At 38.8% G+C, this 57,671-nt stretch carries 49 protein-coding genes and 1 riboswitch (1 of these 50 cut by a window edge); of the genes, 7 read left to right on the forward strand and 42 right to left on the reverse strand.

The annotated features are described in order from the left end of the window. Positions 1 to 240: 240 nt before the first annotated feature. The 15 genes from FC748_RS14550 to FC748_RS14620 form a co-directional block, all read right to left on the reverse strand. Positions 241 to 1,524 carry a methyl-accepting chemotaxis protein gene (locus FC748_RS14550; RefSeq protein WP_108030611.1) on the reverse strand — a complete coding sequence of 428 codons (1,284 nt, stop codon included), beginning with the start codon at positions 1,522 to 1,524 and terminating at the stop codon, positions 241 to 243. Between the two features lie 8 nt (positions 1,525 to 1,532). Then, positions 1,533 to 1,973: a low molecular weight protein arginine phosphatase gene (locus FC748_RS14555; protein ID WP_108030612.1), complete on the reverse strand. Its 441-nt coding sequence runs from the start codon at positions 1,971 to 1,973 to the stop codon at positions 1,533 to 1,535. Between the two features lie 18 nt (positions 1,974 to 1,991). Next, on the reverse strand, positions 1,992 to 2,489 hold the full coding sequence (locus tag FC748_RS14560) for a manganese efflux pump MntP (protein WP_024362891.1): 498 nt from the start codon (positions 2,487 to 2,489) through the stop codon (positions 1,992 to 1,994). Positions 2,490 to 2,718: 229 nt separating this feature from the next. Further along, the gene (locus tag FC748_RS14565; RefSeq protein WP_024362890.1) at positions 2,719 to 3,753 is read right to left on the reverse strand and encodes an L-threonylcarbamoyladenylate synthase; all 1,035 of its coding nucleotides are present in this window, start codon (positions 3,751 to 3,753) and stop codon (positions 2,719 to 2,721) included. 100 nt (positions 3,754 to 3,853) lie between these two features. Beyond that, positions 3,854 to 4,444 carry a stage II sporulation protein R gene (locus FC748_RS14570; RefSeq protein ID WP_108030613.1) on the reverse strand — a complete coding sequence of 197 codons (591 nt, stop codon included), beginning with the start codon at positions 4,442 to 4,444 and terminating at the stop codon, positions 3,854 to 3,856. Positions 4,445 to 4,488: 44 nt separating this feature from the next. Beyond that, a complete protein-coding gene (gene prmC, locus FC748_RS14575) occupies positions 4,489 to 5,349 on the reverse strand; it encodes a peptide chain release factor N(5)-glutamine methyltransferase (RefSeq protein ID WP_108030614.1) in 861 nt (286 codons plus the stop codon). Continuing rightward, positions 5,336 to 6,412: a peptide chain release factor 1 gene (gene prfA, locus FC748_RS14580; RefSeq protein WP_024362887.1), complete on the reverse strand. Its 1,077-nt coding sequence runs from the start codon at positions 6,410 to 6,412 to the stop codon at positions 5,336 to 5,338. Before prfA ends, prmC begins: the two co-directional genes overlap by 14 nt. A gap of 266 nt (positions 6,413 to 6,678) precedes the next feature. Next, positions 6,679 to 7,251 (reverse strand): thymidine kinase, encoded by a 573-nt coding sequence (locus FC748_RS14585; RefSeq protein WP_108030615.1) that lies wholly within the window; start codon positions 7,249 to 7,251, stop codon positions 6,679 to 6,681. Positions 7,252 to 7,498: 247 nt separating this feature from the next. Continuing rightward, entirely contained in the window at positions 7,499 to 7,702 is a 204-nt protein-coding gene (gene rpmE / locus FC748_RS14590) for a 50S ribosomal protein L31 (RefSeq protein ID WP_004269457.1), read from the reverse strand. 480 nt (positions 7,703 to 8,182) lie between these two features. Next, on the reverse strand, positions 8,183 to 9,466 hold the full coding sequence (gene rho, locus FC748_RS14595) for a transcription termination factor Rho (protein WP_024362885.1): 1,284 nt from the start codon (positions 9,464 to 9,466) through the stop codon (positions 8,183 to 8,185). A 147-nt stretch (positions 9,467 to 9,613) separates the two neighbouring features. Beyond that, positions 9,614 to 10,570 (reverse strand): class II fructose-bisphosphatase, encoded by a 957-nt coding sequence (gene glpX / locus FC748_RS14600; RefSeq protein WP_024362884.1) that lies wholly within the window; start codon positions 10,568 to 10,570, stop codon positions 9,614 to 9,616. A 96-nt stretch (positions 10,571 to 10,666) separates the two neighbouring features. Further along, positions 10,667 to 11,953, reverse strand: coding sequence for a UDP-N-acetylglucosamine 1-carboxyvinyltransferase (locus FC748_RS14605; protein WP_024362883.1), 1,287 nt, complete (start codon positions 11,951 to 11,953; stop codon positions 10,667 to 10,669). Positions 11,954 to 12,013: 60 nt separating this feature from the next. Continuing rightward, positions 12,014 to 12,664: a fructose-6-phosphate aldolase gene (gene fsa, locus FC748_RS14610; protein WP_024362882.1), complete on the reverse strand. Its 651-nt coding sequence runs from the start codon at positions 12,662 to 12,664 to the stop codon at positions 12,014 to 12,016. Between the two features lie 151 nt (positions 12,665 to 12,815). Next, a complete protein-coding gene (locus FC748_RS14615; RefSeq protein WP_024362881.1) occupies positions 12,816 to 13,670 on the reverse strand; it encodes a class II fructose-bisphosphate aldolase in 855 nt (284 codons plus the stop codon). A gap of 369 nt (positions 13,671 to 14,039) precedes the next feature. Beyond that, positions 14,040 to 14,399 carry a response regulator gene (locus FC748_RS14620; RefSeq protein ID WP_024362880.1) on the reverse strand — a complete coding sequence of 120 codons (360 nt, stop codon included), beginning with the start codon at positions 14,397 to 14,399 and terminating at the stop codon, positions 14,040 to 14,042. 156 nt (positions 14,400 to 14,555) lie between these two features. Between FC748_RS14620 and FC748_RS14625 the strand changes: the two genes are divergently transcribed. Continuing rightward, positions 14,556 to 15,083 (forward strand): DUF2529 family protein, encoded by a 528-nt coding sequence (locus FC748_RS14625; RefSeq protein ID WP_108030616.1) that lies wholly within the window; start codon positions 14,556 to 14,558, stop codon positions 15,081 to 15,083. Between the two features lie 365 nt (positions 15,084 to 15,448). Here FC748_RS14625 and FC748_RS14630 read toward each other — a convergent pair whose 3' ends face one another. The 18 genes from FC748_RS14630 to FC748_RS14715 all read right to left on the reverse strand — a co-directional run bounded on the left by FC748_RS14630 (position 15,449) and on the right by FC748_RS14715 (position 40,782). Continuing rightward, positions 15,449 to 17,041, reverse strand: a complete 1,593-nt coding sequence (locus FC748_RS14630) for a CTP synthase (protein ID WP_024362878.1) — start codon at positions 17,039 to 17,041, stop codon at positions 15,449 to 15,451. Positions 17,042 to 17,760: 719 nt separating this feature from the next. Continuing rightward, positions 17,761 to 18,288, reverse strand: coding sequence for a DNA-directed RNA polymerase subunit delta (gene rpoE, locus FC748_RS14635; protein ID WP_024362877.1), 528 nt, complete (start codon positions 18,286 to 18,288; stop codon positions 17,761 to 17,763). Between the two features lie 463 nt (positions 18,289 to 18,751). Next, positions 18,752 to 22,000, reverse strand: coding sequence for a fused isobutyryl-CoA mutase/GTPase IcmF (gene icmF, locus FC748_RS14640; protein ID WP_024362876.1), 3,249 nt, complete (start codon positions 21,998 to 22,000; stop codon positions 18,752 to 18,754). A 294-nt stretch (positions 22,001 to 22,294) separates the two neighbouring features. Further along, on the reverse strand, positions 22,295 to 22,927 hold the full coding sequence (locus FC748_RS14645) for a TetR/AcrR family transcriptional regulator (RefSeq protein WP_024362875.1): 633 nt from the start codon (positions 22,925 to 22,927) through the stop codon (positions 22,295 to 22,297). A 3-nt stretch (positions 22,928 to 22,930) separates the two neighbouring features. Beyond that, positions 22,931 to 24,067, reverse strand: coding sequence for an acyl-CoA dehydrogenase (locus tag FC748_RS14650; protein WP_024362874.1), 1,137 nt, complete (start codon positions 24,065 to 24,067; stop codon positions 22,931 to 22,933). A 105-nt stretch (positions 24,068 to 24,172) separates the two neighbouring features. Further along, positions 24,173 to 25,306, reverse strand: a complete 1,134-nt coding sequence (locus FC748_RS14655) for an acyl-CoA dehydrogenase (protein ID WP_024362873.1) — start codon at positions 25,304 to 25,306, stop codon at positions 24,173 to 24,175. Positions 25,307 to 25,503: 197 nt separating this feature from the next. Further along, the gene (locus FC748_RS14660) at positions 25,504 to 26,355 is read right to left on the reverse strand and encodes a 3-hydroxybutyryl-CoA dehydrogenase (protein ID WP_024362872.1); all 852 of its coding nucleotides are present in this window, start codon (positions 26,353 to 26,355) and stop codon (positions 25,504 to 25,506) included. Further along, positions 26,355 to 27,560 (reverse strand): acetyl-CoA C-acetyltransferase, encoded by a 1,206-nt coding sequence (locus FC748_RS14665; protein WP_108030617.1) that lies wholly within the window; start codon positions 27,558 to 27,560, stop codon positions 26,355 to 26,357. The genes FC748_RS14660 and FC748_RS14665 overlap by 1 nt, the downstream gene beginning before the upstream one ends. Before the next feature lie 199 nt (positions 27,561 to 27,759). Further along, positions 27,760 to 29,994: a heterodisulfide reductase-related iron-sulfur binding cluster gene (locus FC748_RS14670; RefSeq protein WP_024362870.1), complete on the reverse strand. Its 2,235-nt coding sequence runs from the start codon at positions 29,992 to 29,994 to the stop codon at positions 27,760 to 27,762. A 375-nt stretch (positions 29,995 to 30,369) separates the two neighbouring features. Then, positions 30,370 to 30,933, reverse strand: coding sequence for a cob(I)yrinic acid a,c-diamide adenosyltransferase (locus FC748_RS14675; protein WP_024362869.1), 564 nt, complete (start codon positions 30,931 to 30,933; stop codon positions 30,370 to 30,372). Between the two features lie 12 nt (positions 30,934 to 30,945). Next, positions 30,946 to 32,406: a bifunctional ABC transporter ATP-binding protein/adenosylcobinamide amidohydrolase gene (locus tag FC748_RS14680; protein WP_024362868.1), complete on the reverse strand. Its 1,461-nt coding sequence runs from the start codon at positions 32,404 to 32,406 to the stop codon at positions 30,946 to 30,948. Then, on the reverse strand, positions 32,403 to 33,404 hold the full coding sequence (locus tag FC748_RS14685) for a FecCD family ABC transporter permease (RefSeq protein WP_024362867.1): 1,002 nt from the start codon (positions 33,402 to 33,404) through the stop codon (positions 32,403 to 32,405). Before FC748_RS14685 ends, FC748_RS14680 begins: the two co-directional genes overlap by 4 nt. Further along, the gene (locus FC748_RS14690) at positions 33,401 to 34,366 is read right to left on the reverse strand and encodes an ABC transporter substrate-binding protein (protein ID WP_108030618.1); all 966 of its coding nucleotides are present in this window, start codon (positions 34,364 to 34,366) and stop codon (positions 33,401 to 33,403) included. Before FC748_RS14690 ends, FC748_RS14685 begins: the two co-directional genes overlap by 4 nt. Positions 34,367 to 34,580: 214 nt before the next feature. Beyond that, a riboswitch (cobalamin riboswitch) is annotated at positions 34,581 to 34,766 on the reverse strand. Between the two features lie 164 nt (positions 34,767 to 34,930). After that, positions 34,931 to 36,598, reverse strand: coding sequence for an acyl-CoA dehydrogenase family protein (locus tag FC748_RS14695; RefSeq protein WP_108030619.1), 1,668 nt, complete (start codon positions 36,596 to 36,598; stop codon positions 34,931 to 34,933). A gap of 2 nt (positions 36,599 to 36,600) precedes the next feature. After that, a complete protein-coding gene (locus FC748_RS14700) occupies positions 36,601 to 38,103 on the reverse strand; it encodes a class I adenylate-forming enzyme family protein (protein ID WP_108030620.1) in 1,503 nt (500 codons plus the stop codon). After that, complete coding sequence (locus FC748_RS14705; protein WP_108030621.1) at positions 38,096 to 38,485, reverse strand: MerR family transcriptional regulator; 390 nt, start codon at positions 38,483 to 38,485, stop codon at positions 38,096 to 38,098. Before FC748_RS14705 ends, FC748_RS14700 begins: the two co-directional genes overlap by 8 nt. Positions 38,486 to 38,686: 201 nt before the next feature. Next, positions 38,687 to 40,354 carry an arginine--tRNA ligase gene (gene argS, locus FC748_RS14710; protein ID WP_024362862.1) on the reverse strand — a complete coding sequence of 556 codons (1,668 nt, stop codon included), beginning with the start codon at positions 40,352 to 40,354 and terminating at the stop codon, positions 38,687 to 38,689. Beyond that, entirely contained in the window at positions 40,354 to 40,782 is a 429-nt protein-coding gene (locus FC748_RS14715) for a YwiB family protein (protein ID WP_227665406.1), read from the reverse strand. The genes argS and FC748_RS14715 overlap by 1 nt, the downstream gene beginning before the upstream one ends. Before the next feature lie 168 nt (positions 40,783 to 40,950). On the opposite strand from FC748_RS14715, the gene FC748_RS14720 reads away from it, so the two are divergent. From FC748_RS14720 to FC748_RS14730, 3 genes are all read left to right on the forward strand, one after another. Further along, on the forward strand, positions 40,951 to 42,060 hold the full coding sequence (locus tag FC748_RS14720; RefSeq protein ID WP_024362860.1) for a diguanylate cyclase: 1,110 nt from the start codon (positions 40,951 to 40,953) through the stop codon (positions 42,058 to 42,060). Positions 42,061 to 42,229: 169 nt separating this feature from the next. Next, positions 42,230 to 43,171 (forward strand): threonine ammonia-lyase, encoded by a 942-nt coding sequence (locus tag FC748_RS14725; RefSeq protein WP_108030622.1) that lies wholly within the window; start codon positions 42,230 to 42,232, stop codon positions 43,169 to 43,171. Between the two features lie 13 nt (positions 43,172 to 43,184). Then, positions 43,185 to 43,559, forward strand: coding sequence for a RidA family protein (locus tag FC748_RS14730; protein WP_108030623.1), 375 nt, complete (start codon positions 43,185 to 43,187; stop codon positions 43,557 to 43,559). 62 nt (positions 43,560 to 43,621) lie between these two features. Here the strand turns inward: FC748_RS14730 and bioF are convergent, their stop codons facing one another. The 7 genes from bioF to speB all read right to left on the reverse strand — a co-directional run bounded on the left by bioF (position 43,622) and on the right by speB (position 50,948). Further along, positions 43,622 to 44,791, reverse strand: coding sequence for an 8-amino-7-oxononanoate synthase (bioF, locus tag FC748_RS14735; protein ID WP_108030624.1), 1,170 nt, complete (start codon positions 44,789 to 44,791; stop codon positions 43,622 to 43,624). Positions 44,792 to 44,793: 2 nt separating this feature from the next. Next, positions 44,794 to 45,525, reverse strand: coding sequence for a 6-carboxyhexanoate--CoA ligase (gene bioW / locus FC748_RS14740; protein ID WP_108030625.1), 732 nt, complete (start codon positions 45,523 to 45,525; stop codon positions 44,794 to 44,796). Beyond that, entirely contained in the window at positions 45,506 to 46,006 is a 501-nt protein-coding gene (locus FC748_RS14745) for a protein BioX (RefSeq protein ID WP_024362855.1), read from the reverse strand. The genes bioW and FC748_RS14745 overlap by 20 nt, the downstream gene beginning before the upstream one ends. Positions 46,007 to 46,297: 291 nt before the next feature. Then, positions 46,298 to 47,404 (reverse strand): choloylglycine hydrolase family protein, encoded by a 1,107-nt coding sequence (locus FC748_RS14750; RefSeq protein ID WP_108030626.1) that lies wholly within the window; start codon positions 47,402 to 47,404, stop codon positions 46,298 to 46,300. Between the two features lie 38 nt (positions 47,405 to 47,442). Continuing rightward, entirely contained in the window at positions 47,443 to 48,426 is a 984-nt protein-coding gene (locus tag FC748_RS14755) for a choloylglycine hydrolase family protein (RefSeq protein WP_108030627.1), read from the reverse strand. A 93-nt stretch (positions 48,427 to 48,519) separates the two neighbouring features. Continuing rightward, positions 48,520 to 49,365 (reverse strand): MerR family transcriptional regulator, encoded by an 846-nt coding sequence (locus FC748_RS14760; protein WP_108030628.1) that lies wholly within the window; start codon positions 49,363 to 49,365, stop codon positions 48,520 to 48,522. 710 nt (positions 49,366 to 50,075) lie between these two features. Continuing rightward, on the reverse strand, positions 50,076 to 50,948 hold the full coding sequence (gene speB / locus FC748_RS14765) for an agmatinase (protein ID WP_108030629.1): 873 nt from the start codon (positions 50,946 to 50,948) through the stop codon (positions 50,076 to 50,078). A 310-nt stretch (positions 50,949 to 51,258) separates the two neighbouring features. On the opposite strand from speB, the gene FC748_RS14770 reads away from it, so the two are divergent. After that, positions 51,259 to 53,313 carry a transglycosylase domain-containing protein gene (locus FC748_RS14770; RefSeq protein WP_108030630.1) on the forward strand — a complete coding sequence of 685 codons (2,055 nt, stop codon included), beginning with the start codon at positions 51,259 to 51,261 and terminating at the stop codon, positions 53,311 to 53,313. 345 nt (positions 53,314 to 53,658) lie between these two features. Here FC748_RS14770 and FC748_RS14775 read toward each other — a convergent pair whose 3' ends face one another. Next, positions 53,659 to 54,174, reverse strand: a complete 516-nt coding sequence (locus FC748_RS14775) for a YwhD family protein (RefSeq protein WP_024362849.1) — start codon at positions 54,172 to 54,174, stop codon at positions 53,659 to 53,661. A gap of 125 nt (positions 54,175 to 54,299) precedes the next feature. Here FC748_RS14775 and FC748_RS14780 point away from each other — a divergent pair, with 125 nt between their 5' ends. Together FC748_RS14780 and FC748_RS14785 are read left to right on the forward strand one after the other, a co-directional pair. Beyond that, positions 54,300 to 54,485, forward strand: a complete 186-nt coding sequence (locus tag FC748_RS14780; RefSeq protein WP_024362848.1) for a 2-hydroxymuconate tautomerase — start codon at positions 54,300 to 54,302, stop codon at positions 54,483 to 54,485. A 102-nt stretch (positions 54,486 to 54,587) separates the two neighbouring features. Further along, positions 54,588 to 55,256 carry a class A sortase gene (locus FC748_RS14785; protein WP_025218562.1) on the forward strand — a complete coding sequence of 223 codons (669 nt, stop codon included), beginning with the start codon at positions 54,588 to 54,590 and terminating at the stop codon, positions 55,254 to 55,256. 49 nt (positions 55,257 to 55,305) lie between these two features. Here the strand turns inward: FC748_RS14785 and FC748_RS14790 are convergent, their stop codons facing one another. Next, positions 55,306 to 57,671, reverse strand: partial view of a collagen binding domain-containing protein gene (locus FC748_RS14790; protein ID WP_108030631.1) — the end only. It continues 3,109 nt past the right edge of the window; the window shows 2,366 of its 5,475 coding nt (coding positions 3,110-5,475); its start codon lies off the right edge, out of view; the stop codon is at positions 55,306 to 55,308.

The following is a 57,671-nucleotide window of genomic DNA, read 5'->3' on the forward strand; positions in this document are numbered from 1 at the left end:
AAGTTGATTAAAAAACGTTCATTTTTAGGTCTTTTTTTTGTGGATAATGTGAATATCCTGTTAATAAATTCGGATAATGGTCTTTTGTTCTAATATTCCCTCTTCTGAAGTTTGTCTGTTTTTTCTATTACGGTGGACAAACTATTTTGATATCTTTTCCAAAAGACCCCATTATCGTCCATGCCAGATAAAATAAAAAACTGTGGGCATGCTTTTTAAGCTTGTCCACAGTCTAATTTTCTATGCTTGTCTATCAAATTGTTGAATCATTTTATGAAGCGCTTCAGATTGCTTTTTTAAATCTTGCGCAAGTTGTTCAACCTGCTCGATTGCATAAGCTTGTTCTTCTGTTGCACTGCTAACTTCCTGAGCACCTGCTGATGTTTCTTGTGCAATTGCTGCTACTTCTTGTGATTGTCGAGCAGTTGTTTCGATATTGTGCATTTGTTTTTCTATTAATGAAGAAATCTCGACAATTGCGTCTGCCATTTCATGCACACTAGAGGACATTCCTTCAACAGCTGTCGTTGTCTCTGATACGCGTGCTGCTTCTTTTGTTGCAAATGCTACCTGTTGATTCATTTGCTTCACGACAATCTCGACATTTTGTTGCATGGATTGGATTAGAGATGTAATGCCCTGTACTGCTTTTGCACTTTCATCCGCTAAGCCACGAACTTCTTCTGCTACAACCGCAAAGCCTTTTCCGTGTTCTCCTGCACGAGCAGCTTCAATGGATGCATTTAACGCTAGTAAATTAGTTTGTGCAGCAATATCCCCTACTAAACTAATAATCCGTTCAACTTGTCCCGCATTGTCTTCCAATGTACGAATACTTTCCAACGCTTCGTTGTTGCCTGCTGCAATTTGTTGAATGCTGTTGACTAACGTTTCAATCGCTTTTGTTGTATTAGTTAAATTATGTAAAATCTCTTTCGATTGTGTTGCAGACTGTTCAGCTCTCGTATTGACTTCAGTTGCTAATGCTCGCACATCTTCAATTGCTTCTGCCGTATCTTGTACCGCTGTAGCTGACGCTTCGGCGCCTTCGGAAATATGTCTCACTGTCACCGCAATACCGTCTGCTTTCTTTGTAGCAACAGCGGTTTCATCGGAAAGCTTAATAATAGATTGATTTGTTTGTTGGAAGTTTTGATCGATGCTTTCTACCATATGTCGTAAATTTAACACCATTTGTTGGAATGCTATAGCGACTGAACGAATCTCATCATTTGTTTTCGGCATCACTACATCCTGTCCAATTTTACCTTCTGCAACACGTGTAGCAGAATATTCAAGCTGCTGTAATGGCTTGATTAAAATAACACTGAAAATTGCAGCTAAAATACCTGACCAAGTAATCCCTAATAAATAAGTAATCACTTCAAATAGCTTACGATTGGTTTCCGGGAAAACAGTAGGTTGTATAAATTCAATGAAGATAAAGCTTATACTATATGTGATTAGTGCAAGTATACTTACAAATAATACTAGTTTAAGTCGTAAGCCAAACTGTTTTTTCATAGTGCCCCTCAATTCTTCTCAAGTATTTTTACTAATCGTTCAACTAGTTCCTGTAATTCTGCAAAGGTTTCCTCATAAATTACTTTACTTCCACCGTAAGGATCTACAACATTTTCATAGCTTCCTTCACTCGTATATTCCTTCAATGTAAAAACTTTTTCTTCCGTATGTGGATAGTTAGCAATGATGGTATCTTTATGTGCTGTGGTCATCGTTAAAACGAGATCGGCCCACTCCACTTCTGCTATGGATAGTTGTGTAGCTAAATGCTGATGAGCTATATTCGCCTCATGTAAAACTTGCTGTGCATGTGCAGACATTTCGGCGTTCGGCATTGCATAAATTCCAGCTGAACGAACATTAACATCGGCGAGTTGTTTCTGTTTTAAAATGGCCTCTGCCATCGGACTGCGACAAGTATTCCCAGTACATACAAATAATATATTCACACTTATCACCTTCCTTATTTATTTTTTAATTGCAAGGATACTCATAATGATAAAAATAATGCCTGCAATTATTTGAATTTTATTTCCAAAAAAAACCTGACTTCTGCGTGCTAAAACTAAAGACCCATAAGAACAAATAAAAGCACTCAATCCAGCACTAATTATAAAAATTGTTTTTTCTAAGTTAAGCATACCAAAAGAAACACTCACTGAAAAGGTATCTAGGCTAGCAGTCACAGCTAATAAAACGGGTGAAATGGTTATTTTCTCATTTTTGTGAGAAGACAACAGTAAATGGAGGCCAATACTAAATAATAAAATACTAGAAATCCATTGTCCCCATTCTAACAAAAAACGCACTAAGTAGCTTCCTAATTCAAAGCCGAGCAGTGGAAAAAGCATATGTAACGTGGCTGTCCACACTGCCAAAAACAAGCGATATCTAACATTTGGAATTAATACAAATAACCCGATGACATCTACAGACGTTAAAATACCTGCAAGAATCCCCTGCAAGAATGCACTCCTTCGCTTTCTAATATTTTATCATTTTATGCTCGAAAATACAGTATTATCAATAATGTCCATATCAAAAAAAGCATCAAGAACGAACTTCCTTGATGCTTTCATATTACGGGTAAACTTGTGGATATCTCTGGTAAATTCTTGCTTGTCGCGATGAAAACTCGGCGCATCGCCACGAAATTCTCACCAATCGCCAGTAGAGTCTCGATGCATTCCAATGTTAACGTGTATACCATTTACCGCCCGCGGCTTTTTCGAGTCTGTTCATAATGGCGGCACCTACACCTTCAGTGGATGTTGTCGTCGCTAATATAATGGTAGCTTCTGTTTTATCGCAAGCACGTAACGCATGGTATAAAGACGCACCCATCTCTTCTTTGCTACCTGCTTCACCGATTGAAAAATAAAAATCCGTTTTAATATGCTCAAAGCTAGCAGGTGCTAGAAGTGCTACTTTATGTTGCTGTGCTTGAAGTTGCTGTATTGCTTGTTGCACTTTTTGGTCATCACAGTCGATTAAGTAGACAGGTGCATTGGGCGCATAATGCGTGTACTTCATACCTGGCGCTTTCGGTGTTTCTTCCATTGTCTGTTCTATTTTGGACGGTTGAATAACTGGGCCGATTACAGACTCTAACATTTCCTTTGTAATGCCACCTGGACGTAATATAACGGGTGGTTCATGCGTAACATCAAGGACAGTTGATTCAAAGCCAATGCCTGTTGGACCACCATCTAAAATATACGGTATGTACCCTTCTAAATCGTCTTTTACATGTATCGCTTCTGTTGGGCTTGGTTTCCCGCTTCGATTCGCACTTGGTGCAGCTAGCGGTTTTTGTATTTGCTGTAGTAATGCTAACGCAACGGGATGATCAGGCATACGAATGCCCACTGTTTTTAAGCCAGCTGTCACACTTTCTGCTAGCGCATTTGGTTTTACTGGCATCACCAGTGTAAGAGGCCCTGGCCAAAATACATCCATACATTTTTTTGCAAGTTCAGAAATATGTTCTATATAAAGGTGAACTTCCTCTTTCGTTCCTATATGGACTATAAGCGGGTTATCGGATGGTCGACCTTTTGCCTTAAAAATCTTTTTGACTGCTTCATCATTTGTAGCCACTGCCCCTAAACCGTAAACCGTTTCTGTTGGAAATGCCACAACTTCTCCTGCATTTAAGATATCCACAGCTTGTGCATAAGTTATTTGACTATTCACATTACTGTCCACAATCTTGCAAACGGTTTCCATATGAAAAACCTTCTTTCAATCGTTGTTTTTTTCTGAATTATCCACATTTTGTTTATAACTTATCCATAATTGTGTATAAGTTATCTGAATTTGTGCACAATTACTCAAAAATTCCTTTAATCCATTCCCAAATAAAAAATGTCACTTGTTCTTTTTCTTCTTTCTTTTCTTCCTTTTTTTCCTCTTGTTCAGGTTCACAAATAGATGGGAAAATGCTGCACCACCAGTTATCGCCACGCGCATCACCAATTTTCACGACAATTGAATGATACATATTTTGTGGGTAAAACATTGCTTCCTGTCTTTTCGGTGGAAATAAGTTATCCCCAAGTACAACTTGTGTATGCAATTGTGGATAATTTTCTTTTATTTGTGCTTCAATATTCTTTTTTAATGTCGCAATGCTGTCATTATCCACATCTGTAGTAGCACCTACTTCTAATAAATAAGGCTTTAAGTCTTTGACAAGTTGCTCTTTTTCTAGTTGATCATTCGTTGTATTGCTATTTGCTATAACTCTTATACGAAAATCATTTTCTTGTTGATGATTCATAGCTTGCTGTGCAGAACCTATTAATGATGGAATATATAAAATACATAGTTGTAAAGCTATCGCAATGATTACTAGTCTAGCAAAGGCTAGTATACTATTTTGTTTTGGAAATCTAACAATCTTGTATTCGTTTAACATAAAAATCCCTCCTTGCTCAACATTGTGGTCAAGAAGGATAATCTTTATACATGAATTTCACAAAAAACCATACGAGGTTTCCCATTAATATCTTTTTCCACGGTAACACTAGCCTGTGGAAAACTTTCTTTAAAAAATTTCGCTACTTGCTCTCCCTGTGTATAACCAATTTCCAGTCCAATTAAAGCTGGCTTGTTCATTAGGGCCGGAAGCTGTTGTGCTAGTTTACGATATAACACAAGTCCGTCCTCTTCTGCAAAAAGAGCGCTATGCGGTTCATGCTCCAACACAATGCTAGACATCTCCTTCGCTTCTTCAAAGGCGATATATGGAGGGTTCGATAACACAATATCAAACTTTTCCCCAACTAAAGGTGCTGTTAAATCGCCTAGACGGAAATCAATATCCGCAGCTAGTAATTGTGCATTTTTTTGGGCAGTAGCTAATGCCGCAACAGATACATCTGTTGCTACAACTGTTAATTCTGGACATTCTAGCTTCATAGAAATGGCAATAGCACCGCTACCTGTTCCTATATCTGCTAGCTTTAGCGTTCTGTTTTCAAATAATTGGCCAATTCGATTGGTTGTTGCCAGCACTAATTCTTCGGTTTCAGGTCTCGGAATAAGCACCGACTCATCTACTATAAATGTACGTCCGTAAAATTCTTCGCTACCAATACAATACTGCACAGGTCGGCCACTTGCATGCTCTTCAATCAATTTTTCAAACCGTTCACTTTGCTCAAAGGTTAAGGTGTCTTGTAAGTGTAACATCACAGCCGAATACGTTGTGCCGAGTACATGCTGCATGACAATACGAGCAGCAGTCTCTTCGCGTCCATTATCCACTAAAAAAGAAGAAGCCCAATCAAGGGCCTCCATTACATTTTTATAGGTCATCATTAAGTCGCTCTAACTTCGATGCTTGCTCTTCTAAGATTAGCGCATCAATAATTTCGTCTAGTCTACCCTCAACGATTTGATCTAGCTTTTGAATTGTTAAGCCAATGCGATGATCTGTGACACGGTTTTGTGGATAATTGTATGTGCGGATACGCTCTGAACGGTCTCCCGAACCTACTGCTGACTTACGTGTTGCATCAATTTCTTTTTGTGCTTCTTGTAAATACATATCTGCTACACGTGCACGAAGAATTTTCATCGCTTTTTCACGGTTTTTAATTTGTGAACGTTCATCCTGCATGGATACAACAACACCTGTTGGTAAATGGGTCATACGAACAGCTGACATCGTTGTATTTACCGATTGCCCACCTGCGCCTGAAGATGCAAATGTATCGACACGGATATCTTTTTCGTGAATTTCAACATCTACTTCTTCTACTTCCGGTAAGCAAGCCACTGTCGCTGTTGATGTATGAATACGTCCTTGTGATTCAGTTGCTGGTACACGTTGTACACGGTGTGCACCATTTTCAAATTTAAATTTAGAATAAGCGCCTTGCCCGTTAATCATAAAGATTACTTCTTTGTAGCCGCCCATTGGGTTTGGTGTTGCTTCCATAATATCAATTTTCCAGCCTTGTGTTTCAGCATAGCGAGAATACATACGGAATAAGTCACCTGCGAAAATATTTGCCTCATCACCGCCGGCTGCACCACGAATCTCCATAATAACGTTTTTATTGTCATTCGGATCTTTCGGAATTAATAAAACACGAAGACGTTCTTCCAACTCTTCTTGCTGTTCTTTTAATGAGTTGAATTCTTCTTTTACCATCTCGTGCATATCCGGATCTTTTTCATTCTCTAACATTTCTCGTGTATCAACTAGTTGATCTTTAACACTTTTATATTCACGATAAGCATCCACTGTCTCTTGAATATCCGATTGTTCCTTTGAATATTCACGTAATTTTTTACTGTCGTTTACAATATCAGGATCACTTAAAAGCTCATTTAGCCTTTCATAACGATCCTCTACTGCTTGTAGTCTATCAAACATGGGCTTCACCTCTATTTAGTTCATTTATCTATATTCAAGTAGAAGTTCGCCTCTCTTTAAAGTGAATGAGACGAACACTATTTTCCTCTATTTGTTAATTATTCCGGCTACGAATTATATTAGGCGTAATTATATGCATGGAATATTTCCCTTACTTAGTATAAGGAAAATTCCGCGTGTATGCTACAATTATTCGGTGGATTGCTTAAAATCATGATAGCCATACGATGAAATTAACAATAGTCCACTTCCATGTTAACACAACTTTAAAGCGGTGGATGTGCGTGGCACTTTCGACAAACAGGATAGTAAGAATCGTTACCTCCGATTTTTATTTGATCGCCTGTATACACAGGTTGACCATTATCATCGACACGTAAATTCATCGTTGCTTTTTTATGGCAGAACCAGCAAATCGTTTTCATTTCTTCAATTTTATCTGCATATGTAAGCATATACTGACTACCCTCAAATAATTCATTTTGGAAATCATTCTTTAGGCCAAAGCCCATCACAGGAATATCTAGTTCATCCACAATATTCGCTAATTGTAGCACATGTGCCTTTTTTAAAAATTGCACTTCATCTACAAGCACGCAGTATGGCTTTACTTCATTATTTTTTACAAGTTCAAAAATATTTGTATCCTCATAAATTGGAATAGCCTCTTGTCTTAAGCCTACTCGACTTGAAACAAATCCAACCTCATCACGTGTATCAAGACCTGACGTAAAGATCATGACAGGCTTTTGCTGTTCTTCATAGTTATGGGCAACTTTTAAGATTTCTATTGATTTGCCACTATTCATCGCGCCATGTTTATAGTATAGCTGTGCCATTGTATTTTCTCCCTCCCTGTTGTCATTGGATTTTGAAAGGAATTATTTAAGCAATTAGCTTTAAGCCCGAACGATTATAGCTGTGGGTTGGCTTAAAATTTCAAAATCCGCTCTACTGCTGTTATATATTAAACGTCCGCAACGTTGCGAAAGAAACCTATACTCTAAGACGCAATGATTGCTTGCACTTTTTAAATACTGAAAAAAATACCTGCCAAGCACATGCTTGGCAGGTATTAAACTAACATTAGTTTTTAAGACCGTATTTTTTGTTGAAACGATCCACGCGACCATCAGCAGACGCGAATTTTTGACGGCCAGTATAGAATGGGTGACATTCGTTGCAGAACTCGACAACGATGTTTTCTTTTACTGAACCAGTTTTGAAAGTGTTACCACAAGAGCAAGTTACTGTTGCTTCTTTGTAGTCTGGATGAATTCCTTGTTTCATATTCGTTTTCTCCTCTCGCCCTGAACCATCTGGAACAGAGTAATTCGAACTGTACCTTACATAGCCCGAATATGTCGGCTACATATGTACACGTTGCATACTTTTGAAGTATAACATAGTTATTTTATTGTTTTCAAGCAAAAAATATTGAAAACTATTTTCATGTCATTACCCACGAACTTCGCAAAATAGCTTGGCACTATTTAACGCTAAAAGCCATCTGCAAATGCACCCGCAATTAATCTTACTTTACTAGAATGCAATAAAATCTAATGTTCTGTGCTCTTTTAAAAGCTCTACTTCAAGTTGTATTCACTTTGTAGCTAAAAGAAATACGTTCTTCTTAAACACTTATTGATAATGATTATCATTTTAGCTATACTTTTATTGAAGCCGTAAAAAACACCAGTAACGACAATTCGTTACTGGTGTTTCTGAGTGTAGATAAATTGTTTGAGAATTGTTTGAGTGACTGGCACCTTAAAGTAGGCCTTTACCTTTAGTGGCTTTTTTCATATCTTCATTTAGCTTTTCGAAAAATTCTTCGTTTGATTTTGTTGTGCGTAGCTTTTTCAAGAAACGCTCTGCAAAATCTGGCGCATCTGAAAATGTTTTTCGGATTGCCCATAGTTTTTCAAGTTGTTCTGGCTCAAGAAGCAATTCTTCCTTACGTGTACCTGAACGACGAATATCAAGCGCAGGGAAAATACGACGCTCTGCTAATTGACGATCTAAGTGCAACTCTAAGTTACCCGTCCCTTTAAACTCTTCATAAATAACTTCGTCCATACGTGAACCTGTATCTACTAAAGCTGTAGCTAAAATTGTTAAGCTACCACCTTCTTCAATATTACGAGCAGAACCGAAGAATCGTTTTGGTCTATGGAAGGCCGCAGGATCGATACCACCTGACAGCGTACGACCACTTGGCGGAATAACTAAGTTATATGCACGAGCAAGACGTGTAATGGAGTCCATTAAAATAATCACATCACGTTTATGCTCTACTAAGCGGCGTGCACGTTCTAACACAATTTCTGCTACCTTCACATGATTTTCCGGAACTTCATCGAAAGTAGAACTTACGACATCCGCATTTACAGAACGCTCAATATCCGTTACTTCCTCAGGACGTTCATCGATAAGTAATACGATTAACTCTGCCTCTGGATGGTTAGTTGTAATAGCGTTAGCAATTTCTTTTAATAATGATGTTTTACCAGCCTTAGGTGGCGCAACAATTAATCCACGTTGACCAAATCCTACTGGTGCTACTAAATCCATAATTCGAGTCGATAGATTGCGCTGTGTAGTTTCAAGCTTGATTTGGCGATCAGGATATAACGGCGTCAATGCTGGGAAGTGAACACGTTCTTTTGCTACTTCAGGATCTTCTCCATTTACAGCATCCACCTGTAGTAATCCATAGTAACGTTCATTTTCTTTAGGGGGACGCACTTTACCAGACACTTTATCCCCATTACGAAGATCAAAACGACGTATTTGAGAAGCAGAAATATAAATATCCTCTTTACTTGGTGAGTAATTAATTGGTCGAAGGAAGCCAAAGCCCTCTTGCGATACAATCTCAAGTACCCCTTCCATAAAGAAATAACCCTCTTGCTCTGAACGCGTTTTCAAAATAGCAAAAATTAATTCCTTTTTCGTTAGTTTGCTATAATACGAAATTTTGTATTGGCGTGCGAGGGCGTAAAGCTCCTTTAACGTCATGTTTTCTAATTGAGCGATTGTCAATGTAGACATATGCACAACTCCAGTCTTTTTCAAAATATAATGCATGTATTGGGGTAAACATAGAAGTTTTAAAGTAAAACTATGGGATGGTTTAAATGAAGAAGAAGGTACCTAGTGCAAATAGTTGCACTAGGTATATTTTAGAAGAAAATATTATTAATAGCTAGGTTTTTTATCAAGAGCGTGACGACCTTCTACAAAACGGACAGTACCTGACTTCGCTCGCATAACGACTGAATGCGTTAAAGCATAAGCACCTTTGTACTGCACACCTTTTAATAGCTCACAATCTGTAACAGCGGTTGCTGCAAAAATTGCATCGTCACCTTTTACTAAATCATCTAAGTAAAGAACTTTATCTACATCTACGCCCATTTGTTTACAGCGTTCTAACTGTTCTTCATCTTCTGGCACTAATTTAGCCTGGAAGTCTCCGCCAAGGCATTTTAATGCAACAGCCGATATAACACCCTCAGGTGCACCGCCCATACCAAACATAATGTCGATGCCTGTTTCATCAAAGGCAGTGTTAATCGCTGCTCCCACATCACCATCTTGAATAAATTTAATACGAGCTCCCGCTTCACGAATCTCATCTACTATCGCTTGATGGCGTGGGCGATCTAATAGAGTAGCTACTACATCTGAAATATCTTTATTTTTTGCTTTTGCTACTTGTAATAAATTATAAGTAACAGAGGCGTTAATATCAACTTTTCCTGCCGCTTCTGGTCCTACAGCAATTTTCTCCATGTACATATCTGGTGCATTTAATAGATTACCTTTATCAGCAATTGCTAATACAGTCATAGCACCGTTTGTACCTTTTGCCACTATATTAGTACCTTCTAAAGGATCGACTGCTATATCTACTTTGGGACCGCCATTACGAAGACCAAGCTCCTCACCAATATAAAGCATTGGTGCTTCGTCCATTTCGCCTTCCCCAATTACTACTGTAGCATGCATTGGAATCGTATCGAACATTGAGCGCATTGCTGTCGTTGCTGCATCATCTGCCTCAATTTTCAAACCGCGACCCATCCATTTCCCGGATGCGATTGCTGCTGCCTCTGTTACTCGTACTACTTCCATCGATAAACTGCGTTCCATTGTTGTTTTGCCTCCCGTTATCGGCATGTTTTATTTTACCGAAACATTCAAATTACCTTTATTGTAACATAATTGGCTCAAAACTTTTACCTTACATTACTCCTTTGCCTCTGCAACGCTAACCATAATTGTTTCACGTCGAATATCTGCGCCTAAGTCACGTAATTTTTCAATAAGTGAGCTATAGCCACGTTCAATATGATAGATATCATGAATTTCAGTTTCACCTTCAGCTAATAAGCCAGCTAGAACTAATGCTGCACCTGCGCGAAGGTCTGTCGCAGTGACACTTGAGCCATGTAATTTACTTGGACCAGTAATTATCGCTGTATTTCCTTCTACACGTGCGTTGGCATTCATACGACGTAGTTCATCAATATGCTTAAAACGAGCCGTATAAATGGTATCTGTGATCTTTGAAGAGCCAAGAGCTTGCGTCATTAACACAGAAAGTGGTTGCTGAATATCCGTAGGGAATCCAGGATAAACTATCGTTTTGACGTCAACCGCTTGCAATGTAGATAGGTCTGTTTTAGGAACAAAAATACTTTCCTCGTCTATGTCAATCTTGACGCCCATTTCACGAAGCTTTGCTGTAATTGCCTCTAAATGCAATGGAATGACATTATCTATCGTAATGCCGTCGCCAACTGCTGCTGCCATTATCATAAATGTAGCGGCTTCAATACGGTCTGGAATAATTGTATGTTCCGTTCCATGCAGTTCCTCAACACCTTCAATGCGAATAACACTTGTACCCGCACCTTTAATATTGGCACCCATATTCGTCAGGAGTGTGGCTACGTCAATTATTTCAGGTTCTTTTGCGGCATTTTCAATAACCGTACGTCCCTTTGCACGTACCGCAGCAAGCATAATATTGATTGTTGCGCCAACACTTGCGACGTCTAAATAAATTTTAGCGCCGATTAATTCTTCAGCACGCAAATAAATCGCACCATGCTCGTTAGTAATTTTAGCGCCAAGGGCTTCAAACCCTTTAATGTGTTGATCGATTGGACGCGGCCCTAAGAAACAGCCACCCGGCAAACCGATGACAGCCTTTTTAAAGCGACCAAGCATGGCACCCATTAAATAATAAGAGGCGCGGAGTTTTTTTACATTACCATTTGGCAACGGTAGTGCAACCATATCGGATGGATCAATAATCATTTTGCCATCCTCAAATTGCACTTCTCCACCAATCTCTTCTAACAAGGCTTTTAAAGTCCAAGCATCTGAAATTTCGGGAATCCCTCCAATTGTCACTGGAGAGTTCGCCAAAATTGATGCTGGAATTAAGGCGACTGCACTATTTTTTGCACCACTAACTTTAATTGTACCCTTTAGACGATTTTCGCCTGTAATTTTATAAACATCCATTTCGCGTTCTCCCTCATGATTGGAAAGTAATTTTTGCATTTGACTCACTTTATAATCTTATTATTCACCTTTTCGCTTATTCCAATCCGCTAAAAATCCTTCAATTCCTTTTTCCGTTAATGGATGGTGGAAAAGTTGTTTTAACACTTTGAAAGGAGTTGTTGAAATATGTGCGCCAGCAAGAGCTGCTGCCGTTACATGTTGCGGGTGACGAATAGAAGCAGCAATAATTTGTGTTTCGATATTATGGATTGTGAAAATATCTGAAATTGTTTCGATAAGTTCAACACCATTTTGACCAATATCATCTAAACGGCCGATAAATGGTGATACATATGTAGCACCTGCACGCGCAGCCATTAATGCTTGGTTGGCACTGAAAATAAGTGTTACGTTTGTTTTAATGCCTTTGTTTGCAAAGAAGCGACACGCTTCTAAACCAGCGGGTGTCATTGGTAATTTCACTGTAATATTCGGTGCAATAGCCGCTAATTCTAGACCTTCTTTAATCATACCTTCAGCATCTAATGCAATAACTTCTCCACTTACTGAGCCATCAACTAGCTCGGCAATTTCACGTAGACGATCATGGAAAGATACGTTCTCCTCTTTTGCCACTAATGATGGGTTTGTTGTAACGCCTGATAAAATGCCCCATGCGTGTGCTTCTTTAATTTCATCAAAGTTTGCTGTATCAATAAAAAATTTCATAATATTTCCTCCCTAACCCTATTTATTTATATTATTAATTTTTTTCAAAAAAGTTATGATTTCAAAAACAAGAGAAGGTCGATTGCTAGCATCAACACTTCTCTTATTATGTGTATTCATCTATGCTTTTGTACCATATGTGAAGCAAAAATTATGCTTTTTGTGCACTACCAAATTCACGGATTTTACCGATAACTGTTGTTTTAATTGCTTCACGTGCTGGTGCTAGGAATTTACGTGGATCGTAAACAACTTTATCGTTGTCAAGGATTTCACGAATCACTTTAGTCGCAGCGATTTGATTTTCAGTATTCACATTAATTTTAGCGGTACCTAATGAAATGGAACGTTGAATATCTTTTGTTGGAATACCTGTACCACCATGTAATACTAAAGGAAGATCTGCTAATTTAGAGATTTCTTCCATTTCTTTGAAACCTAAGTTTGGTTCACCTTTGTATGGACCATGAACAGAGCCAAGCGCTGGTGCTAAGCAATCAATATCTGTTAATTCAACCATTTTACGGCACTCTTCTGGATCAGCGTACATAATACCACCAATTACGCCATCTTCGTCTCCGCCAACTGTTCCAAGCTCAGCTTCTACAGAAACGCCTTTCGCATGTGCATATTCAACTACTTTTGAAGTAATTGCAATATTTTCTTCGAAAGGATGATGTGATGCATCAATCATAACAGAAGTAAATCCTGCATCAATCGCTTCTTTACATTTTTCAAAGCTTGAACCATGGTCAAGGTGAATAGCTACTGGCACTGTCGTACCATAAGATTCCATTAAACCTTTTACCATGTGTACAACTGAAATAAATCCGCCCATATATTTACCTGCGCCCTCAGATACGCCAAGGATAACCGGTGATTTTTCTTCTTCTGCTGCTTGTAAAATTGCTTGCGTCCATTCAAGGTTGTTGATGTTGAATTGACCAACTGCATAACCTTCTGCCTTTGCTTTAATTAACATCTCTTTCATAGATACTAACGCCATACTAAAAATCCTCCTTTTAGGACTATTCTTTATACATAATTGTGCTATTCAATCATAGCAAAAATATAAGCCCCTGAAAAGAAATTTCAGGGGCTTATATTTTTGCCCCGATAGCGAAGTGCAACGTAGAGACAGGGGCACTTTTTTTCTATAAGCCACCGAAAGTGGAGAGTAACGTAGCGGAGACGTCGGCTTCTGCGGGAACGCACACAACGTAAGACGCGGGCATTCTGCGCGTTAGCGAGTGTTGCGGCTTACGTGTGTGCCCGCGGAAAGCGTCCGTTGTAGCACACATCAACAGCACTAGCATGCGCAACAAATAACACCTATGTATAAAAAAACAGGCGGTGTTTGCCACTGCCTGCTTAACTATGTTTTTAACGTTTTATTTACTTCGTCACGCACTTCAAAAATATCAAATGGCTTCGTAAAATATCGAATTGCCCCTAATTCCAACGCCTCCTGAACAACATCTAATTCACCGTATGCTGTCATCATAAAGACAGGTAATTCAGGCCATTTCTCTTTTAAACGCTTTAAAATTTCTATGCCATCCATGCCAGGAATCTTCATGTCTAGCAATACACAGTCTATCGATTCTTCCTCTGCATAACGTAGTGCCTCAGCGCCATTCGCTGCTAAATATGTAACGTAACCTTCTTTTTTTAATACTTCATTTAATAGCAAACGAATTCCCTGCTGATCATCAACAATTAGTAATCGTTTCACATTGCATTCCGCCCTTTTTGAATTATTATTCTTGCACAAAAAGATCTATATATGTAATATTCTCCTTTTACAGCTTAATACCTTCTAGTATTATAAATTATCTACTCTTTTGCTTTATGCTTCACACATCCATATAATATTGATTGAGGTGGAATCATGTCAAAAATTCTAACAACACAGTTGAGCGGATTATTACAAAGAATAACACAAAATGAAGAAGAAGCTATTGAAGAAACAGCACGATTACTTGCACAAGCTGCGATAGGCGAAGGCAATGTCTATTTTGCTTGCTTTGGTGAAATGCAAGTTGTCGAATTAAATGCACTTCAAGGTGTAGAGCGTTTTTCTAAGCTACTCCCTTGGAACGAGCATACAGTCGTTAGCGAAGCAGATCGCATCTGTATTTTTACACGCAGTGCTCATGATCAGGAAGCATTAGCCTTAGCACAAAAATTGAGTGCTCAATTTATACCATTTGCAGCAGTGGCGAGTGAAGTAGCAAATAACGAAAATCCATTAGCCGATTTAGCGTATACATATATCTCTACTCGTATGCGCGGTGGTTTAATGCCCAATGATTTAGGTGAGCGTATTGTTGTACCGCATGCAATAGCTGCACTGTTCATTTATGAAGCTGTAAAAGTAATTTATGATGAAATGCTTGGCTTGGATGAGGAACTATAATCGTTTCTTAATATGCACACAAAAAAGCTATAAACAAGAGGCTGGGACATAAGAGAAAAGGTGTTAGATTGATGGCAGTCAATCTAACACCTTTTTTGCTATATCGTTGTTGTCCGCTACGACGGTGCTTTCCGCTCAGCACCGTCAGCCGCACCCCTCTGCTTTCGCGCGTATGCCCGCGTCTTACATTATGTGCTGTTCTGAGCAGGAGTCACCGCCTTCGCTACCAACAACTATTGAACACTTCTAATTTTTTATTAATTGCAAAAGCAAGAATAGCTAAGGTCTCCATATAGCAAAAATTTATGAACACCTTTCCTCTGTTCCTTAAATTTTTTTAATTATGTCCCAGCCTCTTCTTACTATTATTTAAATGTTGCACCAATGAAATCACGGAATAATGGTTGTGGACGGTTTGGACGTGACACGAACTCTGGGTGGAATTGGCATGCTACAAAGAAATTGTTTTCTGGTAGTTCAATGATTTCCACTAATTTTCCATCCGGGCTTGTTCCTGAGAACACAAGACCTTCTGCTTCCATTGCTTCACGGTATTCATTGTTAAATTCATAACGATGACGGTGACGTTCATAGACAAGCTCTTTGCCATAAGCATCACTTGCTTTTGAGCCTTCTTTTAACTTACATGGATATAAACCTAAACGTAATGTTCCACCAATATCTACGCTATCGTTTTGATCTGGTAGGAAATCAATAATAGGATACTGTGTTTCTGCATCAAGCTCTGTAGAATGTGCTCCTTTTAAGCCTAGTACGTTACGAGCAAATTCAATTGTTGCTAATTGCATACCTAAGCAAATTCCTAAGAATGGTACATTATTCTCACGAGCATATTGCGTAGCTAAAATTTTGCCCTCAACCCCGCGATCACCAAAGCCACCAGGAACTAAAATAGCATCTGCACCTTTAAGTAACGATACAACATTATCAGCATCTACATGCTCTGCATTAATCCAATCAATATCAATATCAGAGTTAAACGCATAACCTGCATGTTTTAACGCTTCTACTACTGAAATATAAGCATCTTGTAGCTCAACATATTTCCCTACTAATGCCACTCTGCGTTTATTTGGTAAGCTCTTCACTTTTGCCACAAGGTCACGCCATTCTTCCATATCTGCCTCTGGCGCTTTAATGCCGAAATGATCAAGCACGATATCATCGAAATCTTGTGCATGGAGATTTAAAGGTACTTCATATAAGTGCTCTGCATCACGAGATTCAATAATTTCATGAGGTTGTACGTCACAGAACAATGCTAGTTTTTCTTTCATATCTTGTGGTACTTCTTGTTCTGTACGCACAACGATAATATTTGGTTGAATCCCTAAAGAACGTAATTCTTTAACAGAATGTTGCGTTGGTTTTGTTTTTAATTCACCAGCAGCTTTAATGTAAGGAATTAGTGTACAGTGTACATACATGACATTGTTATGACCTAAGTTTGTTTTCATTTGACGAATGGCTTCTAGGAATGGTAGTGATTCAATATCGCCTACAGTTCCCCCAACCTCTGTAATAACAACATCTGCGTTTGTTTCACGTCCAGCGCGTTGGATACGATCTTTAATTTCATTTGTAATATGAGGAATTACTTGGACTGTTCCACCGTTGTAATCACCACGACGTTCTTTTTGTAAAACAGATTGATAAACGCGACCAGATGTCACAGTTGAATGTTTTCCTAGGTTAATGTCAATGAAGCGTTCATAGTGACCTAAGTCTAAGTCAGCCTCTGCACCATCATCTGTTACAAATACCTCACCATGTTGATAAGGACTCATTGTACCTGGGTCGATATTGATATATGGGTCAAATTTTTGAATTGTAACTTCTAACCCACGGTTTTTTAATAAACGTCCTAGAGATGCTGCAACAATCCCTTTTCCAAGTGATGACACTACCCCACCTGTTACAAAAATATACTTTGTCATGAAAAATTCCTCCTTATGTTGTTCTAGATCTTGTTAGTAAAAAAAGTATATTGCGTCCATCCAATGTGTCACTTATGTTTACCGATTCGCCTAATTGCAGGAAGGTAATGTAAACGTTCAACACCGTTGTATGGACCTGAATAAGAAACATCTATGCTTTCCTATCCCTAAAATAAGAAAAGCCGAGAATGCCTACATAAGATGCAGTCAATTCGAAGCTGTAATCGTTTCTATCTCTTTTTTACTTTCCTTTTCTACATTGTCCTTCATCGTAAAGTGATTTTGCATTCCTCTCTTGTGAGCAATTTCATTATCCCTCCACTAGAAGCACTAACATATTCTCAGTCACCGATTTACTATACAGAAAGAATGTTCTGCAACATATAGCTTGCTATCCTTATCTATACGTATGGGAGTGCTTGACTGAATATTGATCAATTACTCTCTCGGCGTATGCGTCCAGATTTATTCAAACCTGCTAAAAAAGCGGATTTTAAAACTGTACCTTCTGCCAAGCCTTTAACTTAATTTAGCTTCCCAAAGTAAGTTAAAAACAAAAAAAACGCCCCTCCTGCATAGGTTTGCAGGGGGAGCGTATTATATACACGGTCTTTCTCCTTTTTTTAAGGAGCCCAAGTAAAAGATTAAACGTAACCGTGATAGAAGTCAAGAATTTTTACTACATGTAAAAAAGTAAGAAAATTCAAAGCAAGTTAGTCTTACACTTCTTCCTCTTCTTCTTCTTCAAATTCTTCATCATCTTCAATGAAATCTTCATCTATTTCTTCATCAATATCTTCTATATCTTCTTCATCAAAGTCGATATCTTCTTTTTCTTCATCGATTTCTTCTTCAACAAATTCTTCATAGTCTTCATCGAAGTCAATTTCTTCTTCGTCTAAATCTTCCTCTATATCATCTTCATCATCAAGAGCAGCTTTAGATTTTTTCTTATGTGTTTTCACAGAAGGAGCTGTTTCTTCTTCGATTTGTTCAACTTTAAACCATTCACGTAAGCCCCAACCAGTTTCTTGATTGAATAAGAAACGTCCATCAATGTTCATATCTGTGTAAAATTGTAGTAAGCGTGATTTTATTTCTTCATCGCTATAGCCAACAAGCTCTTTAATAATTGTAAGCAGGTCATTAAATGACACTGAAGCACGTTTTTCTGTTAAAATTGCATAAGCTAAGTTAATTAACGATTCTTCCGCTAATTGTTCCTTTGTCATTTCACGAAAATTCAATTCGTGCACTTCCTTCCTCTCATCACAATGGACGTTTTAAAATTAAATAGTGCTTTATTTTCGGAGCGCAGCTAAAAAAGACCGCACAAAAGTAACTTTCCATACCATAAGCATAATACCCATTATATACAATGTTTTAGTCTCTTTGCTACCTTCAATTACTGTTTTTTATATTACACATTTTTTTTATCCCTAGAAAAAACAAATATATCGATAATAAAAGTAAAGGAATAGCGCCAATTTGCTTATTATACAGGAAAATGACTCCTAATACTAAAGCTAAAACAATAATGTAGTGAATTATTGATTTCATCCTCCGCTGCGCCCCCCTCTTTTTTACATTTCTATTATAACGAAAATAAAAAGAAGTGCCTAATCGTATGACTAGACACTAAAAAATTAGCAGTTTTTCGGATAGACTAGCATTGCCGTTCCTCATTAAGCAAATTCACAGTCTTTTGTTTTACATATTGCGACGGAATTGTCCTCCGACTTCATATAAAGCCTTTGTAATTTGTCCTAGACTCGCTACTTTTACAGTTTCCATTAGCTCTTCGAAAATATTGCCATTGTTTACAGCTACCTCTTGTAAGCGGGCTATCGCTGCTTCTGTTGCCCCCTCATGCTGTTGCCAGAATAACTGTAAATTGCGAATTTGTGTTTCTTTTTCTTCTGATGACGCACGAGCAATTTCCATATTATCAATCGCATCATCTGTAGGCGGATTCGGGTTTAAGTATGTGTTAACACCGATGATTGGTAATTCACCTGAATGCTTTAACATTTCATAATGCATCGATTCTTCTTGAATTTTACCGCGTTGATATTGGGTTTCCATCGCACCCAGTACACCGCCACGATCATTAATACGATCAAACTCTTCTAACACAGCTTCCTCTACTAAATCCGTCAATTCCTCTACGATAAATGCACCTTGTAATGGATTTTCATTTTTCGCTAAGCCATGTTCTTTTGTAATAATCATTTGTATTGCCATTGCCCGTCTTACTGATTCCTCTGTTGGCGTAGTAATGGCTTCATCATATGCATTTGTATGCAAAGAGTTACAATTATCTTGCAATGCCATAAGTGCCTGTAATGTTGTTCGAATATCATTAAAATCTATTTCTTGAGCATGCAAACTTCGCCCAGAAGTTTGGATATGATATTTAAGCTTTTGTGCACGGTCATTTGCACCGTATTTATCACGCATGACAACTGCCCAAATACGACGTGCTACACGGCCAATTACTGTATACTCCGGATCTAAACCGTTTGAGAAGAAGAATGATAAATTTGGTGCGAAATCATCAATATTCATACCTCGGCTTAAATAATATTCAACATACGTAAAGCCGTTTGCAAGTGTAAATGCTAGCTGTGAAATTGGGTTCGCTCCTGCTTCTGCAATATGATAGCCCGAAATAGAGACAGAATAGTAGTTACGCACTTTTTTGTCGATAAAATATTGTTGAATATCGCCCATCATGCGAAGCGCAAATTCCGTAGAGAAAATACATGTATTTTGCCCTTGATCTTCTTTTAAAATATCAGCCTGTACTGTACCACGCACAACCTGCAATGTTTTCTCACGCGTCTCTGTAAATTCTTCAACTGTTAATGGTCTTCCTAGTTCTTTTTCTCGTAATTGAACTTGTTGTTCAATAGCTGTATTCATAAACATCGCCAAAATAATTGGCGCTGGTCCATTAATTGTCATAGATACAGAGGTTGAAGGTGCACAAAGGTCAAAGCCTGCATAGAGCTTTTTCATATCCTCAAGCGTACAAATAGAGACGCCTGATTCACCAACTTTACCGTAAATATCCGGACGGTAATCAGGATCCTCGCCATAGAGCGTTACCGAGTCAAACGCGGTTGATAAACGTTTCGCATCATCATCTTTCGATAAATAGTGGAAGCGTTTATTTGTACGTTCTGGCGTACCCTCGCCGGCAAATTGTCGTTTCGGATCCTCTCCTTCACGCTTGAACTGGAATACACCTGCTGTATAAGGGAATTCTCCTGGTACATTTTCACGATATACCCAACGTAAAATTTCACCGTAGTCCACAAACTTCGGCAGTACAACTTTCGGTATTTTTGTGCCTGAAAGACTCGTTGTCGTTAAAATTGTACGAATTTCCTTATCCCGCACTTTGGTTACAAACTCATCCCCAGCATAAGCTTGTTTCAATGCTTGCCAATTATCTAAAATACGCTTCGATTCTGCTGTTAATTCATCTCGTACACCTTCCGCTAAAGAAGTAAGTGATGCAACAAGGGCATCATCTGGCGCCTTTTCCATTACTGCTGCGATGGCACCTTCTAATTGGAATAAGCGACGAGCAAATGCAACCTGCTGCTCTGTTTTTTTATGATAGCCACGCACTGTATCAGTTATTTCACGAAGATAATAGCGACGATCATTCGGAATAATAACATCCTGCTTTTGCGTTTTGGCAAATTGTTCATAACCTGTTTCCCAATCGCTTCCTGTTTTTTGGTTAATAATCTGAACCAATGCAGCAAATAACGCATTCGTTCCTTTATCATTAAATTGACTGGCAATCGTGCCGTAAACAGGCATTTTATCGATTGGTTCATCCCAAAGCTCTCGAGAACGTTGGTATTGCTTCTGTACTTGACGTAGTGCATCTTCTGAGCCTTTTCGTTCAAATTTATTGATGGCAATGACATCAGCAAAATCAATCATATCGATTTTCTCAAGCTGTGTCGGTGCTCCAAATTCGCTCGTCATTACATACATGGATAAATCAGTGAATTTTGTAATTTCTGCATCGCCTTGACCAATACCACTCGTTTCAACGATGATTAAATCATAGCCTGCCACACGTACAACATCCAATACATCGCCAATAGAAGCCGAAAGCTCCGTACGAGAACCACGTGTTGCTAAACTTCGCATATAGACACGATTATTGAAAATAGCATTCATACGAATACGATCTCCAAGTAAAGCGCCACCTGTTTTTTGCTTTGTTGGATCCACCGATAAAATTGCTACACGCTTTTCTGGGAATTCTTTTAAAAAACGACGGATAAGCTCATCCGTTAAAGAGGATTTACCAGCACCACCTGTACCTGTAATCCCTAAAATCGGTGTTCCTTTTGAGCGCTTACGTGCTTCCTCTAGCATTCTTTTCGTTTCTTCATCGTTATTCGATTCAGCTGCGGTTATTAAATTTGCTAAAATTTCTGGTGTTTCAGTTGTTAAAGCATCTAGCTTTTCTAAATAGTCACCAGTTGCAGTTGGAAAATCTGTACCTTTAATTTGCTCATTAATCATACCTTGCAGCCCTAATACACGACCATCTTCTGGTGAGAAAATACCTGCAACGCCGTAAGCATGTAATTCTTTAATTTCACGAGGCAAGATCACACCGCCACCGCCGCCGTATATTTTAATATGCGGTGCACCTTTCTCACGCAGTAAATCATACATATATTTAAAGTATTCCATATGGCCGCCTTGATAAGAAGATACAGCAATGCCTTGTGCATCCTCTTGAATCGCAGCATTGACGACTTCTTCTACAGAGCGATTATGTCCCAAATGAATGACTTCCACACCGCTCGATTGTAAAATCCGTCGCATAATATTGACCGAAGCATCATGACCATCAAAAAGACTTGATGCTGTAACAAAACGTACGTGATTTTTTGGACGATACACTTCTACCTTTGTCATATGAAACCCCTACTTTCTCCCCTTAGTAAATCTTTTCATCAATGTTTGCAATGATTTCATCATTTAAAAAGTACAAACACAGAACAATTTTGCTTCGTACCGATGCTTTGCTAGCAAGCAGTGGATCACTATTAAATGCCAGCTTCCGACTCGTTCAAATGAAAAATCGACACATTGTATGGGCTTCTTGAGCCTAGTGAAATACCATCAGCTCTGCGCCATACGCCATTATGAAAAAAATCGGTAATTGCAATGTCGCATTATGCAATTACCGACAAACCCCTTTGGAACTTATTAAAACCCCTTAATGCCTGAAATGAACAATGTTGTTTGCATTTCAATATACTCGTCAAGCGTATGTTGACGGTGAAGCGCCCATTTGCGGAACGCCCAGCTTTGACCTTGAACAACTAAATTATTTGCTGCTAAATGAATTTGCTGATCAGTCATTGTTAGTTCCCCTGACTGTACGCACCGTTTTAACAATCGTTCAAAAGTGGCAACCATCTCAAACTCTTTACTAAAAACATAACGCTGTGCTTCTTTGGATAATGATTTCGTTTCCTGATACATGATTGTTAATTCATCTACCATGCTATCGATTTGTAAAAAATACTCACGAATCATTTCTTTTAACTCTTCTATCGTTCCTGCCTTTATCTCATAGCTTGATAGACGTTCCATCGCATGGTGGTAGATGCTATCACAAACGAGGTATAGTACATCTTCTTTTGTACGAATATATTCATATAATGTACCGATACTAAAACCTGCTGCTTTAGCAATTTCTCTTGTAGTAGCACGATGGAATCCTTTTTCTTTAAATAATTTAATAGCACCTTGAATCATTTGTTCTCGGCGGATGGCAATGAGATTTTCGTCTTTCACGGTTGACTGGACTTGGGGTCTTTTGTTCTTTTCTGTCATAAATTATTTCGTCAACATACGCGAGATAACAAGACGTTGAATCTCTTGTGTACCTTCGTAAATTTGAGTAATTTTCGCATCACGCATAAAGCGTTCTACTGGATAATCTTTCGTGTAACCATAACCACCAAAGACTTGAACTGCCTCAGTTGTGACGCTCATTGCTGTATCACCAGCCATTAACTTTGCCATTGCCGATGCCTTACCGTAAGGAAGATTGTTTGTCTCTAACCAAGCAGCTTGGTATGTAAGCAGACGAGATGCTTCAATTTGCGTTGCCATATCCGCTAATTTAAAGGACACACCTTGGTTTGCAGTAATTGGCTTACCGAATTGTACACGCTCTTTGGCATATTCAACCGCAGCATCTAAAGCACCTTGCGCAATTCCTACTGCTTGAGCTGCAATGCCGTTACGTCCACCATCAAGTGTTGTCATTGCAATTTTAAAGCCGTCTCCTTCAGCCCCAAGTAAGTTTTCTTTTGGTACACGGCAGTTATCGAAAATAATTTCTGTTGTCGGTGATGAACGAATCCCTAGTTTTTTCTCCTTTTTACCGACTGAAAAACCTGCAAAACCTGCTTCAACGATAAAAGCGGACGTGCCGTTTTTCGCTTCTGGGTCTGTTACTGCAAATACGATATATGTATCTGCTACGCCACCGTTTGTAATAAAAATCTTTGAACCATTTAGAATATAATCATCGCCATCGCGTTTTGCATACGTTCTCATACCACCAGCATCCGAACCAGAACCTGGCTCTGTTAAACCATAAGCACCGATATGTTTGCCTTCTGCCATTGGTCGCAGGTACTTTTGTTTTTGTTCTTCAGTACCAAATTTATATAGCGGCCAACCTGCTAAAGAAGTATGAGCAGATAATGTTACCCCTGTCGAAGCACATACACGAGATAATTCTTCAACAGCAATGACATAGGCAAGGTAGTCAAAGCCTGCACCACCATATTCTTCTGGCCACGGAATACCTGTTAAGCCTAATTCAGCCATCTTATCAAAAATGGCACGATCAAATTCTTCATTTTCATCGCGTTCTGCGGCTGTTGGTGCTACCTCATTTAAAGCAAAGTCGCGAATCATTTCACGTAATTGTTCATGTTCTTCTGTTAATTGAAAGTTCATTGTCCATTTCCCCTTTAATTTTAATGAAGTTCGCCTGTTCCTTTATTGAATTGCCTATAAATACGTGTGCATAAACTAAATTCTTTTACGAATGTTGGCACTCTATTAAATTAAATATTTACTAATCACTAGTTTTTGAATTTCACTTGTACCTTCGTAAATTTCTGTCACTTTAGCATCACGGAAATAACGTTCTACTGGATAATCCTCGGTGTAACCGTAGCCACCAAAAATTTGTACGGCTTCAATCGCTGTTTGTACAGCTGTTCGAGAAGCAAAGAGTTTTGCCATTGATGCCTCTGCTCCACATGGTAAACCTTTCGCACGTAAATCAGCTGCACGATACACAAGCAATTTTGCCGCTTCTACAGCCGTTGCCATATCGGCTAGCTTAAAGCCAACTCCTTGCTGTACGGCGATTGGTTTGCCAAATTGCACACGCTCTTTGGCGTATGCAGTCGCTGCTTCAAGAGCTGCTTCAGCGATTCCTAAAGCTTGTGCCGCGATTCCTATGCGCCCCACATCCAAATTTGCCATTGCGATTTTGAAGCCCTCTCCTTCTTCCCCTAGAAGGTTAGCGACCGGAATTCGACAGTTATCAAATGTTAATTGGACTGTACGTGAACCATGTAGCCCCATTTTGTGCTCATCCTTGCCTATAATTAGGCCCGGCGTACCCTTTTCAACAATAAATGCTGAAATGCCACGTGTTTTTGCAGCTTGATTAGTGGAGGCAAAAACGATATAAACATCTGCTTCGCCTCCGTTTGTAATAAATACTTTTGAGCCGTTAATGACATATTCATCACCATCACGTACTGCTTTTGACTGTAAAGAGCCTGCATCCGAACCCGCACTTGGCTCTGTTAAACAAAATGCCCCTAAATATTCACCTGCTGCTAGCTTCGGAACATAACGTTGTTTTTGCTCATCGTTACCAAAATAAATAATTGGGTTTGTACCTACAGACGTATGTACTGATAATATAACACCCATCACTGCGCTCACTTTTGATAATTCATTGATTGCGATAATATACGAAGTAAAATCCATCGCAGAGCCACCTAGTTCTTCTGGGGTTGTGATGCCCATTAAACCTAATTCACCCATTTGTGTAAGCAGTTCACGCGGAAACTCACCAGCCTCCATTCGTTCTACCCACGGTGCGATTTTCTCCTGTGAGAAATCGCGCACCATATCACGCATCATTAATTGCTCATCCGTAAATTGTAAATGCATCTATAATGTCACCCCTCTATGCTGTCACGTAGCATTACACATTAACATACTTTTAGCAAAAGCCCTCTAAATGTAACGCCTAGCTAAAGTAAGTTAAGACCTCGATGGCTAGCACAAATTTTATTGAGCCTGCACTCCAAAATCTGAACACCATTACGCCTAGGTGTAATTATTCTGAATATCCCATCCCCATAGGACTATTCGTAAACGTAAAAGCCTCTTCCTGATTTTTTACCTAGCCAACCTGCTGCTACATATTTGCGTAATAAAGGACAAGGTCTGTACTTACTATCACCTAGGCCCTCATGTAAAATTTCCATAATAGATAAACATGTATCTAAGCCGATAAAGTCTGCTAATGTTAATGGCCCCATCGGATGATTCATGCCCAGCTTCATCACATCGTCGATCGCTTCTTTCGATGCAACTCCCTCATATAATGCATAAATTGCTTCATTAATCATCGGCAGTAAAATGCGGTTTGCAATAAAGCCTGGGAAGTCATTTACTTCCACTGGTGTTTTTGCTAACTTTACAGTCATTTCTTCCACAGCTTTGTAAACCTCGTCAGCCGTCGCTAAACCTCTAATAATTTCGACAAGCTTCATAACAGGTACTGGGTTCATAAAGTGCATCCCGATTACTTGCTCTGGCCGGTTTGTGACTGCTGCAATTTCTGTAATCGGCAGAGATGATGTATTTGTCGCCAGTATGGCGTGAGCAGGTGCAATTGTATCTAATTGCTTGAAAATGGATTGCTTCACTTCCATATTTTCAACTGCTGCCTCGATAATAATATCAACATCACTAGCATCCTTTAAATCTAGTGACATCTGAATGCGACTTAGAATAGCCATTTTTTCATCTGCTGTTTTACGACCCTTTTCAACATCACGTGTTAAGTTTTTTGTGATAACGCTTAATCCACGCTCAAAAAAGGATTGCTGTATATCATTCAATAACACGTCATAGCCAGCTTGTGCACAAACTTGCGCAATCCCTGAACCCATTTGCCCTGCACCAATTACCATTACTTTTTGAATTCCCATTATTCATGTCCCCTTTGTTTTGGTACTTCAATCATTATGGCATCGCCTTGCCCGCCACCTGAACAAATTGCCGCAATCCCGATTCCACCACCACGGCGTTTTAATTCATGTGCCAGTGTTAAGATAATGCGTGCACCGGATGCGCCAATCGGATGACCTAGCGCTACTGCACCACCGTTGACATTTACTTTTTCTGCATCAAGATTTGCCAACTGATTGCTAATAAGCGCTACTGCTGCAAAGGCTTCGTTGATTTCAATTAAATCGATGTCTGCTAATGATTTCCCCGTCTTTTTTAGTAGGCTGTTAATCACAAGACCTGGTGTTTGCGGGAAATTTTCTGGTTCAATTGCCAGTTCTGCATGACCGATAATGACAGCGAGTGGCTCTCTACCTTCCCGTATTGCGCGGTCTTCATTCATGATGACAAGAGCACATGCGCCATCATTGACACCTGGTGCATTACCTGCTGTTATGGAACCATCCTTTTCAAAGGCTGGCTTGAGCTTAGAGAGCACTTCCTGCGTAGTGCCAGGTCTTGGTGCTTCGTCGGTATTGACTACAAGCGGATCACCCTTACGTTGTGCGATTTGTACAGGCACAATCTCCTCGGCAAAATAACCTTGTTCAATGGCTGCAATCGCACGTTCATGACTGCGGACAGCCCACGCATCTTGTTCTTGACGACTTAAGGAAAATTCACCTGCTGCCTTATTACCGTAGCTCCCCATAGGTGGTCTTGCCTGATGAAAGGCACAAGTTAAACCGTCATAAAGCATGCCGTCTACCATTGTTGAATCGCCCATTCGTAAACCTGTGCGACCATTTTGAAGATAATACGGTGCATTTGACATCGATTCCATACCACCAGCAATCATTACTTCTTCGTCCCCTAAACGAATTAACTGATCGGCTAATGTTACTGCGCGCATCCCCGACGCACAAACTTTATTAATCGTTTCAGTTTTGACTGCTACTGGTAATTCTGCCTTCAGTGAAGCCTGTCTTGATGGTATTTGCCCTTGCCCACCTTGTAAAACTGACCCTAAAATTACTTCACCTACTGCATCTGGAGCGATATTTGCCTTTTCCAATGCGCCTTTAATGGCGATAGCACCTAAGTCACTGGCGCTAAGAGTGGAAAGTGAACCACCAAATTTACCAAATGCCGTTCTTGCTCCTGCTAATATTACAGCTCTATTCAAGTAAAACACCCCTTTTGTTTTACGTTACTCGAAGAAGTATCAAAGCGATCATTGTTGACTGAACGCTCGCTCGACTCTTCTCGATAAAAAATGGGAGTTTTTTAATAACTCCCATTTCCAATTAATCTTATTCTACAAAACAATTAATTATTGTGCAATTTATATTTTTCAGATAAAGAAAATATTTCTACAATAATTATCATTTCTCTGCGTTTAGCTCTTCATTCTTGTCTTGCTCTTGTGAGTCAACAGATGCTACCACTTCTTCTAGCATTTCTTCTGTTAGTTCATCAACATTGTCTGCAACAGTTTTCACTTTTTCCCCAAACACAGAGCGTTCTAGTAATTCTGCTACATCGAATGTGCTGATAGTATCTTCAACCTCTTTTGCCTTTGTACCGTCCTCTAACATCGTTAAACAGTATGGGCATCCTGAAGAAATAACTGAAGCATTCGTTGCTAACGCCTGCTCTGTTCGTGCTACATTAATGCGATTGCCAACATGCTCTTCCATCCACATTAAGCCACCACCTGCGCCACAGCACATGGCTGTTTCACGATTGCGTTCCATTTCCACCAGCTTCACACCTGGAATGCCTCGTAAAATTTCACGTGGCGCATCGTAGACATCATTGTAACGACCTAAATAACAAGAGTCGTGGAAGACAATTGTTTCCTCTACTTCATAGTTCAGTACTAAACGATTTTCTTCAATCAATTGATTTAGTAATTCCGTATGGTGATAGACTTCGCCTTTCCAACCAAAATCTTGATATTCATTTTTAAAGATATTATATGCGTGCGGATCAATTGTGACGATTTTCTTTACATCATTTTTCTCAAACTCATCAATATTGGCTGTTGCCAACTCTTGGAATAAAAATTCATTTCCTAAACGACGTGGTGTATCCCCAGAGTTTTTCTCTTTATTTCCTAGAATTGCAAACTTCACGCCCGCTTCGTTCATTAGACGGCAGAAAGCTAAAGCAATTTTTTGAGAGCGATTATCAAAAGCACCCATAGAGCCTACCCACAACAAGTACTCCATTTCCTCGCCTGATTTTTTCAGTTCCTTCACGGTTGGAATATGGATTGTTGGGTCTAAATCACGCCAGTTTTCTTTTTCTTTTCGATTTAGTCCCCAAGGATTTCCTTGGCGTTCAATGTTTGTCATTGCTCGCTGTGCATCTGAGTTTACTTTTCCTTCCGTCATCGTTAAGTAGCGACGTAAGTCAATGATTTTATCGACATGCTCGTTCATAACAGGACATTGATCTTCACAGTTACGGCAAGTTGTACATGCCCAAATCTCTTCCTCTGTAATTACATCCCCGATTAAAGATGGACTATAAATATCCTCAATTACTGCCCCTTCAGCACCTGCTGCCATTGCAAGCTGATTGCCCTTTGTATTTGCAAAAAATTGATAAGGCACCCACGGTTTTTGCTTTGTTACAACCGCACCCGTAAATGTTAAATGATCCCGAAGTTTGACAATTAAATCCATTGGTGAAAGCATTTTGCCAGTTCCTGTTGCTGGGCACATATTTGTACAACGGCCACATTCTACACAAGAATATAAATCTAGCATTTGTTTTTGCGTAAAGTCTTGAATACGTCCTACCCCGATAGATGGGATATCGTCTTCACTTTCAGCATTTTCTCCAGCTTCCTCAAGCGCCTCGAAGTCGATTGGCGTTAACGTACCTGTACGATCTAAGCGGTTCATATACACATTGATAGGGCTGACAATCAAGTGGAAATGCTTCGATTGCGGTACATAAATTAAAAACGTTAATAATATTAATAAATGAGCCCACCATGCTATATAGAAAACAGTTGCTGCTGCAGACGTTGGTAAAAAACTAAAAATTGCTGCAATGCTAGAAGCAACAGGCTCTGTGTACGTTAAACCTTCGCCATGCCAGATAAGACCCATACCGTTTGCCAGCAATGTTGAAAGCATTAAGCCACCAATAAAAATCAATACAAGACCATTTTTCCAGCCTCGTTTTAGACGTACTAGTTTTTCCACATAGCGACGATAAAATGCCCAGACAACCGCCACTAAAATCATTAATACTACTAGCTCTTGGAAGAATGTGAATACACCATAGAACATGCCAAGTGGTAAATGAGAGCCTGGTACTAACCCCTTCCAAATTAAATCGATAGCCCCTAACTGAACCATTAAGAAACCATAAAAGAACATCACGTGAATTAAACCACTTTTAGGATCCTTTAACAGCTTATTTTGACCAAACACATTCACCATTAAATAACGAATGCGTTCTTGGACACTTTCATCAAACTCAACCTTTTTCCCCAATTGCACAAATTTATAGCGTGTTTTTAACAGATAGATAAATAACCCTACTGCATAAAGCACAACCACGACTGTTAGAACAATGTTTGCAATTACTAATGGACTCATGGTTGGTCCCCCCTTTAGTTTGTCGTAAATTTTCTCTCTTTGTGTTAATATTTCTAGCTCAAACGTAAATGTATGACATTTCACCACTATATCCACATTCTAATAAATGAGTGAGCATTCAGTCAACATAAAACGAAAAAATTTCTGATAATTTTATATTCTTACATTTTATAAGCAAAAAAGCTACCCTGATTTTTACTTTCGGAGTAGCTTTTTGGCATTTGAATTTATCGTTTTATCTTACAATTACTTGTATTCATCGTCATAAATTCCGCTTAAAATATTTATTTTAAAAATGGTTCTTTTTTTGCATCGTTAGGCTCAAATCTTTTGCTTATTTGCTGTTATGCGTTGCTGCCTTCTTCTCTACTTAAGTTATTTTTTAAAGACATTGCCACTACGAATATATTCAATATCAGGTAAGTTTAAACGTGCATTCACAACACGTGCTGCGGCAAATAAATAATCTGATAATCGATTTAAATATTTTTGTACAATAGTCGGTACATCTTCAATTTCTTTCATTAGCGTTACCATTTGACGCTCTGCTCGGCGTGCAACTGTACGTGCGATGTGTAATGTTGCAGCGGCCGGCGCTCCACCAGGTAAGATAAATTTCTCTAATGGTGGCGCTTCGTCTGACAATGCATCTATACGCGCCTCTAGTACTTCAATCGGTGCTTCCGTTAACTTATAATGACGTTCCTTCATAACATTTGCTAAATCACCGCCTGCATCAAAAAGCTCATGTTGAATCGTTTCTAAATCCACTAAAATATCTTTAAATAACGCGCGATCTAATTCACTAACAGCCTTGCCGATAAATGAATTTAATTCATCAATTGCCCCGTATGTTTCCACACGTAGACTATCTTTGTCGACACGCCCACCAATTAAGCTTGTTTTCCCTGTATCGCCTGTTTTTGTGTAAAGTTTCATCCTGTTCCACTCCTATGCTTTATTTTTATAATTTTGAATTGCTTGCACCGTCGTCTCATAAACACCTTTACCAATAATCTTACCAACAGCCGTAATCGGTCCACCATAGCGCATTTCCTCACCCTTTTGCGTTGCCGCAATAAGCAAACTATCGGTCGCAGTACCAGTCGCAATCGTATCAGTTAAATGATCCCGAATGTTTTCTGATTGTAAAGCCTTTGTTTTAGCTTCATTTGCAGTCATCAATGCTTGAAAAAATGCCTCTTCCGATAAACAGCCATTGATGACAACCCACGTATTGATAGTACCAATATATGGCGTATCCTGCCGTTCGTGTGTACGAGAGACATCTACAGCATTGCCAACACCTGCTGTTACCACAACAAACACACTCCCAAAGGCAGTGCTATATTCATTAAGTGCAAACAGTTGTGTAGGAACAGCCGTTAACATAACAACTGTGCTTGTCGGTGAAAAATGCTCCCTTTGTAAAAAGTCCGCAACTTCTTGTTTAACATCACTAATAACATAATCTCCTGGCACTGAACGATTTAATAGACAGTCATACCATCCTATACCAGGATTATGAACAGCCGAAGAAACGGTTTTTAAAGGAATGGTTGATTTTAGTTGAATATAATCTGGCGTTACTCGAAAGTCTTCTTTTACGATGTCAGCGCGTTGCTGATATTCATTGGTTGATGGCATAATTGTAATTTGCGGTTTCGGTATTTCAGGGTGGGCATAGGTTGTTACCCGTGCCTGATATACATCCTCAATTTGTGAAGCTATTAACACCTTATGTGGTACACCTAAAGCACGCACAGAGCCACTCTCCATTAACAATAATTCATCACAATAAAGAGAGGCTAAATTCATGTCATGTAGCACCATAATAACTGTTAAACCGCACTCGATTGCTTCCTTACGCACCATATCCAAAAGTTGACGTTGATGGGCAATATCTAAGTGATTGGTCGGCTCATCTAGCAATAATACTTCTGCTGTTTGCGCCAAAGCTTGCGCTACAAAAACCCGTTGTTGCTCGCCGCCCGATAGAAATTCCATCGATGTATGCTCATAGCGTGCTACGCCTGTTTGATCCATGGCATATTGAACAGCTCGTTCATCCTGCTCTGACCAATTGGAAAAAAAACCAGTTTGATGCGGATAACGACCGAGCGATACCGCTTCCCGCACGGTATTTGAAAATGCATTGGCATGTAATTGTGGTAAGACGGCCATCTTTTTCGCCAGCGCGCGTGGACTATAGTGTTTAATATTTTTGCCATCTAAAAAAACCGTTCCTGCTGTTGCAGGCAATAGACCACTAATGACTTTCAATAATGTCGATTTACCACTACCATTCGGTCCTAAAATGCCAAGGATTTTCCCCTTTTCAACGGTAAAACTAACATCTTTGACGATAGGTACGTCCTCATAGCCACCCGATAGGTGTTCAACGATAATCATACACGTACCCCCTTGCTTCTACGTTGCTTATAGAAAATATAAGAAAAGACAGGAGCACCGATAAATGCAGTAATAACGCCTATTGGTAATTCCCGAGGGATAATGATCGTTCGCGCCACTAAATCACAAATAATTAGCAATGTTGCGCCATTGATAAATGATAACGGCAATAGATGACGGTGATCAGAACCCCAAATCATGCGTGTCATATGTGGCACAACTAAACCGACAAAACCGATTGTGCCAGAAACAGCAACAGCCGCACCAGTCAGCATGGAGCCCCCTACTAAAATTAAATATTTACTACGCTTTACATTGACACCTAAATGCTTTGCACGTTCTTCTCCGTATAATAGAACATTGAGCTCTCGTCTTTGCGTCCACAGAATAGCAGAGCCTATGACAACAAATGGTGTAATCATCTGCACATACGGCCAGCCCCGCATCGAAACTGAACCAAGCAACCAGCCTATCACTTGGCGGAGCTCTTCTCCTGATAATGCAATCATTAAGGATATAAGAGATCCTAAAAAAGAACTAAAAATAACGCCTGTTAAAATAAGTGTTTCCATTTTCAGTGCACGGTCGACTATTCTGGCAAAGCTCATGACAGCTACCATTGTTAGTACCGCACCCACCATACTAAGCGTTGGTAATGCATACAGCCCGACAACCGGTATCGAGATACCAAAAAATAATGTCACCACAGCACCTACTGACGCTCCCGAAGATACACCTAGTGTATAAGGGTCTGCCAATGGATTCTTTAATAATCCTTGGAAGGCTGCCCCTGCAATCGCCAACGATGCGCCAACAAGTCCTGCCAGCAATACGCGTGGCAACCTAATTTTCCATAAAATATTAGCGGCTGTTTCATCTGCCGCCCTATTCCAAAATACTTCAAATGGAATATGAACCGAGCCTATTGATACGCCACACCAGATGCTAACAAGAAGTAACGTAATGGCTGTAATATAGGCTAATAATGCTCTACTCACTCGAAAGCCTCTGGATAGATGGCTTTCGCTAACTCTTCAAGCCCATCTGCTAAACGCGGGCCTTGACGACTTGTTAAATTTTCATCTACTTGTACAATTGCTTTATTTTTTACAGCTGTAATAGTATCAAAGCCTGCACGTTGTGGAATTTTCGTTAAAATATTTGGCACATAATCGTATGTGACAACGATGACATCTGGATTTTTTGTAATAATTTGCTCCGCATCAATTTTGAACCAACCAGTTGTATCGGCTGCAATATTTTCAGCATGAATCATATTTAGCATTTCCTGCATAAATGTATCCTTACCAGGTGTGTAGATTTCAGGCTCATCTGACGTTTCGACAAAGACTGTCTTTGGTTCCACATCCTGCAATTTCGCTTGGATTTCTTCCACTTTGGCTTTCATATTAGCAATAATTTTTTGTGCCTCCGGTAACTTACCAGTTGCGCGTCCTAATTGCTCAATCGTCGTATAAGTTTCATTAAAATCGCTTGCATTCGCCACTACAAATACCTTTACACCTGCTGCCTCAAGCTGCTCCATCGCTCCATCTAAAGAAGCCATTCCTGATTCATGAGCAAACACAATATCTGGCTGTAAGGCGATAATTTGTTCAATATTGAACTCCATACTGCCGACTTTTTCTTTTTTAGCTGCCTCCGGTGGATAATCATCATAATCATTGACGCCGACAATTTCGTCATCTAAGCCAAGCCCAAATAATATTTCTGTATTACTCGGAATAAGAGAAACAATTTTTTCAGGCGGTGCTTCTAGCACGATATCTTTGCCAGTAGCATCTTTTATTGTCACTGGAAATGTTGCTTCTTCTTGTTTGGTTACTTGTTGCTCCTGCTGCTCTGATGCAGATTGCTCGTTTTTCGGTTGTGCTCCACATGCTGCAAGTAAACCCATTGCCAAAAATGCTGATAATCCTATCTTCCAATACTTTTTCATTGTGAATCCTCCTTAGATTGTATGTGCATTTTTTAGCTCTGTTAACTTGATTGATCGATAGTATAGGGATTGTCATTATTAAATATGGAGATTGCTCACCTTTATTTTCAATGGTTATCGATAGTCGCCTTACAAAACATAAAAAAAGCCCTCGTCCATTTAACGAGAGGCGGGCTTGCACAAAAAAACCACCATCCTATCCTCGTAGGCTGAAATGTAATGTTCTATAAAGGCAGGTCTCCTGGCTCGTGCTCCAAATGCTTTTTCATGCCTTCCCAAAATAACTTTCAGTGGCATCCATTGAAAAAACTCACACTTACAGTGGCGGGACCGCATCGGAATTACACCGATTTCCCTTTTCACTTTACTTAAGTAAAGAACCTTTATAATATTCAGTTGATTTTATTATACATGAAAATAGAAATAGGGAACGATAAAAAAAGTGACACCATTCTATGTGCTTCAAAAATTGTGTGCGTGCCTGACACCCTAAAGACGGTAGATAAACTCACAAAAATTTGAGTTTATCTACCGTCTGAAAACTTTTTAAAAAGGCTTATTTCCTTACATAATATCTGAAAAATACTGGACCGTTTTCATGGGTGCGCCAATTTCGCGTAATGCCCATGTATTTTCTAAATATATATCTGCTAGCTTTTCGTATTTGCCACCAAATTTAGCTGCCCATTCGACTGCTACTACACTTTCATAGAGATGAGCCATTTTTTCGGCTACTCCCTTTGCTTCGTATGATTTAGTAGCTTCATCCAGACGACTAAATGTTTTTAATGTACATTCTAATTTCGCTAGTTGCTCTTCCACAATTTGCACTAATGAGCCATTTGCTAGTTTAGTCAACCGCTCATTCATTACTCGTACAAATAATTCATGGGCAAAATATTTATCGACTAAGCGAATAAGCTCTAATGCTAAAATATTCGCTGTACCTTCCCACACCGTAAGTACTTGCGCATCTCTAAGCAAACGAGGCGTAACTAAATCTTCAATATAGCCATTTCCCCCATGTAATTCAATCGCTTCGCTTGCATAATGTACCGCTTGTTCAGCCGTTTCTTTCTTCATAATGGCGATATTCAAGCGATTAAGAATCATATCCTGCTCATCGCCCTGACCACTCGTTACCTTGTCATACAATTGAATAAGGTCGAAAACAGTAGCCACTTCTACATGGACCTTCGCCGCATATTTCCCTAATGTATCTTGAATCATAGGATATTGAATTAAAGGTTGCCCAAATGCATTCCGATTAGTCACATAATGCTTCGCCTCTAAAAATCCGCGACGCATAATACCGATAGAAGCCACTGCATTGCAAATTCTAGATAAATTAAGCGCCTCTAGCATATAATAGATTCCTTTATTTGGTTCTCCAACGACATATGCTAACGAACCATCAAACTCTACCTCACCTGATGGCACTGCTCTCACACCGAGCTTATCTTTTAAACGACGAATGCGAAGGTTGTTTATCTTACCATTGTCTAGACGCCAAGGGACCGCAAATAATGTTAAACCTTTCGAACCTGTAGATGCGCCCTCAATGCGTGCTAAAACCATTGCCACACCACACATTCCTACATTTGATGCAAAATATTTTTCTCCGTACATAAGATAATGCTGTCCATCTTGTCTAGCCTTTACAATATTTGCGCCAACATCTGAACCACCTTGCCGCTCTGTTAAAAATGTTGCTCCCTCATATAGCTCTGTATCTCCTGTTGCACAAACATGTGGTAAAAATCGTTGCTTCAACTCTTCACTTGCATAATGATCCAGCAAATAGGCTGTTGCCATCGTTAACGTGACGGGGCAATAGAAGCCTGGCTCCGCATGAGATAGTAAATAGCCTTGCGCAAAGCTATAGACATAGTTCCCCTTCCTACCTAACTGCGGAATGTTCTTATGCACATAGCCTACAATTCCCGTGTTGTATGTTTCTTCAATGGTTTTTTTGTAGCCTTCATTGACCCAAACTTCCGAAACTTCCTCACCATATGCATTATAGCGTTGCAATCGAGGTTCGCCCTCTCGATCAGTATGCTTCGCCCTTACGTCAATAGCACCTGCACAAAGCTCACCAAAATCCGTTAATTCTCGCTTAGCATAGACGAATAACTCTTTATCTAGCATCATGTCTAATAGTTGATGGAGCGTCTCATCCTCTGTGAAAAAATTAGTGGTCTGTCTTGCATCCTGCTGTAGCACTTTCATAGCTATCTCACCCCTTGTTCCTTCAATGATTGTTTAAGTATTTTCCCGGAAGCATTTCTCGGAAGCGCTTCCACGCGTTCAAATAGACGTGGAATTTTATATTTTGCTAGATGCTCCTCTAAATACGCCTTAAGTGCGCTCTCATCAATCTCTATCTTTGTAGCGTACACAGCCTTTACCGTTTCGCCCCACTGCGGATGTGGAACTCCGATAACAGCCACCTCAAATATGCCGTCATAGCTTAAAAGCAAATCTTCAATCTCTTTCGGATATATATTGACACCGCCCGAAATAATCACATCTTTTTTTCGATCAACAATCCAAATAAAGCCGTCTTCATCTTTCCGCGCTAAATCTCCCGTTTTCAACCAACCATCTACAAACGCTGCCTTTGTAGCGATTTCATCTTTGTAATAGCCCATCATGTTGCCTTCACCGAATAACACAATCTCCCCGACCTCATTCACACCAACTTCTTCCCCACTATCGTTAATAATGCGTAGCTCCGTACCGAGTGGTGCACGTTGACCAATACTCCCTGCTTTCGCTATATGCTCTTGCCCGAACATTAAAGAACCACTTGGCCCAGCCTCTGTTAAACCATAAACACATGTTAGATTTTCTGTTCGAAAAGCTTTTTGTATATGACGAATTTCATTTTGTGATAATGGTGCCCCTCCGTAAACCCACCATTTCATTGAAGATAAATCTGCCGTTTGCAGCCTCTTTGTTTGAGCAGTTAATAAGTAAGCGACTGGTGCCCCGAAAAAATGCGTCGTCTTTTCTTGTTCTACCATGTCTAGTAACAAATCTGGTGTAAAGGTTGGCGTTAATACATTTGTGGAGCCAACAAGGACGCCTGCCATTAAAAATAAATGTAATGGGGCTGAATGCGTTAACGGCATCATAAGAAGAATACGGCTTGCAGGCTTTACTTCCATTTCGACGGCAATCATCTGTGCTACTGTTAATATATTACGATAGCTAAATAGCACACCCTTTGGTTTTCCTGTTGTGCCTGAAGTATATAAAATCGTTGAGGCATCCTCTTCATTTAGCTGGCAATCTATTGTTTGTGTACTTGCATGTTGTATTAACGTCTCATAATGAAGCCACCCTGCCTCCATATGACCCGTCTTAATCTTTAAAGGCACGACGTTGATATGCTCGACAGCAGCAAATATAGCTTCATGTACTAAAATGGCTTTAGCCTCAGCATGCTGTGCAACATACTCAACCTCCTGCAATGTAAATTTGGCATTTACAGGAACGACAATAGCGCCTATACGCTGAATCGCAAAATAACTAACAACAAACTCTACAACATTAGGCATAAAAATAATCACTTTATCATTTTGGCGAACACCCTGTTCCATCAAAGCATGACCAAGTCGCGTCACTTGCTCATCTAATTCGCGGTAAGTCACGCTTTTCCCATGACAAACAACAGCTTCTTTCATAGGGTACTTTCGGGCATTTCGCGCTAACAAATTTGAACTATCCATCGTGCATCTCTCCCTTTAAAGTCAATAATTTTTCACTAAACATGCCATGTAATTGCTGTAATTCATTTTTCATTTGTGTAAGCTCAGCTATTTTACTCTCAATTTCTTGTATTTTTTGATTTCCGTATGCCACAGTTCGTTCCAATTGTTGAATCCCTGAACGATCAAAATCAAAGAGCAACACCATCTCCTTGATTTCTTCCAATGAGAAACCATAACGCTTTCCTCTAAAAATAAGCTTGAGCTTCGCCATTTCCTTTTTGGAAAAGGTTCGTTGATTCGTAGAAGATCGATGTGGACTTAGTAGCCCCAACTCCTCGTAATAACGAATCGTACGTGTAGAAACATTAAATTGCTTCGCTACTTCCTGAATCGTTTTCAAAACCAACTCCCCCTTCACAATTTTTCATCAGTATATCATTAACGTTAACGTCAACTTCAACAGAAAATTAGAAATAAACAGAAAAATACACACACAAAACACAAAAACGGTGCCAGTCACTCAAACAATTCTCAAACAATTTTGTTCGTAAAAACAGAAAAACCCCGACACGCAATTGTGTCGGGGTGATAATCATGTATATTACATTTTTTCTGGTGCAGATACGCCAATTAGACGTAGTGCGTTGGCAATCGTTGTACGAACAGCTGTAATCAGTGCTAAACGCGCTTCTGTTAGCTCTTTATTCGATGCATCTAACACTTTTTCAGCGTTATAGAAGCTATGGAATGCAGCTGCTGTTTCTTGAATATAGTTAGCGATACGGTGTGGTGTACGGTGTTTTGCAGCATCCGCCACTACTTTCGGGAAATCACCAATTTTTTTCAATAAATCAATCTCTTTTTCAGCAGTTAACAGGCTTAAATTTGCTGTTGAAGTAGCGAAGCCTTGTTCTGTCGCTGAACGTAAAATAGAAGAAATACGCGCATGTGCATATTGTGCATAGTACACTGGGTTTTCATTTGATTGTGAAACCGCTAAGTCAAGGTCAAAGTCCATATGTGAATCACCAGCTGTTTTCACAAAGAAGTAACGCACAGCATCTAGACCAACCTCTTCCACAAGCTCACGCATCGTTACAGCATTCCCTGTACGTTTGGACATTTTGAATTTCTCGCCGTTTTTGTATAACTGCACCATTTGGATAATTTCCACTTCAAGTGTGTCACGGTCATAGCCAAGTGCTTGAATAGCCGCTTTCATACGTGGAATATAGCCGTGGTGGTCTGCTCCCCAAATGTTAATTAGTTTATCGAATCCACGAACAATTTTATCCTCATGGTAAGCGATATCTGGTGTCAGATATGTGAAAGAGCCATCGTTTTTAATTAGGACACGGTCTTTATCGTCACCGAATGTTGTAGAACGGAACCAAGTCGCACCGTCCTCTTCAAATACATGACCATTCGCTTTTAATTTATCTAATGCTACTTCGATTTTGCCGTTGTCATATAATGATGTTTCAGAATACCACACATCAAAATTCACGCGGAAGTTCGCTAAGTCTGTTTTTAATTTATCTAATTCTAAAGCAAGACCATGTTGACGGAAAAATGCAAAACGTTCTTCATCCGGTTTTGATAAAATCGAATCGCCATGCTCGCTCGCTAATTTACCTGCAATGTCGATAATATCTTGACCATGATAGCCATCTTCAGGCATATCAGCAGCAAGGCCTAATGCTTGCTTATAGCGCGCTTCCAGAGAATAAGCCAAGTTATTAATTTGATTACCAGCATCGTTAATATAGTACTCACGAGATACAGCATAACCAGCCATATCTAAAACATTACACAATGAATCCCCTACAGATGCTCCACGTGCATGACCTAAGTGTAGGTCGCCAGTTGGATTTGCTGAAACAAATTCAACTTGCACTTTTTCACCAGCTCCTGCGTTAGAGCGACCATAATCAGCACCTTGTTCAAGGATAGCTGTTACAACTTCTGTTAAGAAATCTTTACGAACCGTTATATTCATAAAACCAGGACCTGCGATGTCGATTTTTTCGATATCAGTTCCTGCTGTTTCAAGGTTTTCTAAAATTGCCTCTGCAATTGCACGCGGTGGCTTTTTCGCTAATTTCGTTAATTGCATGGCAATATTTGTTGCATAATCACCGTTTGCTTTGTCTTTTGGTGTTTCAAGGTGAATCGTTAACTCTGTGCCAGCTTCGACTAAGCCTGCTTTGTCAACAGCCTGCGCAATTGCCGTTTTAATGGCTTGTTGTACTTGTTCTACTGCGTTCATCATTGTACCTCCGTAAATGTAATGTCTAATGTATAATTGCCAACGCTTTGTCCACCCATTAATAAATCGTATTGCACATGAAAATCTCCGCACATTTCATGTCTAGTAAATAGCATGTTTTTTGTTTGTGTTACGAGTGGCATCGAACCTAATTCACTTTCATAATGGCCAATTTGTTGTTCAAAAATATTGAGTGGTAAGCGCATTTTGACTGCTCCAGCGCGCATAATAAGTGCCCGTTCCGTGTCTAACTTCATCGTCGTGCGGATTGTTTTATCATCCTGCATCTCTTCATATTTTAAATATAGGGAATCTGCTTTATTGATTAGCTGCCCATCCAACCACATTTCCAAGGTTTCGGACTCCCCATCAATCGGACGAATCGTCGAAATGAGCTTAATGTTCACCTGCGATTTTACTTCGTTCACCTTCATGGACGCTCCCTTTTAATCTTTTTACTATAACCTTTTTATTATAGGATAAATGTCCGCTTTTTTTCAAGATACAAGTGCGTATTGTTTTCAAGCATTGGCAAAAGAAAGTGAAAAGATTTACTATTATCTATATATGTTCGAGAAAGGAACTACTATTAATAGATGTTACTTCATATTTATGTCAGCTTTTGTATTACCTTTACTTTAATTATTTTAACGTATTGGCCATTTACTCATCCGACTCGAAGAAAATCATTTATCAAAGATTTTAAACCAATTTTAGTCGGCATTATTTTTGGTATGACAGGCCTTGTATTAAGTGCTATATCTTTACGTTTTTTACAAGGGACGCTTATAAACATTCATATTGTACCGCTACTATACAGTGGGCTGATTGGTGGTCCGTGGTCAATTATTATAAGCGGTGCAATTATGGGGGTAGGGAGTCTATATATCATTCCTACACAATCTTTATTGTCCATATCAAGTTTATCAAACATTAATTTAATCGTTCTTTCGATTATCCTTGCCTTTGTCGCTTGTAAAAAGCCTATTACACTTCACACTTTAACAACTTATTTTTTTAGTGTCATGGCAGAAATTATTGTAATGCTTGTACTAGCAATCTGCATGCCACCTATACTGAAAATAGAGACCATTTTAGGATTCATTGCCTATGCCCTATTTACATTTTTTACAATTTTCACTGTTATTACACGTTTACAAGCAACTAGTGAAAAAGTACAGCTCATTTATCGACTTAAGGAAAAAGACTATTTAACACAACTACCAAATAATTTGGCGATACGATCATTTGCACAAGAAATGGTACTAGAAACGGACAATTTTTCTGTACTCCATTTTGATGTCGACAATATGAAAGATATAAATATTAAGTATGGCCATTTAGCTGGTGATGGGATTATTAAGCAACTCGCTACCATTATTCATCATTATATTGAAACGAAAAACGGAATGGCCGCACGTGTTGCTGGTGAGGAGTTTTATATTATTTTAAAAGATGCCCCACCTGCTATCGCCCTCTATCATGCTGAAAAACTAAGACATGTAATTGCACATCACTCTTTTAAAATTAATGACAGGCAAACTACGCCATTGACGGTTTCTATTGGTATTAGTTCAAGTCCCGATAACGCTGTAGACTTTGATGAACTTACCATTATCGCCACACAGGTTACTACAGAAGTGAAAGCTTTAGGTGGCAACCAAGTAGTACATGCCAACAATAGTGAATTTCATAAAGGATGCTAATGTTAGGTCCTCTATACCAGAAACTGCGAAACTTTGCGATATTTGCAAACGTCTTGCAGTTTCTTTTTATGTGCCATGCTAGCAAACATTGACAGATATTAACTCTAATACTACATTTATATTATTATTTTAGAATTTTCAAATTGTTCAAAGAAATGAGGTATACTTTATGCTATCGCTTGAAAAAATCCAAGCTGCCAAACTGAAAGTCGCACCTTATATTTATGAAACACCTGTTATTCGCTTGCAAGGACTCGATAATTTATTACATTGCAACGTTTCGATAAAAGCCGAAAATATGCAAAAAACCAACTCTTTTAAATTGCGTGGGGCTCTTAACAAACTGCTGTCGATGCCAGTTGAACAATTACAACATGGCGTTGTGGCAGCTTCCTCCGGTAATCATGGCAAAGGTGTGGCTTTCGCGGCTCAACTATTAAATATTCCAGCAACCATCGTTTTACCCGATTCAGCGCCATCTGTTAAAGTCGAAGGCATACGAGCCCTTGGTGCACGTATTGTCCAATGTACGCTTGCCGAAAGACATCAAGTGACTGAAACCCTAAGCTTAGAACATGGTTATGCCATTGTGCATCCTTATGATGATTACGATATTATGGCGGGGCAAGGGACAGTAGGATTGGAAATTTTAGAACAGTTCTCTCAGGTCAGTGCAATTGTTGTTCCTATTGGTGGTGGTGGTCTGCTAAGTGGTGTCGCAACTGCGGTAAAATCTTTAGCACCACATATTAAAATCATTGGTGTTGAACCAGCCGTCGTCCCTCGCTATTCAGAAAGTATTCAAGTTGGTAAAAGATTACTATTAGCTGAACAACAATCGTTAGCGGATGCTCTATTAACTTTACAACCTGGGGAGCGAAACTTCCCGATTGTTGAAAAATTAGTTGATGACATTGTGCGTGTAGACGAGGCTTCCATACTTAATGGGATGAAAACATTGCTACTAGAAGGCAAAATATTAGCTGAACCCTCCTCTGCCATCGGGATAGGAGCAGCTCTTCGAGGCAATTTACCGATTACAAAAAACGACCATGTTTGCTTCCTTATTTCAGGTGGCAATATTGGGCTAAATCAATTACAACGTTTATAAGGAGGAACTTATTATGAAGAAAGTTTTGATAGAACAAGAGCCAATCGGGCATTATACACCAGGCATGATTAGTAACGGGAATTTATATATTTCGGGGCAAACTTCAGTCGATCCAGCTACAGGCAAACCTGCAACTGGTGGCATTCACGCTGAAACATTCATGGCTCTTCAAAAGATGGAAGTCGTGCTTCAAGCAAGCGGTCTTACGAAGGAGGCTGTTGTTATGTGTCGCGTCTATATAACATCTGCTGATTTATGGGCGGACGTAAATGAAACTTATGCACAATTTTTCGGTAGTCATAAGCCTGCCCGCGCCATTATCCCAATTAAAGAATTAAGCCATGGCTGCTTAATTGAATTAGAGGCAATTGCAGAACTTGAAGGTTAGTGCTATGTAATTAATAAGAAAAAGCAATCAAAAAATTGTTTGAGTGCCAGGCACTCAAACAATTATACAATCCCCATTTCTTTTCCTATTTTCTTAATTTTACTAATGACCATATCGAGCTGCTCTATTGTATGTGTAGCCATTACTGTTATACGCAACCGACTTGACCCTTTCGGCACTGTTGGTGGTCGAATCGCTGGAATAAAGACACCTTCATCCAGTAGTTTCGCAGAAAACTGCATGGCTTCATGAGAACCACCAATAATAAGAGAAATAATAGGTGTTTCCCCTTCTTTCATTACAAAACCAGATTCCTCTAATTTCAATCGTAAGTACTGCGCATTTTTCAGCAATTGCTTTCTCCGCTCGGGCTCATTCTGTATGATGGAAATTCCTTCTCGCGCTGCTTCAATCGCACTTGGCGATAAAGCTGTTTGGAAAATAAAAGATCGGGCGTTATTTAACAAATAGTTCTTAGCAATGGATGACGTCGATACAAATCCACCCTCTGCACCAATCGCTTTACTCAACGTGCCTACTGTAAAATCAATCTCATCTTTCAAACCAAAATAATCAGCGGTACCACAACCATCATTGCCAAGAACACCTGTTGCATGCGCATCATCAATCATTATGTACGCTTTGTATTCCTTGGCTAACTCTACCATTTTTGGAAGTGGCGCAATATCACCATCCATACTAAAAACGCCATCCGTTACGATGAACTTCAATCCATCCCCATGTGATTGCCTTAATTTCCGCTCTAAATCCACCATATCCGCATGTTCATAAACAATCGTTTTGGCTTTACTTAATCGACAACCATCTATAATACTCGCGTGATTCCAAGCATCAGAAAAGATAGTATCTCCTGCCTTCATCACACTCGAAATCACACCTACGTTCGCTAAATACCCACTGCTGAATACAATGGCCGCTTCAGTCTTTTTAAAATCTGCAATTTCAGATTCTAGCTGTTCATGAATGTCGAAGTTTCCAGTTGTAAGTCGAGAACCGCCAGCCCCTGTACCGTATTTACTAATGCCTTCAGTTGCTTTCTTTTTCAAACGACTATCTGTTGCAAGGCCTAAGTAGTTATTCGATGAAAATAGCAAAAATTTCTTACCATTCATCACTACCTCACTTTCATTTCCAGTTGAAAACAAACGTAACTTCCTTGTCAATCCTTGCTCTTCTATTACTTGCAGTTCCCTTCGAAAGCGATCATTCATTTTTAATGCCCCCTAATGAGAATAGGTTCTCTTTCTAAATAGTGTATATATGATTCTAGCTCAACTTCATCTGACACAAAAAAAATACGTCCGCCACTTTCACAGCCTTCCCTTTTTAAAGGCGTAATTCTGACATAACCAATCTCATGATTGCTTACATAGCCAGTAACGTATTCTGGATCATCTGACCAACATAATTCTGCGATGGTATACGGAGAATTTGCCACTTTCGTTGCCAGAGCTAGCGCTTCACGAACACGCTCATTGTAACCTACATCAGCGTCTTGCCAATCGATTCGTGATACACGAACGCCTTTCAGTCCGCGATTGTCAAGTCGCAAGCCAGTTTGACTATGAAGGAGGATAGCCCCACGAAGATTTTGATTACTAGAAAGTAGATGAAAAGCAACATTTTGTGCCTGCTTGGAAACACCTACTGAGGTTAATATACTCCTAGCTTCTTTATGTGCCCTTTCAATTGAACTCTCATCAATTGTCGTTATTTCTAACGGTGGCATATACAGTATCTGATCACCTGTAAGTTTTTCAACGGTAATTTGAATAAAGTCAGCATCTCCGCGCGAATGATTCCTTGCTTTGTTCAATAACTGTTTTACAATTGGCTCTATTTGAAAATCACTCCCTATCCGTTCCCCACCAGATATATGCTTTTCTCCTCCTTCGAGATTTTTTTCAGCTGCACGCATTCGAATGCTATAACACGTTTCTAACATGATGATCACCTGCTACTTTCTTATTAATTGCATATAACATTTTCGTTATTGGATAAACACTGACAGCCGTAATGACCATCCCTGGAATCGCCAAAACGAATAGTGGCAAAAACGGGGTCCCTAACGTAAAAGCCAATCCAAGTCTAGCAACCATTGTTCCAATCGGTCCTGCCACAACTAGTACCGGAATTGAAGTTCCTAATAAAACAATGATTAGACCAACAGTCAATCGGAAAATTATTGAAATTTCAACATTTAAGATGGAGTGTATACCTAGTAAAAATAAGATTAGACTTGCAATGATTCCCGCAAGAAAATATCGCTTAAATCCAAATACTGCTGCAATCGCAACGGCAATCGGTGCAGATAATTGAAACTCAGATCCAGGAATACCTGTTGGAATCTTAAACATGCCTGTAACGATAATAAGACAAGCTAGTAATGAAATCTGAGCAAGATCATATGTAGAAAACTTTCGCATCCTCCTATTCCTCCCATTCTAACTTCTTCAATTTGAGTTAACCTTAATAATAATTAAGTTAACACATTTATAGATAGGAAGGTAGATTAAAATTGTTTTTCTATATTTTTTTCAAAAAAGGATAGAGCTTTAACAGTGCTTCGTCAAAAAGGAAAACGCCAGAAACCTATGAAACAAGAGGATTTCAAACCTCCAAGAAGGTGAAATAAGCGATTTATTATTGAATAGAGGAATGATAAAAAAACACTCTCGGCTCATCATGCAGCTGAAAGTGTTTCTTTGGCCATATTATTATTTGATTAGCTTCCAGAAGTTTGGTCCATAGTTTGAGTTCTCAATGAAAACTTCTAATTCATTAAAAGGCAAGGTTTCTCCTACTTTTAATTTATAGATTTTATTATTTATAGGGGAACCGAAAGAAATATCTAATTGTTTGTCGTTAAGATTAAATAGAATTGAATGAACAGTTCCGAAATTTTCTTCGAAATTGTGCACTGTTACACCATTAGGGTATTCATTAAACATTAATTGTTGTAATTTATTCTTTGTAAAAAAATCATCACTCTCTAAGTTATTTTTCAAAAAATTATAACGCATTTCAGATTGTTCTAATTTTCTGTCTTCTAACTTCATTATTTTGGGCATTACAGCGTGATTAGTTGCAATCAAAAATCCTGATTTTTGATTGCCCCTTTCTACGACCTTTTCTCCATCATACGTTTCTACTAAAGCTACATTCCCTTTGGCATCTGACAGTAGCAAATTCATATTTGTTCCAATAGGCATATTCTCTAAATAAGTAATTCCTTCCTCAACATCTTTACAATTTTCAAGTAAAGCTCTTACTATTACCATAAACTGAAGTCCTTTTAGGATAGGCTTTTTCATTCCTGGATGTTTTCCAACTGGAATACCGCATGAAGCAAAAGCTACACAGAATCCCTCTTCATTTAAGCCTTCACTTCGACCAAAGTACGAAACAGAGAATCCAGTATGACTATATTTCCCTTTTACCTTAGTTGTACAAAGTCTCATATCAGATATAGCTGGTGACAAATCGTAATTTCTAAGGACATAAGTTTTACCATCACTTGTTTTAGATGGTAAAACAGCGCCTAAACTACATCCTCCTGGTTGTAGTAAAGCTTCATCAAAAAAGTTAAGACAACTAGGCTTTATATTTAATGAATCTGCAAATCCTTGAAGCTCTTCGTTTAAACCAGGAGCATAGTGATCAATTAGTTGTTTCGTATCCTTATATTTTGTTTCATCTATTAATTCAGATGATAAAATGACATTCATTGCATTAGGATTCTTTTTTATTTCCTCTCCTTGCAGTCTACCAATTTCATAACTGGTGCCTTTAAGATAAGAAATAGAAGCTTGAATTGAATTCATATTTGTCACTCTCCAATTCGAATTTTCGATTAATGTATTTATTTTAAAACAGCATCTGTCAATCGTTTATCTGATTTATATTTTGCTTTGTTTGGTTGACCTTCGGCTCTAAGTATATCTAATGTATTTAAGTTTGCTACAACAGAAAAGAGCGTACCAAAATTATATTCTTTTAAATTTAAACAAACATGTCCCTTGGTTTCTGACATAATTGATTGTGCAGTGGAAAGATTCATTTTATTGACGTTTTCTTTAAGACGTATATCTAATGTTTCAAAACGTTCTTTTGATTTGCTCCAATTCCAACTTTCAGATAGTGATGTACTTTCGTGGTGATTTGTACAATGAATATAATTATTTGTAGGAAGGCGGACTTGATAGTCATTAGGGGTAACTTCAACAACAGCCATATTCCCTAATGGATCTGCTAATAAGTAGTTATTAGATACCGAACTTGGAAATCTTTTTAACACTTCTATGCCTTCTTCCACCGTACAACAATTTTCTAAAATATATTTAACAGCAAAATAAAAATTCAATCCTGGCATAATTCCCTCATGAGGAACTGATGTAAATCCTACAAATAGACCATGTTGATTTATACCATCAACTTTTCCAATAAAACAATCTGAATGACCTACATACTTATTTTTCCCTTCAAAACAAATAAGTGAGGACTCTGTAAAATTTTTTAAATTAAAGAGCATATCATAATTTCGACCAATAATAATTTCTCTCCCGTTAAAAGCTGAGAAAATACTACATTGACCGGCCAATTCAAATACCCCTATACTTAAAAGAAAAGAACTTACTTCTTCATAAGAAGTATGACAGCCTTCTGCAAATCCTTTTATTTCTTTCACAACATTAGGATCAAATTCTATAAGAATATGTTTGCATGACTCTCCAAATTTTAATTTTTCTTCGGATACTTTCGGAAACCGAAATCCATTTTTATAAAGAATTTCTGCATAATGCTTTCCTGCCTCATAAGCATCTCCCTTTAATCTCGGATGATACATTTAATTCCCTCCAATGTATTAGTATATAAAAAGAATAAACCCTCCAGTTGGTGGAGAGTTTACCCTGTTTTTATATAAAACTATAAGTTAACTTTATTTCTTAATTACTGGTATACAAATTTTGGTAACAAACTCTGATGGATGTCTGTTTAAATCTGGTTTTATATCTCTACTATTAAAATTGACAGGTACAAGACCTTCTTCATAAATTTCTATCTCTTTCGCTATCTGAGTTAGATTTTGTTCGAAGATCCAACTATTCAATTTTTTATAGCCTTCATCCAACTCCGAATAGGGGCCTTTAACAGTAATACATGCGTATATCCCGCTGGATAAAGTCCTAAAGCCCGCTATTTTGTTCATATGTTCTACTGGAAGAAGCAGCTCTATATCAGCCTCTTTTTGACTAAATTCTCTTTCATGAAAGATAGCCATTAATTTCCCTGTAATCACGAGATTAAAAGCGTAAACTCGATTAAATAAATTTTTAACCAACTCATCAATAAATTGGACCTTTATCTTCTCACGTATCGTGTACACTAGGGTCTCCTCTCGGTTTTCAATAAAGCAATCGGATAAAAAAGGCCCTGGGATTATAGAAATTTCTTTCTCTATTTGCATGTTTAATCGTTTCAATTCTTCTATTTGTTCGGAGATTTGTTCTTTTTTTTCCTCAAGTTCATCAATCTTATATGCTAATATACTTTTTAGTTGTACTTGTTCTGTGCTGTTAATAAATTCCTTGACTGTAGATAAAGAAAATTGACAACTCTTTAGAAGCATAATTTTTTTCATGATTTGAATTTTGTCATAGTCATAATACCGATAGTTTGTTACAGGATCTATGTAAGAAGGTTTTAGTAATCCAATGTCACTATAATAACGTATTGTTTTAACTGGAATATCACATATTTTTGAAAATTCACCTATAGAATACACTGCATTCTCCCTTTACAATTAAAAAATTTTTATTTTAAATCACTAAATATTTAGTTTGTGATAAATTGAAGTCTTCGTCAGAGAGGGAATAAGCATAGAAGAAATCTATTCCCTCTTCAACCCCTTTTACACCTTTAACTTCATCTTGCTACTATCATTACCGCATGCATCGGGATGAAACTTCGTGAATACCATGCGATAAATCCATGAAGAATCTTCTTTTCATCATTGTTGTAGTTCCTGTTTAAAGTAATTTGGTAATTACTATCATCATTTTTAAAATGTTCTTCGAAATGGCTCCAACTTATCATTGTTAGCTACGTCTTGTATATTCTTCACTAGCCTTTTTAGTGGCAATAACTTTCTTTATGTTTAAGTACTCCTCATTGCGTAGCGTACCAAATACATCGAAATTGGACTGTAAGTACGGCTCTCATATCGTTTTTCAAACTCATTCATAACATTTCTATGAGTAATGTGAATAGCCATGTGTTCTTAGTGTACCTTGTGTTCTTCTGTTTGTTCATATTTTGCCCTGATTACCTCCTCAATGGGATTTAATTTATCGGAAATCATTTTGTATAGTTAGAGATGGCGACGCAAACCTTATCCTTAATTAGTGAGAGTTTAAAGGCAAGGAGCTAAAAATGGGGTTAGCTCATCGCTAACCCCATTCAAACCGCTTTCTAACAACCTATACAAAGCCCGTATTATTTTACCCAGCCTAAAATCATTTCTCTTAATAATTTACTTGCCGTATTGGCTGTCATTTCTGATGTGTCATAGATTGGTGCTACTTCAACTAAATCAAAGCCTACTACATTGACGCCACTTGCAGCAATTGCATGAATAGAAGCTAATAATTCTTTCGACGTAATGCCTCCACAATCTACAGTACCAGTACCAGGTGCATGTGCTGGATCTAGTACATCGATATCAATTGTTACGTAGACATTGCGGCCTGCTAATGTTGGTAACACTTCTTTTAACGGCTCTAACACTTCAAATTTTGAAATATGCATACCGTTTTCTTTCGCCCATTCAAATTCTTCCTTCATACCTGAACGAATGCCAAATGAATAGACATTTTTAGGCCCAATATGCTCGGCAATTTTACGAATCGGTGTTGAATGGGAAAGTGGCTCCCCTTCATATTCCACACGTAAATCTGTATGTGCATCGAAATGAATAATGGCTAAGTCATCGTACTTTGCAGCAACTGCCTTCATTACAGGCCAAGACACTAAATGCTCGCCGCCCATGCCGACAGGAATTTTACCATCTTCTAATAATTTCATAATGAATTTCTCAATTTCATCTAAAGAACGTTGAGCATTGCCGAATGGTAATGGAATATCCCCAGCATCAAAATACTTTACCTCTTCTAATTCGCGATCTAAATATGGGCTATACTCTTCTAGGCCAATCGACACTTCACGAATACGTTGTGGACCAAAACGTGACCCTGGACGGTAACTTACTGTCCAGTCCATCGGCATGCCATAAATAACTGCCTGTGCATCCTCATATGTAGGATGACTTTTTATAAAAACATTTCCTGAATAAGCTTCATCAAATCTCATATCTAGCCTCCATTAATCTCTGAACTTCCTATGAAATTCAGTTGTTATAGTTATTACGACGAAGGACTTACAGGTTTGTAATGAAACCTCACTCAGCAAATCCTCGTATACATTATTGGAACGTCTAGCAAAATTCATTTAAAATCTACAAAGTGCAATGCTGTTGTCGAAAGCTAGCGTTTCATATCAGTACAAAAAAAGTATAGATGTTTTTGAATAAAGTGCAATAGTTTTTGCTTACAATTCCGATTAAAGAATAATATTCAGACACATACTAAACGCAAGTTGTTAGAAATCGAGGTGAAGTCGGATGAAAAGAAAAAGCTATCAACGTAAGCAAAAGCGTATAAAGCGTACACGCAAAACGCTTACACTTTTTGTCGCCTTTGCATCTGCAATAGTAGTAGCATTTATTGCCCTACGCGTCTATGTTCAAGTGGCTGGTGCACCGCCATTAACTGTACCGAAAGCCTCTATTTTCTTAGATGAAAACGAGAACCAAATAGGAGACCATTTTACAAATGAACGTCGCTATTGGGTAAGTCTTGATGAGATGTCACCCTATTTAGTAAAGGCAGCCGTCGCTGTAGAGGATAAAGATTTCTACAAACATAGCGGTTTTGACTTTTCTCGTATTGCCGGTGCGTTATTAGTTGATATTAAAGCTGGTAGTAAGGTGCAAGGTGCAAGTACAATCACCCAACAATATGCTCGAAACTTATATTTATCCCATGAAAAATCATGGACTCGAAAAGCAAACGAGGCATTGTATGCTTATAGATTAGAAGTTTTTTATAACAAAGACGAAATATTAGAAGGTTATTTAAACACAGTTTACTACGGACATGGTATGTATGGCGTAGAAGCTGCAAGTCGCTATTATTATGGAAAATCAGCAAAAGATTTGACGTTAGCGGAGGCATCCATGCTGGCAGGTGTACCGAAAGGACCAAGTATTTACTCACCCATTGCCAATCTTGAAAAGGCAACAAATCGCCAGCACGTCATTTTAAAACTGATGGCAGATCAAGGCGCAATAACACAAGAAGAGAAAACGCGTGCACAAGAAGAGCAACTTGTTTTGAAGAACGATATGTGGGTTGCCTCTAAATCCGTGGCACCTTATTTCTTGGATGTAGCATGGCAAGAAGCTAGTGAAATTTTAAAAGCAAAAAATCTTGATATTAGCGAAGGCGGTTGGACAATTCAAACAACGCTTAACCTAGGTCATCAAAAAGCAGCAGAAGAAGCTGTAGCTAAAAATATGCCTGCTAATGATTTGCAAACAGGGTTTGTCAGTATGCAATCGAAAACAGGAGCTGTTACAGCGCTTGTTGGAGGGAAAGATTATGCCGCAAGCTCATTTAACCGTGTGACACAAGCTAAACGTCAACCAGGGTCAACGATTAAGCCCGTTTTATATGCAGCAGCGTTAGAAAATGGCTATACGCCTTTAACGTATTTAGATGTCGGACAAACTACGTTCACTATTGATAACGGACGCAGCACTTACTCTCCTAAAAACGTCAACGGTGAATTCGCAGACCATGACATGTCAATGGCTCAGGCAATTGCAATTTCCGATAATATCTATGCAGTTAAAACGTTAGAGGATATTGGATTTAAAGCATTTCATAATATAGCAGACCGTTTTGGTGTAAATATAGGCTCAAAAGACAATCTATCACTTGCTCTTGGAACGATGGAAACAACACTGTACGATATGACAAATGCTTATAATATTTTAGCGTCACAAGGACAAAAAACTGTGCCGACAACGATTATCTCCATTAAAAATGCAAATGGAGAAGTTATTTACGATAATAAAAACGTTGAAAAACAAAATGAAACGGTGCTGTCAAAAGAAAATACCTATATACTAACAGAAATGATGACTGGTATTTTCGATCCTGTATTTAGTGACTACTCACCTGCTACAGGGATTAGTATCCGTTCACGTATGACACATACGTATGCCGCAAAATCTGGTTCTACCAATAGTGATCAGTGGCTTATCGGCTTTACACCAAATTTAACAGCGGGTGTTTGGAACGGCTACGACCAAGGTAAAAACCTTACTTCGAAAGAAGATTCGGCTGCGACAAAGCAAATTTGGATCGACTTTATGGAAAGTGTGAATAAAGGGACTAAAAACGAAGACTTCACAAAACCAAAAGGCGTTAAAGGAGTAGTAATTGATATTGAAACAGGAAAGCTTGCAACAGATGCCTGCCCTAAACAACGTCTTGTATATTTAGAAACGAAGGATGTACCTAGTGAAAAATGTACAAACTTTGATATTCTGGATAGCAATACGTGGGGAGAATTTTGGAATATGCTACCGTTTTTCAACAATAAACAATAATGCGCAACCTTTAACGGGGCATCATCGTTTTATTTAATGAAAGCTCTCGACAAAGGCTATAGACATAAAGCGAAAAAGAAAAGCTTTCTCTTCCCCGGAGACGTGTCCGTGGGAACAGAAAGCTTTTCTTATTTTTGGTCCTGGAAAGGATGAGAATCATGGGGCATTTGGCTTGGGTTTGGGTTGTTCAAATGCCGCATAGCACTCATCACATTCTGGGACCAAGTGTCCTAGCTTACTAAAATGTAAGCTCTGAATCAAGTGTACTTTTTTTCATATCTACTTTCAACCTTATATCGAAAGCGATTGCAAAATGTCACAGATTGTTCAATCATTGTAGGTCTATTATACAAATAAGTCTTGACGTAATTGCTCCTCACTGCGCATCCACAGCTCTGGATTCAGCTCCTCTAGGAAAGAAGCTAATACTTTTTTAGACGCTTCATCCATATGGTCTACAATAATTTGTCGTTTCATCGACTTATCCATTTTATTAACGTGATCCGCCAAAATTTTATATCCACGGCGTTTTTCACGATTTACCACCATTTCACAAGCTGTTACACCAGCATAGTAAGGTCCATCTGCTTTATGGTCAATCGTTACCCAAACCAACCAGTAAGGCTTCCCACCTTCTGAATCAGCACGATCGGTCGTAAATTTAATGCCCCGTTCTACATCGCTACGTGCATGCATCGCCCCAATTTCAACTGAAGCTTTCCCTTCTTCTATATCAATAATGACTGGTGACACGTTTTCAAGTGAAAGCGAACCAATACCAAATCCTTTATGGCCGTCTGTCGGGTCATTTTTTATAATGGTAAAGCCCATTTTTTGTTTTGGTTTCTCTTCATTTGCCATACTTTAATTCCCTCCATTCTGCTATTATAAAGTAAAGCATATTCTTGCGCTTTTGTGCATAAGTAAGAAGTTTATAATTTCTTATAAACTAACTATACAACATAATTCTAAAAGGAGGCACTATTATGCCATATGTAACAGTAAAAATGATTGAAGGCCGTACCGAGGAACAAAAACGCGCACTAGTAAAAGAAGTAACAGAAGCCGTTTCACGTACAGTAAACGCACCTGTTGAAAACGTAACAGTTTTCATTGAAGAAATGTCCAAAAACCATTATGGTGTGGCAGGCGTCCGCTTCAGCGATAAATAACTATAATTCGGGTAGAGCAACAGTCCGCTCTACCCATTTTTTTAGCCAAAGCATTCACGTTGCTATCCTCGATTCTTTCATATAAGGAGGTGACCTTACAATATGAACAAGCTGAAAATATCAGTACTTATTTGTTTATTGATAATCGGTCTACTACTTATTTTTATTAATCCGATTCAAAATGCAGTTATTGCGCACTTAAGTCAACAATTAAATACAACCGATTACAGTGCCAAAGATATCGAAAAGAACAATCAAGCGACAGCAGATTTTGCATTTGAAGATGTTCAATCCCTGTCCATAGCTGAAGTTTTAAAAGCACAGACACAGTTGGATAACTTACCGGTCATCGGCAGTATTGCCGTACCGACTGTAGAGCTGTCTCTTCCTATAATTAAAGGCGTCGGGAATGCCTCCCTTGCTGTTGGCGCAGGTACGATGAAGGCAGACCAAACGTTTGGGCAAGGAAATTACGCCTTAGCAGGTCATTATTTTGAAAATAAAGATATATTATTTAGTCCATTGTATAATGCAAATATTGGTGATGCGATTTACGTAACGGATTTAACAACTATTTATGAATACAAATTAACAACTAAAAAAGTGATTGCAGCAACAGATGTCTATGTCATTGACGATATCCCAAATCAAACTATTTTAACGCTTATTACATGTGCAGATAATGGCACAAAACGCCTGGCTATCCATGCAGATTTTGTGGAGCAATATCCTTTAAACGATGCACCTGCCAAGCTATCAGAAGCTTTTTAGTATAGGAAACCCCCCAAGACTGAATGGTCATGGGGGGTTATTTTATACATTATTTCATTTCTGCCTTACGACGACGTAAGAAGAACAATGCGCCTAAAACAAGCGCTACACCCGTTAGAGTAAGAGCTGTTTGATTGGCTCCATCTGTTTGAGGCAACTTACCTTGTGCCTGTAATTGCGTTTCTAAACGTTTTGCATCTGCTTTGATTTTATCTACATCAAGTGATTTTGCAATTTCTTCCTGCTCTTCTTTTGATAATTGGTTATAGTTATCAATGAAATCTTTATACGCATCTAGCGTATCTTTATTTGCAGTAGAAGTATTAATTGACGGCAAGTTTTTCCCTTGATCAATAACATCTTGTACAGATGGTTTAGACGTATCTGTTTTTCCAGGAGCCGTTGGATCTTTTGAATCTGTTGAAGGATTCCCTGGATTACTTGGCTCTTCTGTATTTGTTGATGGATTTTCAGGATTCACCGGTTGTTCTGGATCTGGTGTTGGCTTGTTCGGATCCACCGGTTTACCTGGTTCTGGTGTTGGCTTGTTTGGATCCACTGGTTTACCTGGTTCTGGTGTTGGCTTGTTTGGATCCACTGGTTTACCTGGTTCTGGTGTCGGCTTGTTCGGATCCACCGGTTTACCTGGTTCTGGTGTTGGCTTGTTCGGATCCACCGGTTTACCTGGTTCTGGTGTTGGCTTGTTTGGATCCACTGGTTTACCTGGTTCTGGTGGTGTTGAACCACCGCCTCCACCGTTATCACCTGGTAATGACGGTTTTACAAGTGCCGAACATGTATCTTTTACAACGAAAGAGCCAATTAAACGACTTCCTTCATATACATTGTACGTTCCTTGTTGAATTGCTTTATCTGGTAAAACAATAGTTCCAGCAACAGACGTTGTTAGCTTGTCGTTACCATTCGCATCTTTAATTGTATTTCCTTTCACATCTTTCACTGTGACTATCGCATTTGCAAGAGGTGTACCAAATGCAGTTTGTACAGTCAATGTAAACGAAGGACATGTAGGTGCTGCTACAATTTCCGCATGACAATTAACGGAATATTGAACTGTAATTTGACCAATAAATAGGTCACCTTGATACACGCTATAGTCCCCTGAAGGAATATCTTGAGATGGCATCGTCACTTGACCTAGTGCGTCTGTTGTTTTGTTTGAAGCAATTGTTGCGCCGTTTTTATCTTTAATCATAATGTTACTTACATTCGGGCGAACATTACCGTTTTCATCTTTCACCGTTAATGTAAAGATTGGACAAGACGGTGCTGGTTGCACTGTTGCTGCACAGTCAACATTCGATTGGAAGCTACCATTTTCTTTGCCATTGACTTCAACTTTATAAATACCTGGTTGCAGATTTGTTAATTCCAGCACACCATTCGTTGTTGTTTTTGTCGCAACAATTTTATCATCTGCATCTTTCACTGTTACAGAAGTACCGTCCGCAACTAAGTTGCCATCAACATCCTTAACAGTTAGTTTAAACGTTTCACATTTTGGTGCTTGTGTAATCGCAGTTTCACAATTCCCTTTGTATGAGATATCAACTGTACTTAAAAATTGATTGCCCTCATATAAATAGTATTCTCCTGCTTTAACACCATTTACATCTTGAATTGACGGCACTGTAAACTTACCGTCTTTATCAGTTGTTACAGTTACAATTTGGCTACCCGTTGAATCTTTCAACGTGACAGTTACTCCTGCACGAGGTACATCAACTCCAGCTTTTTTCTCATTTAATGTAATTGTAAATGCTGGACAAGCTGGTATTGGTGCAATTTCATCTTTACAGCCATCTGTATATTTCACAGTTACATTTCCAATTTTTGTATCATTCGCATCATAAACATCGTATTGTCCTGCTAATACAGTGTTCGGCACTTTTACAACACCATTAGTAGTTGCACCCGTGTATTTCACTGTACCGTTTGCATCTTTCAATGTTACATTTTGGTCTGCTATAGCAGAACCATCTAGATCTTTAATTGTTAATTCAAATTCTTTACACGCATTTGCTGGTGGTGCAATATCTTCAACGTTAACAATTGTATAAGGTTTCTTTGTAACCTCGAAGTTGTTGCTATCATTAAACCTTACTTCAACTGTTGAAACTGCTTTATAGCCTGCAGGTGTTGTTTCTTCTAGTTTATAAATACCGTAGCGTAAATTTTCGAATGAAAGTTCACCATCAACTGTCTTACCTTCTGCTAAGACAATGGATTTGTCACGGTTATATAACTTGAATTCTACGCCATCAAGTGTTTTTGTTGCACCTGTATTCGGATTTACACCTTGTTTCTTAATTTTAAACGTTCCCTTTTTAGCTGACGCATTTGTATCAGATGTACTGTATTTAAATAACTTGTTATCTCCACCTGTAGCGGATG

This window comes from Lysinibacillus sphaericus (assembly GCF_005217585.1).
GTDB lineage: Bacteria > Bacillota > Bacilli > Bacillales_A > Planococcaceae > Lysinibacillus > Lysinibacillus sphaericus.

Excerpts from the sequence above, each read along its gene's own strand:
- FC748_RS14550 (WP_108030611.1), bottom strand. The coding sequence starts at position 1,524 with ATGAAAAAACAGTTTGGCTTACGACTTAAACTAGTATTATTTGTAAGT.
- FC748_RS14565 (WP_024362890.1), bottom strand. The coding sequence starts at position 3,753 with ATGGAAACCGTTTGCAAGATTGTGGACAGTAATGTGAATAGTCAAATA.
- FC748_RS14570 (WP_108030613.1), bottom strand. The coding sequence starts at position 4,444 with ATGTTAAACGAATACAAGATTGTTAGATTTCCAAAACAAAATAGTATA.
- prmC (WP_108030614.1), bottom strand. The coding sequence starts at position 5,349 with ATGATGACCTATAAAAATGTAATGGAGGCCCTTGATTGGGCTTCTTCT.
- prfA (WP_024362887.1), bottom strand. The coding sequence starts at position 6,412 with ATGTTTGATAGACTACAAGCAGTAGAGGATCGTTATGAAAGGCTAAAT.
- FC748_RS14585 (WP_108030615.1), bottom strand. The coding sequence starts at position 7,251 with ATGGCACAGCTATACTATAAACATGGCGCGATGAATAGTGGCAAATCA.
- rpmE (WP_004269457.1), bottom strand. The coding sequence starts at position 7,702 with ATGAAACAAGGAATTCATCCAGACTACAAAGAAGCAACAGTAACTTGC.
- rho (WP_024362885.1), bottom strand. The coding sequence starts at position 9,466 with ATGTCTACATTGACAATCGCTCAATTAGAAAACATGACGTTAAAGGAG.
- glpX (WP_024362884.1), bottom strand. The coding sequence starts at position 10,570 with ATGGAACGCAGTTTATCGATGGAAGTAGTACGAGTAACAGAGGCAGCA.
- FC748_RS14605 (WP_024362883.1), bottom strand. The coding sequence starts at position 11,953 with ATGGATGTTTATAAAATTACAGGCGAAAATCGTCTAAAGGGTACAATT.
- fsa (WP_024362882.1), bottom strand. The coding sequence starts at position 12,664 with ATGAAATTTTTTATTGATACAGCAAACTTTGATGAAATTAAAGAAGCA.
- FC748_RS14615 (WP_024362881.1), bottom strand. The coding sequence starts at position 13,670 with ATGGCGTTAGTATCTATGAAAGAGATGTTAATTAAAGCAAAGGCAGAA.
- FC748_RS14625 (WP_108030616.1), top strand. The coding sequence starts at position 14,556 with ATGTCAAAAATTCTAACAACACAGTTGAGCGGATTATTACAAAGAATA.
- FC748_RS14630 (WP_024362878.1), bottom strand. The coding sequence starts at position 17,041 with ATGACAAAGTATATTTTTGTAACAGGTGGGGTAGTGTCATCACTTGGA.
- icmF (WP_024362876.1), bottom strand. The coding sequence starts at position 22,000 with ATGACAAAGGTAGAAGTGTATCGTCCAAAAAATCACGTACGTTTTGTT.
- FC748_RS14645 (WP_024362875.1), bottom strand. The coding sequence starts at position 22,927 with ATGACAGAAAAGAACAAAAGACCCCAAGTCCAGTCAACCGTGAAAGAC.
- FC748_RS14650 (WP_024362874.1), bottom strand. The coding sequence starts at position 24,067 with ATGAACTTTCAATTAACAGAAGAACATGAACAATTACGTGAAATGATT.
- FC748_RS14655 (WP_024362873.1), bottom strand. The coding sequence starts at position 25,306 with ATGCATTTACAATTTACGGATGAGCAATTAATGATGCGTGATATGGTG.
- FC748_RS14660 (WP_024362872.1), bottom strand. The coding sequence starts at position 26,355 with ATGGGAATTCAAAAAGTAATGGTAATTGGTGCAGGGCAAATGGGTTCA.
- FC748_RS14670 (WP_024362870.1), bottom strand. The coding sequence starts at position 29,994 with ATGAGTCCATTAGTAATTGCAAACATTGTTCTAACAGTCGTGGTTGTG.
- FC748_RS14675 (WP_024362869.1), bottom strand. The coding sequence starts at position 30,933 with ATGAAACTTTACACAAAAACAGGCGATACAGGGAAAACAAGCTTAATT.
- FC748_RS14680 (WP_024362868.1), bottom strand. The coding sequence starts at position 32,406 with ATGATTATCGTTGAACACCTATCGGGTGGCTATGAGGACGTACCTATC.
- FC748_RS14690 (WP_108030618.1), bottom strand. The coding sequence starts at position 34,366 with ATGAAAAAGTATTGGAAGATAGGATTATCAGCATTTTTGGCAATGGGT.
- FC748_RS14695 (WP_108030619.1), bottom strand. The coding sequence starts at position 36,598 with ATGAAAGTGCTACAGCAGGATGCAAGACAGACCACTAATTTTTTCACA.
- FC748_RS14700 (WP_108030620.1), bottom strand. The coding sequence starts at position 38,103 with ATGGATAGTTCAAATTTGTTAGCGCGAAATGCCCGAAAGTACCCTATG.
- argS (WP_024362862.1), bottom strand. The coding sequence starts at position 40,354 with ATGAACGCAGTAGAACAAGTACAACAAGCCATTAAAACGGCAATTGCG.
- FC748_RS14720 (WP_024362860.1), top strand. The coding sequence starts at position 40,951 with ATGTTACTTCATATTTATGTCAGCTTTTGTATTACCTTTACTTTAATT.
- FC748_RS14725 (WP_108030622.1), top strand. The coding sequence starts at position 42,230 with ATGCTATCGCTTGAAAAAATCCAAGCTGCCAAACTGAAAGTCGCACCT.
- FC748_RS14730 (WP_108030623.1), top strand. The coding sequence starts at position 43,185 with ATGAAGAAAGTTTTGATAGAACAAGAGCCAATCGGGCATTATACACCA.
- bioF (WP_108030624.1), bottom strand. The coding sequence starts at position 44,791 with ATGAATGATCGCTTTCGAAGGGAACTGCAAGTAATAGAAGAGCAAGGA.
- bioW (WP_108030625.1), bottom strand. The coding sequence starts at position 45,525 with ATGTTAGAAACGTGTTATAGCATTCGAATGCGTGCAGCTGAAAAAAAT.
- FC748_RS14745 (WP_024362855.1), bottom strand. The coding sequence starts at position 46,006 with ATGCGAAAGTTTTCTACATATGATCTTGCTCAGATTTCATTACTAGCT.
- FC748_RS14750 (WP_108030626.1), bottom strand. The coding sequence starts at position 47,404 with ATGAATTCAATTCAAGCTTCTATTTCTTATCTTAAAGGCACCAGTTAT.
- FC748_RS14755 (WP_108030627.1), bottom strand. The coding sequence starts at position 48,426 with ATGTATCATCCGAGATTAAAGGGAGATGCTTATGAGGCAGGAAAGCAT.
- speB (WP_108030629.1), bottom strand. The coding sequence starts at position 50,948 with ATGAGATTTGATGAAGCTTATTCAGGAAATGTTTTTATAAAAAGTCAT.
- FC748_RS14770 (WP_108030630.1), top strand. The coding sequence starts at position 51,259 with ATGAAAAGAAAAAGCTATCAACGTAAGCAAAAGCGTATAAAGCGTACA.
- FC748_RS14775 (WP_024362849.1), bottom strand. The coding sequence starts at position 54,174 with ATGGCAAATGAAGAGAAACCAAAACAAAAAATGGGCTTTACCATTATA.
- FC748_RS14780 (WP_024362848.1), top strand. The coding sequence starts at position 54,300 with ATGCCATATGTAACAGTAAAAATGATTGAAGGCCGTACCGAGGAACAA.
- FC748_RS14785 (WP_025218562.1), top strand. The coding sequence starts at position 54,588 with ATGAACAAGCTGAAAATATCAGTACTTATTTGTTTATTGATAATCGGT.